This is a genomic window from Streptomyces sp. Edi2 (assembly GCF_040253635.1).
Taxonomy (GTDB): Bacteria; Actinomycetota; Actinomycetes; order Streptomycetales; family Streptomycetaceae; genus Streptomyces.
Map to the genome: position 1 here is coordinate 1374249 of NZ_JBEJGX010000003.1, position 57671 is coordinate 1431919.

The window sequence follows — 57671 nt, forward strand, 5'->3', positions numbered from 1 at the left end:
TCCTCCTCGCGCCCTTCTTCGCCGAGGTGCTTCTGCAGCCGCTCACGCGCCTTCCCTGGGCACGGTCGCGGCCTGCTGTCCGACTCGGGCTGCGCAACGCCGCGGGCGACCCGCGGCGCACCTCGGGTACGGCGACCGCCATCACCGTGGGCCTGGCTCTGGTCTGTGCCTTCGCCACCCTCAGTGCGTCCTTCTCCGCGCTGATCGCCTCGACGACCCGGGCGAATGTGCCGACCACGACCACGGTCCTGCAGTCCGCAGCCGGAGGCGAGTCCTCGCTCACCCCCGCCGAGGCCGACAGGGTCAAGAAGCTGCGAGGGGTCTCCCAGGTGACCGGGAGCCGCGAGGCGCTGGTCGGGCTGACCTACAAGGGCGGCAGGACCGAGCGCCGGATCTCCGCCATCGAGCCCGCCGGCCTGAAGGGGGTGCTCACCCCGAACATCACGGCGGGCAGCGCCGACCTCGAGCGCGGCGTGGTCATCTCACAGAACCAGGCCGACATGATGGACCTGGACATGAACGACACGATCACCCTGCATCTGGATGCCACGCACTCGGTCACCCAGACCGTGGTGGGGATCTACGATGCCACCGAGCTCCAGGCCAGCATCTACCTGGACGTGGCCAAGGCGCCCGCGTCGCTCCGGAAGCACATCACCACGCTGTACGCCTCCGGACCCGACCCGGACACGGCGCGGGACAGCATCCGGGCAGCCTTCCACGACCGCCCTGACGTCTCCCTCGGCGACCGTGAGACCTTGGTCAAGCAGGGCGTCGACCAGCAGTCGCTCGCCTTCACGCTGATGTACGCGATGTTCGGCGTCGCGATCCTGATCGCGGTGTTCGGTGTCGTCAACACTCTGATGCTCTCGGTCATGGAGCGCACCCGTGAAATCGGTGTGATCCGGGCGGTGGGTGCCACCCGGCTCCTGGTCCGCAGGACCATCAGGGTCGAAAGCATCGTGATATCGCTCTTCGGTGCCCTGCTCGGCGTGGTGGTGGGTGTCCCCGCGGGCGCCGTGATGCAACATGCCATGTTCGGGCAGCAGTTGTGGGACTTTTCGCTCCCCACTGTCGTCATAGGACTGTCGCTGATAGGCATCGCCGTCGCCGCGGTGCTGGCCGCAATGTGGCCGGCCCGCAGCGCGGCCCGTACGAACATGCTGGCCGCGATCGCCACCGAGTAGCGCTCGTCGCGCATACTGCCGCGGCCTCGGCCGGCCGCGCGCGCAACGACAGGGGAACGTCCGCTCCCGGCATACCGGAAACGGACGTTCCCCTGTTTCAGCGATCGGTGCAGGAATCACCTGTGCAGCTGCCCCTAAGCACCTAAGCACCTAAGCACCTACGAAGCCGTGCTCCTCCGCCCGACCGCATCGGCTCAGTAGCGGTAATGATCCGGCTTGAAGGGGCCGTCCACGTCGACGCCGACGTATTCGGCCTGCACCTTGGTGAGCACCGTGAGCTTGGCGCCGAGAGCGGGCAGGTGGAAGCGCGCGACCTTTTCGTCAAGATGCTTGGGCAGCGTGTAGACCTGGGTCTCGTACTCTTCGCCCTTGGTGTGCAGCGCGACCTGCGCCAGCGTCTGGTTCGCGAACGAGCAGGACATCACGAAGCTCGGGTGTCCGGTCGCATTGCCCAGGTTGAGCAGCCGGCCCTCGCTCAGCACGATGATCGACTTGCCGGTGGGGAAGACCCACTCGTGCACCTGCGGCTTGATCTCGATCTTCTTGATGCCGGAGACCTTGGCGAGCCCGGCCATGTCGATCTCGTTGTCGAAGTGCCCGACGTTTCCGATGATCGCGTTGTGCTTCATCTTGGCCATGCTGTCGGCCATGATGATGTCGCGGTTGCCCGTCGTGGTGATGAAGATGTCACCCGAGGAAACCACGTCCTCCAGGGTGACGACCTGCAGCCCGTCCATCGCGGCCTGCAGCGCGCAGATCGGGTCGGCCTCGGTGACGACCACGCGCGCGCCCTGGCCGCGCAGCGAAGCGACGGCACCCTTGCCGACGTCGCCGTAGCCGCAGACCACCGCGAGCTTGCCGGCGATCATCACGTCCGTACCCCGGTTGATGCCGTCCACCAGGGAATGCCGGATGCCGTACTTGTTGTCGAACTTGCTCTTGGTCACCGAGTCGTTGACGTTGATCCCGGTGAACAGCAGCTTGTCTTCCCGCGCCAGCTGGTACAGCCGGTTGACGCCGTTGGTGGTCTCCTCGGTGACACCGATGATGCTCTTGGCCATCTCCCGGTACTTCGTCGGGTTGTCGGCCAGCGAACGGCGCAGGGTGTCGAGCAGGAGCCGGTGGTCCTCCGGGTCGTTCTCGTCGGCGGAGGGCACCACACCCGACGCCTCGTACTCGGCCCCGAGGTGCACCAGCAGGGTGGCGTCACCGCCGTCGTCGACGATGGAGTGCGGGCCCGAGCCGTCCGGCCAGGTCATCACCTGCTCCATGCACCACCAGTACTCCTCCAGGGTCTCGCCCTTCCAGGCGAACACGGCGCTGCCCGCCGGCTCGTCCACGGTGCCTTCCGGGCCGACCACCACCGCGGCGGCGGCCTGGTCCTGTGTGGAGAAGATGTTGCAGCTCGCCCAGCGGACATCGGCTCCGAGCGCAGCCAGCGTCTCGATGAGCACCGCTGTCTGGACGGTCATGTGCAGCGAGCCGGCGATCTTCTTGCCGGCCAGCGGCTGCTCAGGGCCGAACTCCCGGCGCAGCGCCATCAGTCCGGGCATCTCGTGCTCGGCGAGTTCGATCTCCTTGCGGCCGAGTGCCGCAAGGGAGAGATCGGCGACCTTGAAGTCGTGGACCGATCCCGCGCTGTCGACGGTCAAGCTAGCCGTCACGTCATTCTCCTTGTCTCGTAACACGGGTGATTCCCATCAATTCATCTGCCTGACAAGCACGTTGCACCTGCGAGCATGGCATAGGGCGCCGTCCGGCGACACTACGAGACCGGTGGTTAAAGATGGCCGAACTGCGCGAGAAGTTCGGACAGCGTGGCACCGTCGTTGATCTGGTCCCGGATGCTGCTTTCCTTGGCGAGAAGCTGCTGTGTCGCCGCTATCACCTCGTCGGTGAGCTGCGGCGGTACGACGCCCACGCCGTTCTCCTCGGCCACCACGATGTCGCCGGGTTCGATGAGCTCCCCGCCGATCCGGACCGGCACATTGACCTGCACGGGCCCGTCGGCGTCCGGCGGTGCCGCGGGAGGGCAGCGGCGCGGCATGGTGGCCCGGTACCAGATCGGGAAGTCGAGGTCCCGCAACTCGTCGACATCGCGGACGGCGCCATCGACGACGGCACCGGCGATCCCGGCCATCTGCGAAAGGGTCGCCATCAGCCCGCCCCACATCGCCATCCGGGTGTTGCCGTGGCAGGCGAGCACGATGATGTCGCCGGGCTTCGCCGTCGGCAGCACCGGCAGGATGTCGACCAGGCCGTCTTCCGGAAGGTCGATCGTCAGCGCGGGGCCGATGGCGCGGTGTTCCCGCTTGACCGACAGCAGTCCGCCGATCGCGCCGATCCGCGGGCCGGCGTCGGCGACCAGGCAGCTCGGGCTGTACTCGGGCAGCAGCAGCGCCCGCAGCGCATCGATCTTCTCCTGGGGCGGCCGAACGAGCTCATGGTGAACGGTCTGCACCTTTACGTCCTCTCCGTGGTCCCGGATGTCCCGCTGCCGTGTGGCACTACGCCCTGCCCGCACGGGTGAGCACGCCCGCCAGTGTGCGCACTCCCTCGGTGATCTTCTCGTCGGGAACCCGGCTGTACGCCAGCCTCAGCTGGTTCTGGCCACGGCCGTCCGGGTAGAACGCAGCGCCGGGGACATAGGTGACCTTCTCGGCGAGTGCCTGTTTCTGGAGCGCCACGGTGTCCAGGTGAGCGGGCGCCGTGATCCAGCTGAAGAAGCCGCCCAGGGGGCGGGTGAAGGTCATGTTCTCGGGGAGATGCGTGCGCAACGCGTCCACCATGATGTCGCGCCGTTCACGGTAGAACTTCCGCGAGAAGGCGATGCCCTGGTCGAACCTGCCCGAGCGCCCGTAGTCCTCCAGCAGCAACTGCCCCAACGCTCCGGTGCACTGGTCCGTGTTCTGTTTGGCGCGCAGCAGCTGGCCGACGAGCTCGGCCGGCGCGGCCACCCAGCCCATCCGGATGCCGGGAGCGAAGGTCTTCGCGAAGGTGCCCACCTGGGCCACCACATCCGGCCCCAGGGCCCACAGGCTGGGCCGCCGCTCCCCGTCGAATCCCAGTTCCCGGTAGGCGACATCCTCGACGATCAGGATTCCGTGCCGCCGCGCCAGCGCGACCAGGGCATGCCTGCGCTCGACCGACATGCTCAGACCGCTCGGGTTCTGGAAGTCCGGAATGACATACACGATCTTCGGCACCGGACCGGACGAGGTGGCCAGCAGCCGCTCCAGCGCAAAGACATCAAGTCCGTCGTCGTCGACGGGCACGGCCTCCACCTGCGTCATGGTCCGCTGGAATCCGACGAGCGCACCGAAGAACGTCGGCCCTTCCACGATGACGCGGTCACCCGGGTCGAGCACACACCGGCTGATGAGCCCGATGCCCTCCATGCCGCCGCTGGTGATGCAGAGTTCGTTCTCGGCCGGGCGGACGCCCTCCTGCGCACCGAGCCAGTCGGAGAACCAGTCCCGCAGGCCGGGAAGTCCGGCGGTGGGGCTGTACTGCAGGGCGGCGGACTGTTCCAGCACCCGCGGGAAGCTCTCCGCGATGGCCTGGGTGGGAAAGGTCTCCGGGTGCGGGAAGCCCCCGGACAGGGTGATCGCGTCCGTGCTGCCGGACTGATTGAGGATGGCGGTGATCTGGTCACCGGTGTCTCCGGCCACATGCCGGGCGAACAGCTGTTCCCACGGGCGGACACCAAGGTCAACGGACATGAACGGGCCTTTCTGTCTGCTCCTCGGCGAGAAGGTCCCCGGCGCCGTGCAACGCCGGTATCTCGTCGCGATGAGGGATGTCGAGCGTGTGCAGCTGCTTTCGGAAATGCACGAGAGGCGGCCCCGAACCGCACCAGAGCCCTTCGACCTCCCCGACGAACAGGGTGTGATCGCCCGCACGGTGGGACTGCCGGACCGTGCAGGACAGGTGCACCAGGGCGCCGGCCAGCAGGGGAAGGCCGTCACGCCACACGAAGCGGACCAGTTCTGGCCGCTGCGTACCGCCCGCGAAGTGCTTCGACAACGGCGCCTGCGCCTCGCTCAGAATGGAAATCCCGTAGCGGCCGGTCCCGGCGATCCGCCGGTGCGTGGCGGTCTCGGCGGCGACCGAGATGAGCACGAGCGGCGGGTCCAGCGAGACCGAGGTGAAAGCGTTCGCGGTCATGCCGTGTGCGTGCAGATTGCCCTGCTCGCCCGTCACGGTGGTGACCACGGTGACTCCGCTGGCGAATTGGCCGAGTGCCTGGCGTAAGCGCGCCGGGCTCGCGTCGTCGCGGGTGTCGGTGTCGGCGGCACCGTTGCTGTCCATCACGGGAACTCCTTGCTTGCCGGGGCCGGCGCCGGCAGCGCGGTCGCGCGCCCGGGGCCGGCCGGGGGTCAGCGGCCGCGGACGAATGACAGCTCGTCCGGGTTGAACAGGTCCGGGCGCCGCCAGCCATCGACGTCGTACTCGTCCATGCACTGGTCCACGAAGCCCTTCAGCGCATCGGCGTCCCCGGACTCCTGGTAGGCCCACAGGGTCTGGAACCGGACGGCCTCGTGGTCACCCCCGTAGTTGCGCTCATAGAGCTCGTGGCGCCCGCCGAACTCGGTGCCGACGGCGTCCCAGAGCAGCTTCAGCAGCTTGACCCGGTCGATCGCCTCGATTCCCTTGGAGCCCCGGAGGTACTTGTCCAGGTAGGGGCGCACCTCGGGGTTCTTCCAGTCGCTTGCGTGCGAGTTGAGGTAGATGAGCCCGCTGCCGAGCGTCTGCTGCAGGATCTCCTTGATACGGGGGTAGCCGATGCCCATGAAGGTCCGATACGCCATGCCGTAGCGCAGGTTCGGCTGCACGGCACCGCCCACCCACGGGACCGGCGACTTGGCCATCGCGTCGGACAGGCCCCAGAACAGATCACGCCAGTTCAGGATCTCGCCGATCTGCGCCTGCACCCCGCGGAAGCCGGAGGTGCCGGTCATCTCCACCGCCTTCATCGCACAGCCGGCGATGAAGTCGAGTTTCACCGCGAGGCGGGTGCAGCCGTGGAAGGTGAAGCGGTCGACGAAGCCCGAGCCGTTCGCGAAGGAGTTCGCCGCCTCCGCGTCGTACATGAACACGTTCTCCCAGGGGATGAGCACGCGGTCCATGACCATGATGGCGTCGTTCTCGTCCAGTCTGCTGGACAGCGGGAAGTCGAACGGGCTCCCCATGACCGTGGCCATCATTTCGTAGGAGGCACGGCAGAACAGCTTCAGCCCCGGTGCGTCCATCGGCACCGTGAACACCACACCGAACCGCTTGTCGCGCACCGGAAGGCCGTAGTGGGCGACGAAGTTGTGGTTGGTCAGCGCGGAGCCGGTGGCGACCACCTTGGCACCGGAGACGATGAGGCCGGCGTCGGTCTCCTCGTCGACGTGGACACAGACGTCCGCCGTCTCGTCGGCGGGCCGGTCCCGGTCGATCGGCGGGTGCACCAGCGCGTGGCTGAAGTACAGCACGCGTTCCTGGGCCTGCTTGTACCAGCGCAGCGCGTTGTCCTTGAACGGCCCGTAGAAGTCCGAGTGGGCTCCCAGGGTGCCGAGGAAGGAGGCCTTGTAGTCCGGCGTACGGCCCATCCATCCGTAGACCATGCGCTGCCATGCGACGATCGCGTCACGGGAGGCGACCAAGTCGTCCGCGGAGCGCGCCGTCTTGAAGAAGGGGTGGGTGAACCCGCCGTTCCCGGTCTCGGTCGGTACCCGGAGCACCCCTTCGGCCTCCGGCGCGTGCAGCGCGTCGTAGAGCCTGGCGATGGAGCGTGCGCTGTTGCGGAAGCCGGGGTGGGTGGTGACGTCCTCGACGCGCTCGCCGTAGATATAGATCTCCCGGCCGTCGCGCAGCGAGTCCAGGTACTCGTCGCCCGTCATGGGGCGGACATCGTTACGCGCACCGGCCAGTTCCGGCAGCGGGACCGTTGAGGTCATGGCATTCCTCCAGGCGAGTGGTCAGGTGTTCTGCAGTACGTCGGCCCCGCACAGGGAGGACGTTCTTCCCCTGACGTCCGCGTGGATGGCGTCGGCGATGTCGTAGGCGCGGTCGACGATCGAGGGAAGGCCGAAGGTGAAGAACAGGCTGCCCGAGGCGAGATCGCCGAGGGCGTACAGCCGGGGGTCGGCCGTGCCGTCCACGACGAGCCGGCTGGTGGGCCGGTCCACGCTCACCCCGCCGCGCGGATGCCGCTGGGCGAGTCGGGCCGCGGTCAGGGAGGCGATCAGGTTCCCGGCCTTGAGCGGCAGGCTGCGGGACGACGGGCTCACCGCGTTGACCAGGCGGTCGGCGCGGTGAGCCGGCCGGTCGTCGTCGGTGCGCAGGGTGAAGGGTCCGCCGGCCGACGGCTCGATGTGCCGGATACCGGAGATGATCTCCAGCTGCCCGGCGTCGATCAGGTCCAGGACCATGGCCGCCGCTGTCGGCGGCATGGGGCAGCACAGGCTCATCACCGAGCGGTAGTGCGTGCGCAGCAGCTCGGTCTTTTCGTGCTCGGGCAGGAGCGGCCAGATGTCCGGCCCGGTGGCCGGCACCGCCTGCTGGAGGATGCGCAACCCGCGGCGCGGGGAGTGGACTTCGGCCAGGTGCCGGCGCAGTCGCTGCACCGGGTCCTCTTCGGTGAGCGCCGCTATCTCCTTGGCCACCGAGTCGAAGTCCTCGCCGGCCGCGCTGAACTCCGTACGCATCGTGCCGACCAGTTCATCGACCGTCAGCGTCTCGCCGCGTGCCGCCGCGCCACGGAACCTCTCGGCCGTGAAGTGCTGCAGGGTGTGCGGGAGCGGACTCTGCCGTACCAGGGGAAGCACCCCGCTGCGCGAGAGCAGCAGGATGCGGCCGCGGTGGCCGCCGTTGGCGAGCGAGAGGACCACATCGATGCCCGTCAGGCCGCTGCCGATCACGCCGACGGTGTCCTCGGGGCCGATGCCTGTGAGAGAGCGCGACAGCGGGTACGGATCGGCGATGAAGCCTTCGGTGCCGGTCAGCTCGTACGGGTCGCCGGGCTGCCCGCGGCCCACGCACAACACGGTGTAGTCGACCACGGCCTGCCGGCCGCTCTGCGTGCGCAGGGCCACTTTCCCCTCGGCGGGGGTCGCGGCCGACACCGCCTCCCGGACGATGTCGATGCGCCACCCGCGCTCGCGGAGCTGCGCCAACGCCGCCTGTGCCGAGTCCTCCAGATACCGGCCGTACAGAGCGCGCGGTACGAAGCGCATCCGGTTCAGCGGGTCCACGAAGTCCGTGCCGGAGCCGGCGGCGGCATCCCGGTCGGTGAGCCATCGGGGGAAGTGGCCGCTGTCGCCGAAGCGTACGGACATTCCCTCGGGTGGGATGTTCACCCGGACCGTTTCCAGATCCGGCTGGTACGGCCGGCCGCGCCATAAATGTGGGGACGGCTCGAAGACCGTGATACCGCCCGGTGGTGTGTGGGTCTGAGCGAGCGCGTCGAGCAGGCAGACCGCGGATGCCCCGCCCCCGACTACGCCTAACTCGACGCTACGGCTCATGGCACTCGAGTCCATGATTGACATGTCCCCCTAAAGCTTTAGAGCACAGTCCGACAGCCTGCGTGGACAGCGTGATCTGACCGGTAATAGGGAAGATAATTTCTGCGCCGAGGCGGACGGTAAGGCGTCCACGACCGCCCCGGCCGAATAGATTCGAGGGATTACCGCATGCGGTGGAAGCATGCACAGGAAACCGGATAGCTGCAATCGAGCAGCATCAACCCCCGTCGATACCAGTGCTCATGAAGTTACCTGTGAGCAAGGGGGCAGTCAACAAGATTTTTTCCGCAGGACCGGGTTTGAGCCAGCTAGCTGGGCCGATTGCAGAAGCGGAACTCTCGCACCCAATTAACGGAGACTCCCCGGAGCACTAAGGGTAGTCGTCCGGTTACCGAAGAGGATCTTGACTCTCCCGGTTCGCGCCGTGGAGGATGTAGCGGCACTTGCAAGAAGGCGTTTCTGAAAATCCTTCATGAGGTTGCGGGGTGGGCGCATATCTGTCGAAGCCGTGAGTGAATCCGGTTCGACGAGCAACCACGACAAGCAACCGTGACAAGCAACTGACTCATCACTTACACCCCAGCCGCGCTGACCGGAAGCAGCGCGGCGGTCCGAGTGTGATGTTTTCGCTGTGCTGAGGAGGCAATCTCCAGTGTCATTAGGTGCCGGGGCGGGAGTGGTGACAGAGAATCGCGACATCTGCCACCTGATCGGCGGTCAGTCCGTCGAATCCGCAGATGGAAAGACGTTTGAAACCAGAGATCCGCACGACAATTCGGTGATAGGCACCGTGGCCAGGGGGGCCGCAGCGGACGGCGAGCGTGCGGTTGCCGCGGCACGGAAGGCATTCGACGAGGGCCCGTGGCCCAGAATGACTCCCACGGAACGCCGCAAAATCCTCCACGATGTGGCCGACGCCGTGGACGCGCATCGCGAAGAGCTGGCGATGCTGGAAACCGTGGACAGCGGCAAGATCATCCGGCAGGCGCTGCACGGGGAGATGCCCCGGGTCGCCCAGAATTTGCGGTTCTTCGCCGACTACGCGGCGATGGCGACCGATGAGGCCTACCCCAACGGCCCGGTACTCGGCTACTCCCTGCGGCCGCCGGCGGGCGTCGTCTCGGCGATCAGCCCATGGAACGCGCCGCTCATGCTCGCCACATGGAAGGCCGCACCCGCCCTGGCCTTCGGCAACACCGTGGTACTCAAGCCCGCCCCGCAGACCCCGCTGACGGCGGCCCGGTTCGGCCAGCTGGCCGCGGCCGCGGGGCTGCCGGAGGGCGTGCTCAACATCGTGCACGGCTTCGGTGCCGATGAAGTGGCCGGCCCGCTGACCAGCGATCCACGCGTGGACCGCATCACCTTCACGGGCTCCAGCGCCACCGGAGCCCGGATCATGGCCGCCGCGGCCCCCCAGCTGACCCCCGTCTCCGCCGAACTGGGCGGCAAGTCGGCGAACATCGTCTTCGACGATGCCGATCTGGACGTGGCGGTACCCGAATCGATCAAGGCAATCTTCGGCGGCAACGGCCAGGTGTGCTTCTCCGGGTCACGGCTGTTCGTACAGCGCGGGATTCTTCCGGCCTTCCTGGAACGCTTCACCGCGGAGGCGGCGAAAATCGTCGTCGGTGACCCCAAGCGTCACGAGACATTCATGGGTCCGCTGATCGAGCAACGGCATCTGGACAAGGTGCAGGGCTATGTCGACCTGGCACGAAAAGAAGGCGGCACGGTCCTCACCGGCGGATCGCCCGTGACCACCGGCGAACTGTCCCGTGGTTTCTACTTTGCGCCGACAATCATCACCGGGCTGACCAACGACACCCGGACGGCTCAGGAAGAGATTTTCGGTCCGGTGGAGACGGTCATCCCGTTCGACACCGAAGAAGAAGCACTGCACCTGGCCAATTCCAGCCCTTACGGTCTGGCCGGGATTCTGTTCACCACCCACCTCGACCGTGCTCACCGGATGGCGGCCCGCTGGAAAGCCGGCACGGTATGGGTGAACTGCTATTTCGAGCGCGATCTCCGCATGCCCTTCGGCGGCGAAGGCATCAGCGGGGTCGGCAGAGAAGGCGGCCCGCATTCGCGTGAGTTCTTCACCGAACCTCGCGCCGTGGTCCTGCGCATTCGCTGACACCCGGGAACGACGATCGCCTCCTTGAAAGAGTCCCCATGACATCAGATGCCTTGCAGGACATCGCCGCGGATCTGAACAGCGCGCACCGGAACGGGAAGGCGGTTCCGTCAGCCGTGCGCGGCGGTTCCCTTTCCTCCCGGTCCGATGCGTACGAAGTCCAGTGGGCACAGCTGCGGCAGCGGATTTCGGACAATGACCCGCTGCGCGGTTTCACAGCCGGCCTGGTGTCCGTGCCCGCGCAGCGGAGCATGGACACCTCGGAACCGGTGCTGGGTCATCTCACCGGCAGCATGTTCCATCCCGGCCACGAGCCCCTGGACGGCGGCAAATTCATCCGCCCCCGCATCGAGCCGGCGCTGGCCTTCGTGCTGGGTGAGCCGCTGCGCGGGCCCGGGGTCACCGTGGCCGACGCCGTCCGGGCGGTGGACTGTGTACTGCCCGCCCTGGAGATCACCGACTCCGGGTTCGAGGACGGGCCGGCGTCCGTCCTCGACCTGATCGCCGACAACGCCGGCTGCCGGGGCGTCGTACTGGGCAGCACCCCGGCAGCCCTGCCGGACGTGGACCTGCGGTTGTCCGGCTGTGTGCTGCACCGCAACGGAGAGGTGGCCGCCACCGGCGCGGGCGGCATGGCGCTCGGCTCGCCCGTCAATGCCCTGGTGTGGGTGGCGAACGCCGTGCGCCAGGAGGACTTCGCCCTCGCCGCCGGCCAGGTGGTGCTCGTCCCCTGCCTCACCCCGGCCGCCGCCCTCGATCCCGGCGACAGGGTGACCGCGAGCATGGCCGGCGTGGGCACCGTGACCGCCGTGCGCGCCCGCTGAGCCGTGACCGCCGTGCGCGCGCACACCGAGCCGCACGCCCCCACCCGCTGTCCGCCCTACCGTCCGTATCAAAGGAGGCGGCCTCTTTCATGGCCGAGCCACTGGAAATCCGCTCCGGAGACACCCGGCGCGCAGCCGAGGTCCTGCTCGACGCCGAGCGCTCGGTCACCGCTCGCGGGCCCATCACCGCGCAATGGCCGGATCTTGACCTGCCGGGCGCCTACACGGTGCAGCGCGAGGCGTTGCAGCAGCGGCTGCAGCGAGGCGAGACGCTGATCGGCGTCAAGCTCGGCCTCACCTCGCGCGCCAAGCAGATCAGGATGGGGATCGACGCACCGTCCCTGGCATGGCTCACCGATGCCATGGTGCTGCCGGCCGGCGTCCCGCTGCCCCGGCAGCGGCTGATCCACCCCCGGGCCGAGCCGGAGATCGTCTTCGTGATGCGGGAGCGGCTGGCCGGTCCTGGCATCACCGCGGCGGTCGCCCTTGGTGCCGTGGACCGCGTCTACGGCGGCATCGAGATCATCGACAGCCGTTACCGCGACTTCAAGTTCACCTTGGCGGACGCGGTGGCGGACAACAGCTCCTCCGGGCTGTTCGTGCTCGGCCCCCTCGGACGCTCCCCCGAGGGCATGGACCTCGCGCACGAGGCGTGCCTGCTGGAAGTCGACGGCCAGGTGGTCGACTCCGCCACCGGCGCGGCGGTGCAGGGGCACCCGGCAGAGGCGCTCGCCCTCGCCGCGAACGCCCTCGGCGAGCGGGGACTGGCCATCGAAGCCGGCGCGATCGTCCTCACCGGCGGCATGACCGACGCGGTCCACGTCCGGCCGGGCGCGAGCGTCGCAGCGCACTTCTCCACTCTCGGCACCATCACCGTCGCAGGAGGCTGAGTATGCCGTTCATCGACGTGACCCTGGGCTCCGGACGGTCACCGGAGCAGGTCCGTGCACTGATCCATGAACTGACCGAAGCGGCGCACCGCGCCGTGGGTGCCCCGCTGGCGAACATCCGGGTGGTCATCCGGGAGGTCGAGCCCGCGCACTGGGCCGCCGGCGACGTCACGACCGAGGAACGCAACGCCCTGAAGAAGGAAGCCGGTTGAGTCTGCCGGAGCCGGCGGCCCAGTCAGCTGACAAGTTCCGCTCCCGCTGTCCGAGAAAGGCACCGAAGCATGAGCGAAGAGACGTACCGCCACGAGATCGCCCACTTGGCTCGGGTGGAATTACACACACCGGACCCGGACGGCACGCTCTGGTTCTTCAAGGACCTGCTGGGCATGTACGAGACGAGGCGCGAGGGGCAGTCGGTCTACCTGCGGGGCTATGAGGACCCGTACCAGTGGAGCCTGAAGATCACCGAAGGTCCGGAGCCCCGGATGGACCACGCCGCGCTGCGGACCTCGTCGCCGGAGGCGCTGGAACGCCGCGTCCGGTCGATGCGGGACGGGAACCAGGACGGCAAGTGGACCGAGGACGAGTTCGGTTACGGCAAGACCTACGAGTTCCACACGCCCGACGGCCACCACATGTGCCTGCTGTGGGAGGCCGAGAAGTACAAGTCTCCGCCGGAGCTGCGGAGCAAGATCCTCAGCCGGCCGTCGAAGAAGCCGCTGCAGGGCCTGCCGGTCAAGCGGATCGACCACCTCAACCTGCTGGCCAGCGACGTCACACCGGTCAAGCAGTCCTTCGAGCGGCACCTCGGTCTGCGGACCAATGAGCGGGTGGTCGACGGCAGCGTCGAGACCGGCGTGTGGATGAGCAGCAGCCAACTCAGTCATGACGTCGCCGTCATGCGGGACGCGCGGGGAGCCCGCGGCCGGCTGCACCACGTCGCCTTCTACTACGGCGTGCAGCAGCACACCATCGACGCGGCCGAGATGTTCCGGGACTACGACATCACCATCGAGGCGGGCCCGGACCGGCACGGCATCACCCAGAGCTCCTTCCTCTACGTCTTCGAGCCCGGCGGCAACCGGATCGAGCTGTTCGGCGACCCGGGAATCCTGATCCTCGAACCGGACTTCGAGACCCGTACCTGGACGATGGACCAGATCGACACGGGGACGGCGATCGGCGGCACCAACCTGCCGCAGGAGACCTACTTCACCTACGGCACCCCGCCCGTCGCCCCCGACCCGGACCCGGATTCCGACCCGGATTCCGACCCGGATCCGGGCTCTCCCCTGCGGTAACGCCCCGCCACGCGGCGCCGCCCCGGTGCCAGGCGCACGGTACGCCTGGTCCGGGGCGGCGCCGCCATGCGTTCAGGGGGATGCCACGGAGGCGGTCCCGCAGGTGCCCGCAGGAGCTTGAGCGATACGGACCCGAGCACACACCGTGAGGGGACAGCCCAGATGACCACAGCCGAGATGACCACAACGTCGGTGGAGCAGCGCGCCCACAGCGAGGTGAAGCGCACCCGGCGGGCCTTTTACGGGCCCGCGTTCGTCGCCGCGGTGGCGTACGTCGACCCCGGCAACTTCGCGACGAATTTCCAGGCGGGCGCCAAGTTCGGCTACCTGCTGGTGTGGGTCCTGGTGGTCGCGAATGCCGTCGCCATGTTCATCCAGTACCTCTCGTCGAAGATCGGCCTGGCGACCGGCACGGACCTGTCTACCCTGTGCCGCCGCAGCCTGCCGCGCCCGGTATCACGGATGCTGTGGGTGCAGGCCGAACTGGTCGTCATCGCAACGGACTTGGCGGAGTTCGTCGGCGCTGCCATCGGCCTCAACCTGCTCTTCGGGGTACGGCTCTTCCCCGCGGGCGTCGCCACCGCGGTGATCAGCTTTGCGGTGCTGGCACTCCAGCGCCGCGGCTACCGCCCCTTCGAGGTCGCCATCACCTTCCTGCTCTCGCTGATCGGTTTCGGCTTCCTCTACCAGCTGTTCGCGCTGGGCGGTCAGTCATCAGCCGGCATCGCGGCGGGCATGGTGCCCCGCCTCGCGGGCACCGAATCCCTCACCCTGGCGGTCGGCATCATCGGCGCCACCGTCATGCCGCATGTGATCTATCTGCACTCCGCCATCACCGCACAGCGGCAGTCACCACGCACCCCCCGCGCCAAGAAGGTCGCGCTGCGCAGCCTGCGTATCGACTGTGTCTCCGGGCTCGGTCTGGCGGGGCTGATCAACCTGGCGATGTTCTGTGTCGCCGTCGCCCTGTTCCACCGGCCCGGCGGTGACTACAGCGGAAGCCTGCAAGCCGCTCACCACTCCCTCGGCCAGACCGTCAGCGGTATGGCCGCGCTGGCCTTCGCGGTGGCCCTGCTCGCCTCCGGGCTCTCCTCCTCCGGCGTGGGCACCTACGCCGGACAGGTCGTCATGCAGGGCTTCCTCCGCCGCCGGATTCCGTTGCTGCTGCGCCGCGGCGTCACCATGGCACCGGCCCTGGTCGCCCTGGCTGCCGGATTCTCACCGGACTCCGTGCTCGTCACCTCCCAGGTGGTGCTCTCCTTCGGCATCCCGTTCGCCCTCATCCCCCTGGTGCTGTTCACACGGAGCCGCAAGCTGATGGGCGGTTACGTCAACAGGCCGCTCACCACCGGGATCGGAGCGGTCCTGGCCTTCGTCCTGTCCGGCCTCAACCTGTACCTGCTCGGCCAGATCCTGTTCGGCTGAGCCCCGGCGGACGGGAACGCCGACGGACAGGACCCCGCCGGACGGGACGGCCTGCAGACCCAGTACCCGGCACCCGGCCCCGTTCCCCGGGACCCGGCACCCGGGACCCGGGAGTGCGGTAACGGGCCCGTCAGCCGTGTGCCGCTGGGAGGAAGTGCAGCAGCAGCACATAAACAGCGGTGCCCGCGAAGATGCTCAGCAGCACATTGCGCCGCCACAGATACAGTCCGGCCGTCACGGCGATGCCCGCCGCTTCGGTCAGTCCGTAGGGGCTGGTGGTGACGTCCACACCGCGCAGCAGGTAGATGACCAGGATCACCATGATTCCGGCCGGCATGTGCTGGGACAGGAAGGCGGTCACCTGCGACGAGCGCAGCCGTCCGAGGAAGGCGAAGGGGACGGCTCGCAGGGCGAAGGTGATGCCCGCGACGATCACCAGCGCCGAGACCATGTATCCGTTGCTAGGCATTGGCGTGCTCCTTGGGCCGGGTGAAGCGGTAGCGCACGAGCAGCGCGAGTACGTAGAGAGTCATCGCCACCACGAGCATCTGGCCCGGCGCCACCAGCTGGGCGAAGAGGCCGCATCCCGCGGCCAGAAGCGGAGCGGGCAGGTCCCGTCCCGACCGGCATGCCTCGATCGCCAGCACGGTGAACAACGAGGTCAGGGTGAAGTCCAGGCCGTCGATCGTGGGCAGGGCCCGGCCGGTCAACGCACCGACCAGCCCGCCCCCGACCCAGTAGGACTGCAGCGACACCTGTGTCGCGATGATCCGCACGCTGCTGAAGGAGTCGGCCGGCCTGGTCGCCGTGAGCGCGTAGGCCTCGTCGATCAGGGCGAACACCGCGTAGGTCTTGGCGGCTTTGCCCCGCACGCGGTGCAGCGGGAACGACAGGCTGTAGAAGACATGCCGGAAATTGACCAGCAGCGTGGTCAGAGCGATCGAGACCAGCGGACTCGCGGCCATCAACATCCCGACCAGCAAGAACTCCAGCGAGCCGGCGTAAATCAACCCGCTGAACAAGGGCGTCCACCACCAGGCGAGCCCCGACTGCACGACCAGCAGCCCAAAAGTGATCCCCAAGGAGAACATCCCCACGCCGACCGGCAGGGTCTCCGCCACCGCCAGACGGATGTCGGACGCTCTCTTCCTGTCCTCCGGCGGAGCAGGCTCGCCGCGTGCCGTACGCATGTGTGATGACATGGACGCAACTTTAGTAGGTCCATGTCCCCTTCCTCCGCAGGTCGTTGACATGATCCAGGAGGAGGAAGAGCGGGCCGCCGTGGCCGGTATCGGACAGGCATGACGCGCCGGTGTCGCCTACGGGACCGGAACGATTCCGGAATCCGGCAGCACCTGCACGAGGCGCCGGCGGCCGGACAGAACGGCCCCGCCCCTGGCCAGGTCCTGGAGTGGGGCGCCCTCTCACAGGTCAGTCGTTCACGCTCTCCCACGGGAACTTGGCGTCGCGGCCGGCTTCGAGGAGCGGGATCATACGGAACGCCTGGTCCGTGAGGCCGCCGAAGGTGTGCCGGTAGCAGCCACCGGACGGGGCGTGTCCGGCCGCGTACCCGGCGAGGTTCCAGGTGTACATCGGAACCGTGGCCGGTGCCGACTCGGTGACCTCGCGGGCATCGCGCCCGGCCTGCTCATCGGTGACGATGACGATCCGGTCGTGGCCCTTGAACTCCTGCCGGAGAGCGAGGGCCGTGTCGGTGCCGCCGCCGAGGAACCAGCCGCCGCCCTTCCAGCGGTCCACCGCGCGCAGCAGCGACTCGCCACCCCGCAGCGGGAACGACTTCGTGGCGGCACCCGGGGCATCGCGCTGGTACCGGCGCACGGACGAGAACGAGACGACGTCCGCGCGCTCGCACCGCTGTCCCAGAGCAATGCCGAACAGGGCTGCGGCGTCCCACCGCATCAGGGTCCCGTCACGGGAGAACCCGGCCTGCATCGAGCTGGAGGTGTCGACCATCACCAGCGTCCGGCCACGCAGCTGCGGAATGTTCGCCAGCGACGCGGTCAGGGCCTTCTCCAGGGCGTGCCCCCAGCGCAGCGAAGGCGCGGCCCGGTACGCCGAGTAGAAGCGCATCGGCAACTGCCGCGAGCGGGCGACCTGCTCCGGGTCGGCGAGCTTGCGCGCCACCGTCTCGGCGACCTCGTCGGAGACGCCGGCCTCGTCGAAGTTCCGGAGGTTCCGGAGTCGGGCCATGTAGCCCATGGACGGGATGACCGCCTCCCATGCCGCGGCGTCCATCGGCCCCTGCAGCCAGCCGGCCAGCGCCTCCCACGTCATGCCCGCGTGCTGCAGGAATGCGGCGGCGTCCGGGCGGGCGAGCAGCGCGCGCCGCTTCTCCACCGGCCACTCGCCGATCGCGGCCCGGGTGTGCAGCAGTTGCAGCGACTCCGGTATCGGCTTGGCGCGCTGGTGCCGGCGGTCGATGGCGTGCTCGAACAGATCGCCCTGCCACAGCGCCGTGGGGGCCGGGTGGGTGAGTTCGATGACGTCGCCGAACCGGAAGCCCTTCGTGGCGCTGTCGTACTTGAGGAGCGACTTCTCGTTGTAGAGGTGTCCGACGGCGTCCTCGATGCCGCGCTTGACGGGCTTGGGGATGCGGCGGCCGTAGCGGGACGTCCAGTAGGCGAGGAGTTCGCCGGGCTCGTCGGCGCGCTGGAGGACGGAGGCGGTGACCTTGCGGTTCCAGCCCGGGTGCTGCTGCTCGACGACCGGGCCGCCGGCGCCCTTCTCGGCGTGGAGGCGGGCGTGAACGAACTCGGCAGCACCGACGAGCGCGGCGGTCCGCATGTTGCCGGGCCCGCGCAGCCAGCCGAGCAGGCCGGCCGTCCACTTCGGGTCCTCGACGGCGAGCTGCCGGACGAGCTGGGTGTAGCGGTCGTCGCGGTCGCCCGCCTTCTCGTAGAAGGTGTCGGTGGCGACGAAGTTGGCGACGGCGAGCAGGAAGAGCTCCGAGCGGATGTCGCGGAGGTAGCCGGCGCCGCCTTCGTGGGTGGTGGTGCGTTCGCCGGTCGTGGTCACGGGCGAGCCGGCGCCCGTGCGAGCCGTGCGAGTGTTGAAGCGAGACAAAAGAGAACCCCTCACGTGGAGGGGAAGCTCAGCAAGGGGTGCCCGAGATCAGAGTCGGCTGAGGAAACAAGGTGCTCTGCCAACTGAGCTACGCCGATCCGAAATCGGCGACGGGACTCGAACCCGCGACCTCCCCATTAGGAGTGGAAGTATCCCCTGCCTGCGCACCGGGCACCCCTGATGCTGTGCCTCCCGAGATCAAGGACGATCCGCGGCGGAACTTGTTTCGAAGAAGTAGCCGCGGACCTGCGCACCGGGAGGTGCATGAGGTTGTGCGTTCACTCTAACTCGCCCCGCTGACAACGCCAGTGAGTTTTCGCGGGGGCGGCCAAGGTCGGCCCGGCGAGGCGCCAGGACGCCCGGACGCCAAGCAGCCGCTGAGCTTCACCGGCTCGCCGACGGACTCGTGGGCAGGTCCCGCTTTGATGCCGTCGGAGCCGTCGGAGCTGTCGGAGCTGTCGGAGCTGTCGGAGCTGTCGGAACCGAGCCGAACGCCACGTCGAGCAGCCGGCCCGTCCTACCCTCCCGCCCTTCACACGTCACGGTTGTGTAATGCAGCGATCCGGGCATCAACGCGCACGGAACTGACGGCATCTCACCTCACGACAACAACATGAGGAGTTCACGATGATTCGTAAGCGCTTGCACCTGGCCGCCGTGCCGGTCGCGGCCGTCACCCTGTCCCTGGCTGTCGGCGGTTTCCAGGCCAATGCGACTTCCGCCCCGGGCGGCGCGGCACGGGCCGGCAAGACCGCCACGGCAACGGCCCCGTGCCTGGCCGATGCCACGACGCTGGTCGGCGACCTCGACGGCGACAAGCACCCGGACAAGATCAGCAACCCCGGCCTCACCGGTACCAAGATGACCATCCAGTGGGGTGCCGCGAACGGTTCGTTCGGCAAGCCGTACCCCGTCAGCGCCCTTCTCGGCGCGAAGAAGGGGGAGGTCGCGACCGCCGCGGTCGCCGACTTCCAGCGCGACGGCACCCTGGACATGGTCGTCAACCTCGTCACGCCGGCCGACGGGGACGACCCCGCAACGGCGCGCGTCGCGGAGTACCGCCCCGGCCCCCTCAAGCGGACGAACCTGACCTCCGCCAAGTCCCGGCACTCCGACATCGGCGATCACGGCGAGGCCCAGCAACTCCGGATCGCCAACTACGGCGGCGACGCATACCCGGACCTCGCGATCCTCAACAACTCCGGTGACGGACAGCTGGACCGGCACGTACGCCTGACGAAGCCGGGCAGCGGCCCGGGGAACTACGACTACGAACTGCAGCAGAAATACGGCGAGTTCGGGACCACATCGGAGCCGCCGGCCATGCCCGGCGACGGCTGGAAGCACTTCTACAAGCCCTGCTCCTGACCACCACCGGGCGCCGCCGGCCCTCCCGACACCAGCGTCGGCGCCCGGCGCTCCGGAGCGGGCCCGGGCATCCGGCTGACGAACAGGCCCATAACATCGCCTGCCATGACCACAGTGATCGTGACCGTCGGGCCGGCGTTCATCGGCTATCTGGCGACCTACCTCAACGGGTTGCTCCTGGCGGCAAGGGCAGGCTCGGCTCACGCGCATCAACCAGCAGCTGAGTGACTTCTACGGGCCACTTTTCGCCCTGATGGAAGCCAACAGCCGTACTTGACTATGAGGAACACCTGTCACTCATACGCTTCCCAGGACGGGAGCTCAGGGAGTACATCCGCGACCGGTTCGCCCGGCTCAAGAGCGAGCAGGCGCGGCTGCTGGGACGCAGCCGCGGCGCCAACGGAAGCCGGCCGGTGAGCCCGCCAAGCCGCTGAAGTGAACTCGGCCGTATGCGGGACAGCCTCAAAAGCCCTCATCCCTACGCCCCAGCGCGCGGGGAGCCGACGCGCAGCGCCGGAAAGCCCTGCAGAGGCGATTCCGGGCACGAATCCCTGCATGCAGATTGCTTGCTCGGCCATGTGCAAGGTGGTCGTCGGCTCAGGCCTGTTGGACACCGCGGTGGAGAGCTTCGACCGGCAACTCGCGGTGGAACAGTCAGTACACGGGCGGCCTTTCAGGCTTCGTCGGCCACGGTGTCGCGGTGGGCCGAGGTGGCATTTCTGCGCCGGTACACCACCACGCCGCACACCGCGAGCAGGAGGGCGGTGACCGCGCCCACACCGAGCGCGGTCTGCTCGGCGAACAGCCTCGCCAGCAGTTCCAGCGCGCCGATCCCGGCCGTCGCGTAGACCAGCGCCCAGCCCGCTCCGCCCACGAAGAGTGCCGGGAGGTAGCGCGACAGGGGCATGTGCATGCTCCCCGCGAGGAAGTTGGCAGCGGTCTGGAACCCGACGGTCAGGAAGGAGACAGCCACCACGGGTGCGCCCCACCGCTGAATCGCCCGTTCGGCGCGCCGGAACTTGGTCGTGGAGATCCGCTCCGCGAATCTGCCGCGCCTGGCACCGGCCCCCGCGAGCCACCCGACGGCGAAGGTCCCTCCGGCCCGCAGCAGGACGATGACGTAGAGACCGGCAGCCGTGAGCACGACCTTATCCACGATGCCCCGCCTTCGAAGCCGCCTTCGCAGCCGGGCCCCCGGCGTGGGCTGCTTCTCCCGTCACCTGATTTCGCACTTCTCGCCCTGGCGGACGTGCAACGGGTACGAGTCTGGTCTCATACCTCACCTGCATCTGCTGGTCCGTCCCTGCGTTCGTGTCGAAGCGGCACTGGTTCCCAAGCACGACACAGAGCGTTCCTGCGTCCAGGGCCTTCCGGGTACGTCCCCTGTCAGGGCCACCCGGCACACCCAGGTTAAGCGAACAGGCGTGCCCCGGGTACAAGGCCGTCCTACGGCCGGTGCGACGGGTACTCCCGCTTCGCCGAGAGCCGTGCCGCGCATCGCTGCTCACTTCTCTCCGACTATCGGCAACGACGCCGTTCACTTGGGTACCGGCCGAGACGCCGTTCGCTTGGATGCCGGCCGATCTGAACCACGTCGACCGTCAAGCGTCCGATGGACGATCTCGACCCAGCACTCGCGTGGCGCGGTGGCACAGGGGCGCGGTGGCGCGGTGATCTCCGGGCGAGGGCCACGCGCTCGACGGCGTTCGGGCCTTGCCGACAGGGGCATCCGCCTCCGCCTCCGCCTGGGTCGACGACGCGTACCACCCCTGTGCGGCGCGCCGGCACTTCCCGAGAGGCTGGTGGGTCCCAGCAGTCCGCGCATGACAAAGGCAGGAAGATCTCTCTCCCTGCCACTCTCAAGATATAGCGCACTGGGGGGCTTGCGGCAAGGCCCCCATGGTGGCGCAAAATCATCGGCCGAAGCCACAACCTGCGGAAATGGGGGGCATGACGTGCGTCTGTTGTCGACGTATGGGGAACGCGGTGACGTCGAACCAGTGGGACCGCCGGTGCGGTCGCAAGCGCTCGGGGCGGTGACGCGGGTGTGCGCGCCGCGCGACCGGGCGGAGCGGTCGGTCGCCCGGACGAAACGGTCGCTCGGCTGGAGGGAGCGGTCGGCCGCCCGGACGACCCGATCGGCCGACTCGTCCGAGGACGGGCAGCCGGCGACGAGGACGTGCCCGACAAGACCGTCAAGGCGCCCGAGAGGTTTCACAGAGCAGGACGCGCCGGTGATGCGACCGGCCGGTGCCATGCAACGGGACACGACTGCCGCGGAGGTATCGCGATGATCGAGCAATACGTGGCGGATCTTCACGAGGTCGACGAGACCCAGGTCGCTCTCGTCGGCGGCAAGGGCGCCCACCTGGGCGGGCTGTCGCGGATCGACGGCATCCGCGTACCTGCCGGCTTCTGCGTCACGACGGACGCCTTCCGGCGGATCATGGCGGAAGCGCCGTCGATCGGCGATCGGCTCGATCGGCTGTCGCGGCTCAGCCCCGACGACCGGGAGGCGATCCGCACGCTCAGCGCGGAGATCCGCCGGACCATCGAAGGGATCACCATCCCGGACGATCTCGCGGCGGCGATCACCCGCGCGCTCGCCCGGCTCGGCGAACAGGCCGCCTGGGCCGTCCGGTCCAGCGCGACGGCGGAGGACCTGCCGACGGCCTCCTTCGCCGGCCAGCAGGACACGTACCTGAACGTCGTGGGGCCGGCGGCGATCCTCCGGCACATCAGCCGGTGCTGGGCCTCGCTGTTCACCGAGCGGGCCGTGACCTACCGCCGGCGGAACGGCATCGACCACCGCACGGTCCACATGGCCGTGGTCGTGCAGCAGATGGTCTTCCCGCAGGCGGCCGGCATCCTGTTCACGGCCGACCCCGTCACGGGCAACCGGAAGACCGCCACCGTGGACGCCGGCTTCGGCCTCGGCGAGGCCCTGGTCTCCGGCCTGGTGAACCCGGACGTCTTCACGGTGCGGGACGGCGAAGTCGTCGCCAAGGCAATCGCCGCAAAGCAGCGTGCCGTGCACGCCCTGCCGGCCGGCGGTACGCGGGACGTGGCGATCGACGCGCAGCGACAGGAGCAGCCGGCGCTGACGGATGCGCAGGTCGTACGGCTCGTGCAGCTCGGGCGGCGGATCGAAGCGCACTTCGGCCGCCCGCAGGACATCGAATGGTGCCTGGCCGACGAGGACTTCCAGATCGTTCAGAGCCGGCCGATCACGACCCTGTTCCCCGTTCCCGAGACCGGCGACCAGGAGAATCACGTCTACGTCTCCGTCGGTCATCAGCAGATGATGACCGACCCCATGAAGCCCCTGGGGCTCTCCGTGTGGCAGCTGACGGCCATGGTGCCGATGCACGAGGCCGGCGGGAGGCTGTTCGTCGACGTCACCCGGCGCCTGGCCGCGCCCGCGAGCCGAGCCGGCCTCCTGGACCTCATGGGGAGAGGCGATCCGCTGCTCAGGGACGCTCTGGAGACGGTCCTCGACCGCGACGATTTCGTCCCGTCGCTTCCGGACACGGGGCCCGGCGGGCCGCCGGCCGGCGGTGCGCCCGCCCCGGTCGAGACCGATCCGGCCCTCGTCACCGAGCTGATCGAGCGCAGCCGGGCGTCCATCGCCGCCCTGGAGCGCGACATCGGGACGAAGACCGGACCGGCGCTGTTCGACTTCCTGCTGGAGGCCTTCGAGGAGCACAAGCGAGTCCTCGGTGATCCGCTGAACCTTCAGGTGATCATGGCCGGCATGGAGGCCACCTGGTGGCTCAACGACAAGCTGCAGGAGTGGCTGGGCGAGAAGAACGCGGCCGACACGCTCACGCTGTCCGCCCCCGGCAACGTCACGTCGGAGATGGGGCTGGCGCTGCTCGACGTCGCGGACGTGATCCGCCCCCATCCGGAGGTGGTGGCGTTCCTGCAGGGCGTCGAGCACATCGAGGACAGCGCCTTCCTGGACGAGCTGGCGAAGATCGCGGGCGGGACCGAAGCGTGCGACGCAATTGAGGCCTACCTCGACCGGTACGGCATGCGCTGCGTCGGCGAGATCGACATCACCAGGCCGCGTTGGCGCGAGCGCCCCACCACGCTCGTGCCCGTGCTCCTCGACAACGTCAGGCTCTTCGAACCGGGCGCCGCCGAGCGGCGCTTCGAGCAGGGGCGGCAGAAGGCGCAGAAGAAGGAACAGGACGTGCTGGCACGCTTGCGGGCCCTGCCGGACGGGGACGGAAAAGCCGACGAAGCCAAGCGGATGATCGACCGGGTCAGAACCTTCATCGGCTACCGGGAGTACCCGAAGTACGGCATCATCAGCCGCTACTTCGTCTACAAGCAGGCCCTGCTGGCGGAGGCCGAGCGCCTGGTGCAGACCGAGGTGCTTCCCGATAAGGAGGACATCTTCCACCTCACGTTCCAGGAACTCCACGACGTCGTGCGCACGCACCGGCTGGATGGCCGGCTCATCCAGCAGCGCAAGGACGCGTTCCGGTCGTACCACGCGCTCACCCCGCCCCGGGTGCTCACCTCGGACGGTGAGGCCGTCACCGGGGCGTACCGGCGCGACGACGTCCCGGCCGGCGCCCTGACCGGCCTCCCGGTCTCCTCCGGGACCATCGAGGGGCGGGCCCGCGTCATCCTGGACATCGCGGAGGCCGATCTCGAAGCGGGCGACATCCTGGTCACGACCTTCACGGACCCCAGCTGGTCGCCGCTGTTCGTCGGAATCGCGGGCCTGGTGACGGAGGTGGGCGGCCTGATGACCCATGGCGCAGTGATCGCCCGGGAGTACGGCTTGCCGGCCGTCGTGGGCGTGGAACAGGCCACCCGGCTGATCCGGGACGGGCAGCGGATCCGCGTGCACGGCACCGAGGGGTACGTCGAGATCCTGCCCTGACCGACCACCGCGTGGCGCTTCAGGCCGCCGGGCGGCTGGCGCGAGCGGTGAGGCGTTCCCAGTTGCGGTGGCCGATGTCGGCCTTCTGCTCGTCGGTGAAGGGCGAGTTCTCCAGGAAGGAGCGGGCTTCACCGTTGCTGGTGTCGACGTAGGAAAAGCCGCCGGGGCGAAAGCTTCGCCGCGGACGCCCGGAAGCGGTCGGGCCAGGAGGCGACGACCTTGGCGAGCTGGTCATTGGCCTCGCGGGCCACCGCGAGGGCGTCGGCCTCCGGCAGGCCCTGCACCCCCGGCGACGACAGTGCCAGCACGGCGACGTCGATGCCCTGGTCCCTGGCCACCAAGCAGCAGATCGACCCCGCCCCGCAGGGCCCGATCAAGGAACTGCGGGCCGGCTGGGACATCGCGGTCGAGTTCGGGCCGGCCGCCCAGATCATCCTCGCCACCGCCCGTGGCGCCGTCCTGACCTGGCGGTCTCTGCCCGAGCCCGAGCGCGACCCAGCCTTCCGCAAAGGGCCGCGGTGGCCCGGCAGGACATATGTCATCCCCAGGACGTGACTCAAGGATCTGCAGGGGCGGCTGCCGATCCTCGTAGGCTCCCTAGCATGTTCACATCTCGCAAAAGCGGAGCAGACGACCACTGGGAAGGCATCGTCACCCATAAGTCCCGGGGCATGCTCGACGGCTCGAATATGTACCACTTCGTCGAAGTCCGCCTGGCCGATGGCGAGTCCGTGAAGGTCCGGATCAGCCGCCGGCTCTGGAAGTCGATCGAGGTCGACGATCGGATCGTCAAGCGGGCGGGCGCCGAGCCGACCAGGGAGTAGCCCTTGAGGATCCTGGAGGCAGGGGAAGTCGCTACTGCCGGTCCGGTGGCCGCAGGCACCTGGCCGGCCGGGCGCCCCCGCGTGCAATCACTGCATGGCGGAGGTGGCCGTTGCGTAAGCCGGACCCTCCCAAGAGAGGCTTGGAGGGGTCATCGGCCTTCGTTGAAAGTCACCTTGCCGGCATGGGACAACCCAAGCCGGCCGGCAGCGCTCGCGCACCAGCTACGCCCGGCGGCCAGTGGCCGCCACGTGGCGCGTCGCGAGGCGCCCCCGCCGGTGGACCTGTGTGCGTGGCCTGCACCAGGTTCGGGCGCTCGCTTTTCGTCGTAGGAGTGTGCGGGTCAGTTGTCCGTGCCGTCGCCGGGGACGGCGTCGGTGGGGGTGGTGTGCCAGTTGGTGACGATGGGCTTGTCGACGGTCACGGAGCCGGTGGAGACGCTCGCCGGGTTCGGGTCGGAGGTGCCGATGGCCGCGATGAGGAACGTGAACTCGACGCCGTCGTTGCTGTTGGTGGTCTTGGGGTTGACGCCGGCGTAGGCGGTCTTGGAGCCGCTGAGCGTGATCGCGGGGCCGACCGCCTGCTCGGCGTTCGACGCCTCGATACCCTTGGAGCCGAAGGAGACCGAGGGCAGCCCGCTGGGGATCGTGCAGGTGATGCCGGGCTTGGCCCGGGCGGACAGCAGGATGTAGCCGCCCGCCTGGGTCTCGGAACGCGCCGAGAACTTCAGGTCGTTGGCCCCGCAGTTCTGCCCGTAGCCCTTCTTGTCGCCGGACTGGCCCGGCTTGGAGCCCGACGAGGACGAACCGTCCTTCGCCGACGTGCCCCCGCTCGAAGACGAACCGGCCTCCTTGCCGCTGCCAGCCCCCTCCTGGGACGCGCCGTTCGACGACTCCGCGGTGGCCTTGGCGGACGCCGCGGAGTCGTCGGCCGCGGCCGACCCGCTACCGCCATCCGGGCCGCAGGCGGTGACAGTCGCCGCGAGCGCTACACCCGCAACTGCGGTGAGCGCGGCACGTCGTATGCGGGCGGTTGAAGTGCGGTTCACGGATACTCCTCGATGCGTTCAGGGACGGAGGGACCAGGCCGAAGGTTGTTGGCACCTCGTCAGAAGGCCCTATTCTCACGCACGTCACCGTCAGCCCTACGCGCGGGTAACATGCTGATGGCGTGGTCCCCGAGTCTTGGCGGAGAAGGCGGGTCGTGAGCGGGGCGGCATCCCGTAGTAGGGCGGGATGCCTTCCCGCACAGTCGACAGGTCCCGGGTGAGCGCCGGGCGAGCCGCATCAGCCCTTCTACGCATCACCTGTTACCTGAGCAGGTGATCGCCTTACCCGGGCAGGTGATTCGCCGCAGGTGGCTCCAGCAGGCTTTCCAGGTTCTTCCGGGCGATCTGCTTGCGGAACTCCCCCACGTAGGAGGAGTCACCGGAGTCGTGCACTGTCTCGGTCGTCCGGACGGCAGAAGCCTGCTGCCGCCACGTGTGATCCAGGCAGGTGTCGGAGTAGCTGTCGAGCAGACCGGAATCGTCGTTCTCGATTTGATGGATGACTGCACGGGCGAACACGTCGGCGTCATGGAGGGCGAGACTCATCCCCTGTGCGCTCATCGGTGAGATGAGGTGCGCCGCGTCCCCGAGAAGGTAGAGCCTGCCGTGGCTCATGGGGCTGAACACCACTCCGCGGAGCGGCACGACCTGCTTGCTGGCGATCGGCCCCTTGGGAGTGACGGGCTCGCCGAGACGGGTGTCCAGTTCGCTCCAGATGCGGTCGTCAGGCCATTGCTCGATGGTGTCGGTGAGCGGGCACTGCAGGTAGAGACGGCTGGCGTGCGGGCCGCGGGTGATCTGTGCGGCGAAGCCGCGGGAGTGCACTGCCAGCACGGCCGGCGGGTCGGCAGGCACTTCGGCCATGACGGTGAGCCAGGCGTACCCGAACTCGTGGGTGGAGCAGTTGAGGACGTCATCGGGGATGGCCGTCCGGCTGACGCCGCGGAAGCCGTCGCAGCCGGCGACGAAGTCACCGCTGACGGTCTTGGTCGAGCCGGCCGCGTCCCGGTAGCGCACCAGCGGGTTCTCGGTATCAATGTCGTGCAGGGAAACGTCTTCGGCTCCGAAGCGCAGATCGCCACCGTCGCGGAGGAAGACCTTGATGAGGTTCTGGACGAGGATCTGCTGGGGGCAGAACACGCCGTCGACATCCTCCGAGTCGTGATCCACCCTCCACCGCCGCTCTTCTCCCTCGATCAGCAGCGGCATGCTCGCATCGGACTGACCGCGGCTGTGGCCCTCGACGACCTCGGCCAGCCCCCACTCGTGCAACCGGCGGACCCCGCCGGCGTCGAGAGCCCCGGCTCTCTGCCGCTGCTCTACGTAGTCACGACTGTGCCTTTCCAGGATGATGCAGGAAATCCCCTTGCGCAGAAGGAAGTTGCCGAGCGCCAGTCCGGCGACCCCGCCTCCCACGATGACGACGGTTGACTTCTTGCCGGTTCGGGTCATGTGTTTTCGGGCTCCTCGCAGACGGCGAGGCCGGACGCGCCTGAGCGTGAGCGGCCGTTCCGTCTAGATGGTGTGGCGTACTGACCATCACTGTGCGACTCGACCACAGGGGCACCCAACCGGTAAAAGGACAGCCGATGCCGCAAACCCGCCAACCTGCCAACCTGCCAACCTGCCGCACTCCGATGCACGACGCGCGTCCGCCGGAGACTCCTGCCGCTACGGAAGCGCGGAGCCGGTGCGGAGATCTGCCCGGTAGCTGCCCGGGGTCTGGCCGACGACCGAGGTGAAGGCGTCGATGAAGCTGGACGGATTCGACCACCCGCATGCCATCGCTGTATCGGTGACCGACATGCCGTTGGTGAGGTGGCCCAGGGCGTGGTGGATGCGAAGCGTGGTGCGCCACTGGTGGAAGCTCATACCGAGTTCGGTGTGGAACAGCCGGCTCAGGGTGCGTTCGCTGGCTCCCGCAGCACGCCCCAGCTCGGCCAGGGTCGCGGGCCGCGCAGGGTCGGCGTGCAGGAGGTCGGTGACGGTGCGCAGCCGGTCGTCGCCGGATTCGGGCAGGTGCAGCGACTGCTCGGGAGTGTCGCAGAGCTCGTCGATCACCACGGCGAGCAACCGTCTGCGGGCGCCGGGGCGGGCCTCCGGCCGCTCGCCGGTGAGCGTCAGGACGGCCTCGCGCAGCAGGGGGCTGACGGCGAACACGCTTGGCCTGTCCACGAGTTCGCCGCACAGGTCGATCGGGATGGTCAGCACGCGGACGTCGGTGCGGCCGTAGAAGCGATGGGAGTGGGCGAAGCCGGGTGGCGTCCACGTCATGCGGTGGGCCGGGGCGACCCAGGTTCCGCGTTCGGTCGTGGTGGCGAGTGTCCCGGCGGCAGCGTAGACGAGTTGCCCGTGGTCATGGGTGTGGGGATCGAGGTGAGAGCCGTGCGGCAGCCATCCGGCCCCGCTGGACGTGGGCTGCGGCCCTGTGGACCGCGGCTTTAAGGGCCCCGGAGGGGGCTGGAAGGTCTTCAGCATCAGATGACAGTCTGCCGGTGGCGCATCACCTGGTGCGGGTCGGACAGGAGCTGTGCCGCACCTGCGGCAGCTCACGTCCTGTGATCCCCGCGCATGCGGGGGGGGGGGTGGTCCCGTGGCGCGCTCGACTGCCGGGACGATCTGCTGGAGTCGGCAGGCGTCCCGGACGCAATCGCGTTGTGCCACTGACCGCCGCGGAGCCTGGCCGCGCCTTGAGCAACAGCGTGCCCACCCATGCGGTGTCGCGGTGGATGGCCACAGCTCCATCAAGATCACGGTGGATCGGCCCGGTCACCTCACCCCCGACGGCAGTGCGCACTGCTTGCTGTCAGGTCATCAAGACGACCGTCGGCGCGCACATACTCAGCGGATCCCCAGCTCCCCGAGTACCCGGTGCTGAGTTGGTGCCGGCCTGGCCGGGAAGTACAGGTAACAGACCCCTCCCGAGCCGCTCTTGACCTGGCCGTTTGCGTCCTTGCGCTTGGTTCTCAGCCAGATGTTCTCGAACTGGGAGGCGAGGCAGTAGCAGACACGGGACGGGGTGGCAAATATGCAGGTCAACGGCTTGGGCTCGTCCGCTCCGAACGAGCCCAAGCTGGGCCGTGCTGAGTTCGTGCTGACTTCCGCTGCCGCCCATTCCGGTCCGGTCGGGGGTGTGGTGCTGGATCGGTGCTGACTTCCGGCATCGGCGGGTGATACGCCGAGCCCAGGACCGCGACGTGCTCACTCTTCGCTGTGCGTCGCCCCGGTTCCCATGCCGTCTCCCTCGCGGAGGCCCGCCACGACGGGCTCGCGAAGGCCAAACGGCGTTGCCTGAGGCCTTTGCTACGGCCGCGTCCCGTCCCTTTCGTGTCGCATTCCCGGCCTACGGAAATAAGCGCTGTGGACCAACCGATCTGAACCATCCTCGCAGAGGAAGACCGCGCGACATTCCAGAGAATGGCGTACAGAGCAAAGCTCTATCCGGGTGATCTTCTGGGGGAACTAGGCACTGTTTCTCGGATCATGTTCGGAGCCAGATCATGAGGGTCGCGACCGTGACGGTTCCGAGGTAGACGTAGGCGCGTTTCTCGTAGCGGGTGGCGACGGCCCGGAAGCCCTTGAGGCGGTTGATGGCTCGCTCGACAGTGTTGCGTTTCTTGTAGCGTTCGCTGTCGAATCCGGTGGGCCGGCCGCCGTCGGAGCCGCGGTTGTGGCGGTGTCGTTGCTGGTCGAGGCGTTCGGGGATGGTGTGCCGGATTCCGCCTCGTCGCAGGTAACGGCGGTTCTTGCGGGAGGTGTAGGCCTTGTCCGCCAGGACGTGGTCGGGCCGGGTGCGGGGCCGTCCGACTCCGGTGCGGGGCACGGAAACCTGCTCCAGCACCCGCTCGAACTGGGGGCCGTCACCGTAGTGCCCGGGTGTCAGAACGAGCGCGAGGGGCCGGCATCGTCCCTCGACGGCGAGGTGGATTTTGGTGGTGAAGCCGCCGCGGGAGCGTCCCAGGCATTCGCCGATCTGACCACCTCCTCCAATCGGACGGCCAGTTTCCGCAGCACCGGACCGACCCGGTTTGTCCCCTGCCCGGCCCCCTTTTGAGGAACCGCGGCTGGGGGCACCTTCCTCGCGCCGGCGGCGTGCTGGTGAGCCCGCACCGCGGTGGAGTCCACTGACACCTCCCAGTCGATTCGGCCCTCAGCATCCTCGGCGGCCTGGACACGGGACAGCAGCCTCTCCCACGTTCCGTCCGCTGACCAGCGGCGATGACGTTTGTAGACCGTCTCCCACGGCCCGAACCGCTCGGGAAGATCCCGCCACTGCACACCCGTCCGCACCCGGTACAGCACCCCGTTAATCACCCGCCGATGATCACTCCACCGACCCCCACGCGCACCACCCCGAGGCAAGAACGACTCCAGTCGATGCCACTCCGCATTCGTTAAATCCCCACGACCCATGAAACCAGCCTGACCCCAACACCCCACCCACGTCCGGAGATCCGAGAACACTGCCTAGTACTCCAGTCGCAGTTCGCTATTGGTGCTGAGGAACGACCCTCACTCCAGCCAGTCGGCGGGAATCAGGGCCCTGCGCTGGCCGTCCTGAGGACGCCAGTTCTCGACAACGGCGTCCTGGAACCACTTATCGGGCAGATTGGCATGGTCGCACACGATGATCTGAAGGCCTCCGTCCGCTTCCTGTGCGACATCGTGCAGCAGCTTGAAGTAAGTGGTGACGGCCGCCCAGTCGGCGTCTTCGACGGTGGTAGCGTCGCGGATCTTTTCGGGGAAGAACGCCTGGGTGGGCTGGTCCAGCATCAGGAAGCGAGGCACGGGCCTGCGGTTGCGCAGAAAGTAGGTGTGCAGGGCCAGATGGGCAACGAGGTGGTAGCCGATCCAGTTCTTTGCGCTGCCGATGCGGGTCAGGGGCAACCGTCCCTCCGCGCGGCGGACGATGACATTGAGCTGCGAGAGGCTAATACGGACCTCTTCGGCCGTCGCGGCCTGACCGAGGCTCAGTCGTTGCGCCCAGGACGTCATGAGCCCGGCCACGTCGGTAAGCCGGCGTTCCGTCTCGGCGGTGACGTCGTCCTCGTCGACCATTTCCTGAAGGACCTCGACACGTTCCTGGGCGAGTGTGAGGTCGTTGCGCAGCCGGCGTACGTCGTTTTCGGAGAGGACGCCAGCAGCGGCGCGTTCCTGAGCGATACGTCCTTGGACATAGGCGATGCGCACTTGCTGGTCCTGCAGGTTCCTCATCCGCTCGTCACTGGCGTTGATTTCCTTCAGTTGAGCGCCATTGAGGCGGAGGCGTTCGGCAACCACTTCGCGTTGGGTCTCCAGGCTGCGGCGGTGTTCTTCGCGTACGGGCTGGAGGGTTTCGGCGTGAGTAAGTTCGTCGGCCAAGTGCCGGGTCAGGGCGGCGATGTCGGCGGCGGAGGGGTCGGGATCGTCCAGCGGGCGTGAGCACATGGGGCAGACGTCGGCATGCTGGTCTTCATCTTCGGGCCCGAGCAATTCGAGGGTTTTGAGCCGGTCGAGCTGCAGGTGCAGTTCTCCGGTGAACGTGTGACCTTGCTGGTGCCAGCGGTCGACCATGGCCAGGGCATCGTTGAGTTGCTGCCAGCGCTCACGCAGTTCTCGGCGCTCCTGCGTGAGGGCTTGGCTGCGGTCTTGCAGGTTGGTTGGACCGTCTGCGGTGATAGGCGCAACCGTCAAGGCACGGTCCAACAGCGATCGGGCCTGCTGCGGGTCCAGGGCCGGCGGGAGATCCTGCAGGAGTCCTTCGCGTTCCGCCAGGCGCAGCAGGGCTGCCTGTCGGGTGTCGATGCCATCCCTGCGGCGGACAGCGTCATCGAATTTGCGTTGGGCGGCGCGCTGTTCGCGCAGTGCCTCGCCGAGTTGGTGGCGGCGTAGGGCCTGTTCGGGACCGGCGGCACCCAGGAAGTAAGGCAGGGTGTCCTTGATCGCCTGTGCGATGCCATTCTCGGTCTGACGGTGAAAGAGTGCGCTCTGATTGGCGATCTCGTTCTGCTTCTGGAAGCACAGCAGCGCTGCCTGGGCGATGGACACATCGAAGGGGTAGCGGGCCGCGCCCGTGGGAGGCTGGAAACGGAAGTCCTCGATGCCCAGGCGTGCGCTGAGCTGATTGCGCAGCGCGGTGACATCTGCGTCGGCTCTCATCTCGTCGCCGCGGGGAAGCTCAAGGTTCTCGTCACCGAAACGGATCATGGCCTTAGTAGTGGAGTCTCCAGCCGGCCGCGGCCGAGCCAGGACCATCCGGGTGGTGCCGAAGGTGACCAAGACGGCGTACCAGCCGACGGTCTGGTCGATGGGCTCGTCTGGGAAGTTGGGCTTCTTGCGACCCAGGCAGTACTCAACGATGTCGAGGACTTCGGACTTTCCGGTCTCCGATTCGCCAGTGAGGATGTTCAGCGCCCCGGGGCGGAAACGAATGACCCGGGGAACGGGTCGGCCGTCTCGGTGGTAAAGGGCCAGGGCGAGTAGCTGCATGACGGGTCTGTAGCTCCTTTACGGGGTGCGAGAACGGGGTTAGGGGCGGACGCCGAGGAGAGTGAACGCCGTCACTGGTTCGGTTGCGGACAGCCATCGTCCGACCAGGGCCGCGCGGCGTGCGCAGTCAGCGACTTCGATGCCCTGGTCAGCAGTGGCAGGGCGGGGTACTCGAGGGCAGCGCAGGCCCTGACCGGCCATCTCCACGGCCCGGTGGCGCAGGCCGGTGCGCAGGCTGGCTCGGGTGTAGTCGGTCAGCGCACCGGCTCGGTCGGCGAAGGCGGCCTGATGACGTGGATGCTCGGTCAGCCAGGCCGCCATAGTGCGGCTGGCTTTGACCGGCAGGTCCGCGCGAATGTCCGCGGGCAGGACGAACGGTAGGACAAGGAAGGCGCTGGGCCAGGGCAGGGGGGTGCGGGCGCCGGTTTTGGCAGCCGCGTTGATGCTGCAAGCCAGCAGATAAGCGCCAAAGGCAGGGTTGAGCAGGGCTTGGGCCTCAGGAAGTCGCTTGGTGGAAGCCACGGTCACTTCTCCCGCTCGTTGGCGCGGTCCTGGCACAGGGATGAGAAGTCGGGGTGCCAGCCCGGGCCTTCGTCCGAATCTGCGTGGTCGGCAAGGCTGTGCATAGTGCCACGACCCACCCAGCCGACGGTGCTGCTGCCAAGGCGCGCCGGCTCGTCGGCCACCTTGTCCATTGTCTTGCTGAGCACGTTCTTGCCGACGCTGCGCTTGTCAGCCTCATCACTGTCGACGTCGAGATCGTCGATGAGGTCGACGAAGATGTGGTCCCACTCGTCCCACAGCCGCTGCTCGTAGTCCTCCAGTCCTTGTTCGGTGATCTTGAAGGTACGCAGCCACTCGGAGCGCTGGGCGCGCGCATGGTGGTAGTCGCGCAGGTAGGTGGCGATGGCACGGTCCTTCAGGCCGATCCACCGCATCTGGGCGACCACCAAGTCGCCGTCGTAAGCGGCGACCTCCGCTTCAGTCAGCCGACGCAGCGCCTCAGTGATGGGCAGATTTTCCCCGGCGAACTGGTCGCCCACTTCATCCAGCCGGCACAGGAGTTCCTGAGCCGACACGGAGGCCCTCTGCCGCGTAGGGTCCTTGCGCTCTAGCAGTTGCACGGCCACGCGGTACCACCACCCTTTGATCTGGTCGAGGACCGCGTCCTGCTGGTTGACCCGGATCCCCAATGCTTTGGCAAGACTAGGGTCGAGGTCTGACATCACCGGGGAGCCGTCGCTGATCACCAGGGCGTCGACGAACTGGTAGCGCCGCGACGGGGACAGTTCCAGGAACATCTTGCGTTCCTCGGCCGTGGTCTGCGGGCCGTCCGCATCTGCCACCTGTTCCATGCGGGCCAGGGCCGCCGGTACGTCCCTTTGGGCTCCGCGGCGCAGTTGGTAATAGAAAGTGCCTTCGGCGGCCACCTGCGTGGTGACCAAGCGCAGCAGGGGCATCGACTCGGCTCCAGGATTGCCGAGCTTGTTCAGCGCGTCGACCCACGATGCAACCGAGCGCCAGAAATCCTTGCCCGTTTCGCTGAGCTGTCCTGCCTCACCTCGGTGCTTGGACTGCAACAGCTCCGCTGGCGTACCGCTGCCGTGCATGAACTCGATGTCGTCGAGCACCTCCATGCGCACTTCTGCCGCAGGGTTGTCCCAGCTTCGCTCGGCCAGTTCCAAGAGGGCGAGCTCGCACTGGTAGAGGTACCCGATCATCTGGCCAGCCGCCGAATGCGATCCTGCTTGCGCCACGTTCCCCACTAGTGATCGAGTGCGAAGCCCTTCAAGGCACCGACCTGGCCGGGCCCCCTGGATTCGCGTACCAAAGGGCCTTGCGATGCGTCGTCCTGCATGGCACGCACGACGGTCGGCAGCATTGCTGGGGCTACCGAATATCACCTTTACCGAGTTGCTGACAATCGATAGCCCATCGTCCCATGGGTCCGGGCGAGGGGTCCGCCCCGCCACTACAGACAACGCGTGTTCCTCCCGAGAGGTTCCACGGGGGCTGGATCTGCTCACTGCCCCGACGGGACTTCATCCGTCAACCGCGAAGAAAATCGAACATGCTTGCGCGTGTGGCTTACTTCATCTCCACGACCGAATCCACGCGGAGGCGAGCAGGATGGCCGTGAGTCCAGAGGGCGTGGGGCGCCATGCCGTTTGGTACAGCCGCGATCCGCTTCTATCGTGTCGCTCCCGACTGACGGAAGTGGAACTGTGAAGCAACCGATGTGGACTGTCGCGACCCTGGCCGACTTTCTCCAGAAGCCCATCTCATGGGTTTACGACAATCACGAAAAGCAGGCCATACCCAGCTTCCGCGTGGGACAACAACTACGGTTCTGGCCCAACGAAATAATGCACTGGCTGGAAAGCAACTGCCGCGAACGAGAGGCGGCATGAACGTGAGGTGCTGCCCAGGAGGAGGCAGTACCGGATCGGCAGCTCGCTTTCGGCTGCCAAGGCAGGAAAGAGCACCGCCGAGGCACTGCCAGGCGACGGGGCACCGCCAGAGGACACAGATGTGTGAAGGTCACCCCGGTGAGCGGGACGTCACCAAGTCCTCATCGTGGACGGGACGCTGGTGCGCACCCGGGATCGGACGGTGTCCGCCTCGTCCAGGAACTACCGTTACTCGGCGAACCCTCAGGTCCTCACCAAGCCCGAGACCCGCATCGTGCTGGCCGTCGGCCAGCCGCTGCCGGGCAACCGCAACGACTGCACCGCCTTCGTCGCCGAGTCCGGTATCAAGGACGCCTGCGGCAACGCGATCGTCGGGCTTGGGCGATACTCCGCCGCGCGAGGGCGGCCCGCCGATGGGAGATCCGCCAGGCGCGGGCGGCGTCGTCTCGCGGTGCTGCTCGATCACCTCGGGTCGCCGCTGCTACAGCTGTTCGGCCGCCGTGGCGACCGATTCCTCGTCGGCGTCGGGCTGGTCCGCCAGGGTCCGATCGGTGAGGAGCACCGCGTCATCGAACCGCGCCCTGCGAGGGTGGCTCGCCGGAAGGCTGCACGCTCCTTGTGGGCGGCTTGCGCCTCGCGGGCCTCGGCGGCCCTCAGTTTCTCCTCGGCGGCCTGCTCACGGCGCTCGATCTCCGTCAGGAACGGACTGGTCGGCGGTGCGCTTCGCGGTGATGAACTCGGTCAGCGCCTCAGAGCTATCGAAGCCGAGTTCCCCGAGCAGCTTCTTGACGGCAGCACGTCCGCCTTGCATCTTCTCGCGGGGCCAGCAGCCGAGACAGAGCCTCTGCGAGACGGCACCGCCCGGTGTCCCGCTATCGCCTTCGGGCTTGTTGGAGTCATCCTCCGGCGAGGCTCCGAGAATCGGGTAAAGCGGTCGTCCGTCACGGCGGTGCCCAGCCGGTGCGAGCGGATTGGGGAGCGAGGCACGTCATGCGTGAACCATCCACCGTTCTCCAGCGCCTCCGCGCCGAAGAACGGTGTAGTTTGCGTTCTGGTGTAGCTGTTTCCTCATGGAACCGTCAGCCAGAACTGGCGCAGAAGCGGCATGCGCATGTTCGCCCTTCGCTTCCGGGGCCGCACCCGACAGTGACACCCGCAGGGCGGGCGGGCGGTCGCAACCGAACACCAACCATGTACCGGCTGCGCTTCCGTGGTCCCAACTGGCGGGCACAGACAGCCAGCATCGTCCCTGATCTGCAGGGCGGGATCGAACCTGCCGGTCTCCGCATCTCTACGTCGTGGGCGCTTCCGATGAGCGGCACAACCTTGCCCGCGACTGTCCGGGCTCTGCGACCGAGGAAACGACACCGCTCACATCAAGGAGGACCCAGTTTGCATGGCTCCACTTGCAAGCCGTGCTCGACACGAAGAAGCTCCCGAGCCAAAGGCAGTCGATGTGCGCAGGAACGTCCGGTGTTCCGCTGGGCAGAAAACGCTGGGCCAGCGGCATGCCGATATCCATATGCGAGACATCGGCCCAAATGAAGAGGTGTTGGCGCTTGCCGCTCGCCTTGATCTTCAGCTTGCTGATCTTACTCTGCCCCGTAGCCGACGATAGAAAAGTATCGACGTAGGGCGTAATTGAATCAGCCGTAGATCGAGCAACCCCTGTGCCTAGGATGCTCGTGAAGATTCGACCAGCGACGTCGCCACTGTGCCTTATCTGACTCACGGCTTTGATACCGAGCGCCTGCAGGACAGCCAAGTCCTCAGCGTGCCGGGCTGATGCAGGTCCGAGACTCCAAACGTCACCGTCCTGCCCCGAGCGGTGACCAACGCGGGCGGCACCTCGGGCTTCTAGATCAACGAGCAGTTCGATCAGCCGATTCGATGCCCCCCTTCCGACGGATGCACGGTTCTGGAACTCAACGAGCCAACCACCAGTCAGGCCAGCATGCGGCTCACCGTTGTAGATGCGGTTAAGTTCCTTCCACATGGCCAACGCTCGTCCGTCTGTCGTGGAGGAGACTTCCAGCACGTCAGAAGGTGGAGCGCCTGGCTTCCCCAGCACGAAGTCGATCACCCCGGCTCGCTCTGATCATCGAAGGAGAGCGTCTCGGTTCCGAGCACCGAATTCACTACCGCAGCCGCAACCAGCTCGTCATACGCCGGCTGCATTGTCTTCTTGGGCATGGTCGGCAGACTACTGAACTTGAATTCGTGATGTCGGTCAGCCATCCATGACCAAGCCGGTGCCGGCGAGACAGCCGTCGACCAGGTCAGGGCGACACTGGATCTGTTTGAGCCTGCGCTTCACGGCTATGGTGATCTGGCTCAGGTCAGCTGCGGCAAGGTTGCCGATGTCACGCTTGACGAGCGACCAGATGCCCTCCTGCGGGTTCAAGTCCGGTGCGTAGGAGGGCAGCTGGAAGACAGTGAGCCAATCGGCGTTCGCGGCGATGAAGTCTCTCAGTGGGGCCGTCAGGTGGATGCGCACGTTGTCCCAAACGAGCACGATCGGGCCGCCGAGCTGGATGCGGGCCCGGATGAGCAGGTCGCGGAAGTCGCGCCAGCCGAAGCCCATCGGCTGGTCCTTGCGGCCGTTGTACTCGCGGGTCGCGTAGAACATGCGGGCCCGCTCACCCTGCTTGTAGCAGGTCATGCCAGCCATCGACACCCGCCCGGATCCCCGGCCCCGCACCCGCACCACCGGAGTCCGGCCGCTGCGGCCCCACGTCCTGGCGCGCGGCGGCATCATCGACTGGCCGGCCTCGTCCTCGAAGACGACCCAGCCGTCGCACGCCGCCGCGGTGCTCTTACCCGCGGCCATACCTCCTTCTTCCACAACTCCACCGCCTCGTCGTCGCGCTCGATGGCTCGCCGGGCCGGTTGCTGCCACGACCACCCGTGCCGCTTCAGCAGCCGCCAGGTGCCCTCCACCGTGTACGAGACGTGAAACAGCCGCCCGATCAGCGTCTTCACCCTCGCCAGCGTCCACCGCTGGTCCGCCCAGCCGTGGGCGAGCGGGCCACGCTCCAACTCGCGCTCCAGCCACGTCATTTGCTCCGGACCGAGTCTCGGGCGGCCGGGTGATCCCTTCGACAGGACTCCGGCCTCCCCGTGTCCGCGCCAGGCCCGGCGCCACCGCTCTAGCGACCGCTCGCTCACCCGCAATGCGGCCGCGATCTCCCGGTTCTTCTCCCCGCGCCCGAAGCGTTCCACGGCCTCCATCCGAATCCGCTCCCGCGCGGCCCTCCTGGCGTCGGTCAACCCGCCGCCCTGCGCGTATCTCACACCCCACGACTACCGGGGCCGACCGCCCACCGTCAGGCGAACAGGCCGACATCACCCAATCAAGTTCAGTAGCCACCTGTCGGGCTGGGCGGTTCCTCACGGGGCCGTATCGGCAGTACCTCTGCACGGCCAGGGCACCGCCGGCTCACCCCTCGACCATCGGGAACCGCTCGCGCACGAAACATCGCACCACCATGGCGACGCCAAGTGGCTTCCAACCCAGCTCTTAAAGAACGGCCTTTCCAACAAAGTTGTCAGGACCCTTTCCTTCAGCGTCAGCGCCCCCGGGCGGCCAGGCCGGACCGGGGCCAGAGCCCGACCGCCCTCGTGGTGAACGGCCCGCACCAGGCGCTGGAACTGGCGCAGGCGCAGACCAATCAACACCTCGATGAGTTCACAGCGTTGAGCGGTGATGACCTGCACAACCAGCCCAACGCAGCACAAACGCCCACGACGCCGACTGCTGCCAGGCGAGGAAGCGGACAACGGAGAGCACCGCCGGGCCCCGCGTCGAGCACACCTTCGCCCGCATGAAGCACTAACAAGATCCTCCGCGACTACCGGCAGCGCGGCAACGGCCTCCGCCACGCCGCCCAGGCCATGGCTCACATGCGCAACCTTGCCCTCGCCGCATGAACAGGCCAGGCACAACCGCACCCCCTGGCCTGCCCACTCTCAACCTTCTGCAACACGCTTTAGCTGGATATCTCACCAGCGGCATTGCCGCGCGGCCGGAGGGACCGACTGAATGCTCGTCACCACCCGTCGCCGGGACGCCGTCCTGACGGGTCCCGGCCAGCGACTGGTCACCGTCGGCCTGCTCACCGCCCTGGCCGCCGAACTCGGATACGCGATCGGGAAGTCCCTCGGATACCGCAGGCTTCCCGGTAGACCGGCTCAGCCGGGCTGACACCGGTGGCGCCCTCACACTCGCTTCTCAGCAGCGTGCACATCTGACTCACAGTCATCCAATGTCACGCTGACGAGTACGATCGCTGCAACAGAACCGGGGAGATTCGATGTCCACTATCGTCGTGGTGCACGGCATAGGAAAGCAGTACTCAGGCGCCAACTCTCTGCACGGCCCGGTCTCTGCTGCACTCCTGGACGGGCTTAACCGTGCTGGGGTCACAGAGGTGAAGCCGGACAGCGTTCACGTTGCCTTCTATGGCCATCTGTTCCGCTCGCCAGGTACCGCACCAACAAAGGGCAACCTAGCCTACACGCATCGGGATGTGACCGAGCCGTTCGAGATCGAATTGCTCATCCGCTGGTGGACGGAGGCACATCGCGTCGAGCCGGACCGCGTACCACCACCTGTGGCAACGGGAACCAATAAGGCGACGACGCCGCAGACTGTGCAGCGTGCCCTGTACGCGCTCAGTCGCTCCCACTTCCTTGCACGCGCTGCCGACCGCTTCCTCATCGGCATGCTCAAGCAGCTCCGCCTCTATCTCACGACACCCGATGTCCGAGAGCGCGTACAGGCTGAGATCGCCGCCGCAGTCACACCAGACACCCGCGTGATCGTAGGCCACTCCCTCGGCTCAATCGTCTCTTACGAAGCACTATGCGCCCATCCAGAGTGGCCGATCCACACTTTCGTTACCCTCGGCTCGCCCTTGGGCATTCCGAACCTCGTCTTCGACCGCTTGCTGCCCAAGCCGCGTTTGGGCAAGGGAAGTTGGCCGGGGAACGTGAGAGCATGGACCAATCTGTGCGACCGACACGACGTTGTCGCCCTCACCAAGCGTCTTGCTCCGCTCTTCAGCGACGGCGAGAACGTCATTCGAGATGTAGTCATCGAAAACGGCTGGCAGGCCCACGCCATCGAATCCCACCTCACCGCCGCAGAGACAGGCGAAGCAATCTCCGAGGGCCTGCGGATGGCCCCATGACCCAAGTTAGACCAGCCGCGGTCCAGCGTACGCTCCTCGTCGGCGGCACAGCACGTTACGACCATCATCCAGAACTCCCACGAGTGCGCACGGATATCGATGTCGTCAGCAGCATTTTCGGATTGCTCGGCTACGAAACCGAGCACCGGCTGTTGGACAAGACATGTGAGGGCTTCCGCGCCGGGCTCTCCCACTGGGCCGGGGCTGAGGACCGGGCAGAGGACGCTCTGGTCCTCTACTACAGCGGCCACGGGGACCGTGATCACGAACGCCACTACCTGCTGTGCCGGGACAGTCGTAGTGACCGCCTTGCCGGCACCGCCCTGGCCACCGAGGATGTAGTCCGGATCATCAGCGAGAGCGGGATTCAGCGACTCTTGCTGATCATCGATACCTGTTACGCCGGGCAGGGCAGCGTCGACGCTGCACGCGCCCTGGCCAGGGACCTCGGCGTCCGGCTCAGCACCACCCGCGCCGCCGACGAACACCGACTCACTGCCTTCTCCGTGATCGCAGCCGCCCGCCCCCATGAACTAGCCGAAGATGGCGCCTTTACGTATGCCCTCCGGGCAGCGATCAGCGACCCCGCCCTCGGTGGGCACCGCCAGCCCAAGCTCTATCTGGAGCAAGTCGTAGACCGAGTCAACGAAGTCCTCGCCGAGCGCAGCCCATATCAGCATGCCGCCTTGGGGACTTTGCCAAGTGGCGAAGGCTTCTCCTTCATCCCTAACCCTCGCTACACCCCGGATGTACCGGACGAGGGCATGGACCTCGCCGAACAACGTATGTGGGTCAGCCCGGAAGGACGCCGACGCCGCGAAGAACTACTCACCCACTTCGAACCCCGTGGTCGCGGTACGGACGCCTACACAGGGACCACGGGCTCCTACTTCACCGGACGTTCAGCAGCGCTGACCGAACTGACCGACTGGCTAGACAGCCGGTCGCGAAAGCTCGGCCGCTGCTCGATGGTGACCGGGCGAGGCGGAGTCGGCAAGTCCTCGCTCCTCGGACGCCTGATACTCCTCGCCGATCCCTTGCTGCGGGCGACCCTGCCAGACATCGATCACGATGCAAGGCCGCCCCAGCAGCGCGTGCACGCCGCAGTACACGCGCGGCACAAGCTCCTCGAAGACCTCACCACAGGCATCGCCGACGCAGCTGGCCTGTCCGAGACCGACCCGGAACGGCTCGTTGCCGCGCTCGCCAGCCGAACCGAACCCCTGGTCGTCGTCGTCGATGCCCTGGACGAGGCTGGGACGGCAACCGGCGATGCCGAACCCCACCGCATTGCGGCAGCCCTGCTTGGTCCGCTCTCCCAACTTCCCTGCGTCCGCCTGCTCGTCGGCGCCCGGCCACATATGCAAGATGCCCTTGGCAGTGAGTTCGCCTGCCTAGACCTTGATGAACCACGCTGGACTGGAGAGCGGGACATCGAAGAATACGCTCGGCGGCTGCTCCTTGCCCCCGACGGCCCCGGCAGTGTCGGCATCTACACCGATGCCACGGCGGAACCGGTGGCCTGCGCCATCTCGTCACGTGCCGACCGAAACTACCTGGTCGCCCGCCTCATCGCCCGACCACTCGCCCACCGCACACAGCCAGTCGACACAAGCGTTCCAGACTGGGAGGAAGAACTCCCTGGGCTTAGCGCGATCCCGAACGGTCCAGCGGGCCCTGCATTCCGCTGGGCACTGCACGAGCAGTTGCAGGCCCTTGAGGCCCGAGGCCGTGCCCTCCTGACGGCCCTGGCCCACGCCGAGGGCTCCGGGCTCCCTGCGGGCGATGTCTGGCGCGCAACCGCTTCCGCGTTCACTGGCGACGAAGTCACGGCCCAAGACATTCGCTGGATCCTGGAATCGGCGAGTGCGCACATCGTCGAAGACCAGGACGTCGGCCCGGATGGCCAGGCACGCTCCGTCTACCGCCTCTATCACGAGTCATACGCGGAGGAACTCCGGACCGCTACCGGGCCTGGAGCAGCCAAACGTATCGCTGCTGCGCTATTGACGACCGTACCCGTCGTCCCTGGTACCCAGTCATACGCATGGCCGGACGCAGATCCGTACATACGGGCACATCTGGCCAGCCATGCCGCCGGTGACGCCCTGCTCGACGGCCTTGTCCTCGATCCAGCCTACTTGCTAGTAGCCGAGCCGTCGGCCCTGCACCGGGCGCTACGGCATGTCCGAAGTGCCGAGGCACAGGCCGCCCGCGCCGCGTACGAGCGCTGTTCGCCCGTGCTGGTGGAAAACACCGTTACTTCGCCAGCAGCCCAACTACATATCTCCGCGGTACAGTCCGGCGCACATGCCCTTGCCGAGGCAGTACGGCTACGCTTTCCCGATCTCCCCTGGGACACGTTGTGGGCCGAGGTACCGACGCGTCCCTACCCCTTCCGAGCCATCGGCGCCTTCTCTACCCCCTTGAGGGATGCCAAGGTCCTGGATGTCGCCGGCACAAAGGTGCTGGCCACAGTCCAAGCCTCGGGTCGGCTCGAACTGTGGGACTTCGACACGGGAGTACGCCATGGGCATCTACCTCCCCCAGCCTTGCCCCGAGTCCTGGCACTCGCAGCTTGCGAAGAGTCGCTCGCGCCCTGGCTGCTCGCCCACTCCGGACACGGCAACGAATGGGACAGCGCCGTTGAGGTGTTCGACGTCCGGACACAGCGCCGACTCGGTGCTCCCGTAGAGACCAGAGCGGCGCAGTGCGCGCTAGCCGAAGTCGAAGGCACTTGCGTGATCGGACTGATGGCAAGCGACGGGACGGTGCAACTGATCGACGCAGGCACGGGTTCAGTCCTGGCCCGACTGACCTCTCGAATGCGGGCCTCCGATCAAGAGCGTCGTGAGAGGGACTCCACCACGATTCTGTTCGCTGGTCTGCGCCATCCACAGCAGCTGGCCATGGGGGTGGCTGACGGCCGCTTGGTCGTGGCGGCGGCTGTGGGAGTGGGGCGGGCTGCGCCCGGGCGTTCAGGCCGCGCGGAGCTTGCAACATGGTCCGTAGATCCGGGACAGGGCTGGCGCGTCTGCAACGGGCACCATTACCGGTTGACGGGTAGGAACGTGGCGGCGCTAGCCGTACGCCGAGGCCACATCCTCGTATCGTCGGAGGGGCGGCCCCGGATCACCGGACGAGCGCAAACAGTTATCCAGCAGGGAAAGGTGACGGAGTGGTTTTACCGTCGCGGTATGGGGCCCTCAGCGCTAGTGATGACGGATAGTGGCTCATACCGCGTATGGGCCCAGCACTCATACGTCAGGGTGACGGATACCACTGGCAGAGAGAGCAACTGGCTCGGAACCGAGTTGTCCGCATCGGCACAGGTCACGGTGATTCCCCACAACTCGGCGCGCACCGACCTTCTGACGTGGCGCGCCCAGGCCAGTTCCGTCCAGGTCAGAAACTTGCCTTTGGAAGTGGGAGAAGGACCGAGGGAACGCCGATCCGATTCTGTCGACGCCAGGTATAGCCGCTTGGTCGTGGGAGAGATCTCCGGTAAGCCCGTCCTCGCGCGGTGCGACTCTACCAAGCGGCCCCGTCTGCTCGATCCAGTCACTGGACAAGTGACCTCAGTCTTCAACTGCGGTCTTCTAGAAGAAATGCGCCTGCAGGACATGTCCTACTGCGGTGCGCCGGGAGCACCGATCGTCGCGTACCGATGGCTACGACGATGGAGGGCTCCGCACTGGGTGCGGGTATTCGAGGGAAGTTCATCCCGCAGCGTCCGTCTGGGCGGTGGCTTCCTCAAGCCCATCACAGAAATGCAGGTAACGTCATTCGACGGACGTCCACTGCTCATCGGCCTGTCCTCTGATGGGCTCACAGCCTGGAATCTCCACGGCACCCCTGAGGGACACATAGCTGCCTCCCGGTGCCGCAGCCTCCGGACACTGGCGGTGGAAGGGAAGGCACTGCTCTCGGTAGTGGACATCGAAGAGCAGGCCATCAGAATCTTCAATCTGCCGAACTTCGTTCAGCTCGCGAAGGCCCACATCAGTTCCACCCAGCTTGCGGGCATCTCTCTCGCAATGAATCCCTACGACTCGTCATACGTCCATGACCTGGCGGTGTGGAATGGATCAGCGGTCGCGGGGTTCGTGGACCGGGCCGGCTGGGTCCACGTCGCCTCCGTCTTGGATGCTTCGTTTAAGTGGAGTTGGAAGGTGCCGCAGACCCAACCGGTCACCCACCTCGCACTCACGACAGTCGGAGAGAGCGGCGCCGCGATCGTGTGCACGAGCGACGGCTCGGTCGTGCTCGTGGAGGCAGGCTCAGATCGTCTGCTGTGCCAAGTGCAGCTCGGCGTCGCGGTCCGAGCGATCACAGTCATCAGCGAAGGGGTAGTGGGGCTCGTCACTGATGGCGGGCTCTTCTGCCTCCGCCTCACGCCTGACTCGTCAACCTGAGGGCCAGCAGAACTATCGATCGTAGTCTTCCGTGGTGCGCAGTGTGACTCGTAGCGCCGTCTCTCAGAAGGCAGAGTCGTTCGAACTCTCGATCCATGGCACGCGAGCCGGCGCATACCGCTGCAGGGTACGAGCCGCGGGAGCGAATCCGTGGGTTACTTCGATGAGAGCGGTGCTCTCTAATCGGTGGCACTCTCCGGCGGGCCGGGCCCTCAAGTAGACGGGCTGTGGCTTCAACGCCGTCGCTGACCAGGTTCGTGGTGTTGATCAATTCCACATTGGCGGATGGGTCACCATGGGCAAGGTCCGGCGTCAAGCGATCTCGTTCTCCGACTTGACGGCGCACGTTGACGGCAATCGCCTCCCGGCACAGCCTGGCATGCTCACTGCGAGCACGGCAGTAGCTGTCGCCATCTACTCGTCGGCACGTTCGCGCTCCGGTGTAGCCAGTTCGATGCCCCGTACGCGTCGGAGCCAGAGCGAACAGCGACGCACCAGCAATGCCGCAGGGCTCCCATGCCTCAGTCAAGAGAGCAGTGAGGCCACCGTCGCCGACAATGAAGATGCCCGGCCGAACTGCAGGTGCCACTGCGGTACAGAGCGGAGCGGACGGAGAACATCGTGCGCTGGACGGAGTTCGGGCGGGGCGGGCACTTCGCGGCCATGGAGGAGCTGGACCTCTGGTGGAGGACGTACGGGCGTTCTTCCGGCAGCTGCGCGAGAAGGGCTGAGCCGTCATCTCTGCTTGTGGCGAATCTGCGGCGGGCAGAGAAACCGCATCCGGGGATCTCCCGAGGTCAAGAGTGGAGTCGACGGCATCCCTGCCTCGACAAGGAGACCAGATGACTTCACTCACCACGCTCCCGCCCCGCGCGGAGGAGGGCGACACACCGCCCAGCCGCTTCGACGACCATCTCGCGGCACAACTGCTCGCCCAGCGGATCGTCCTCCTCGGCACACAGGTCGACGACGTGTCGGCCAACCGGGTGTGCGCGCAGCTGCTGCTGCTGTCGGCGGAGGACCCGCGCACCGACATCAGCCTGTACATCAACAGCCCCGGCGGGTCGGTCACCGCGGGTCTCGCCATCTACGACACCATGCGGCTCATCCCGAACGATGTCTCGACGCTGGCGATGGGGTTCGCCGCCAGCATGGGCCAGTTCCTGCTCACCGTGGGGGCGCCCGGCAAGCGGTTGGCGCTGCCGAACGCGCGGATCATGATGCACCAGCCCTCAGCGGGCATCGCTGGCACCGCCGCGGACATCGAGATCCAGGCGGAGAACCTCCAGTTCACCAAGAAGGCCGTCGAGCGGATCACCGCCGAGCACACCGGGCAGAGCGAGGAGACGATCGCGCGGGACGGCGACCGGGACCGCTGGTTCACGGCCGAGCAGGCCAGGGAGTACGGAATCGTGGACCGGGTGGTGGAGTCGCTCGCCGACATCCGCCCGGCCGCGTCGCGCCGACGGATGGGGTTGTGACATGGGGTCGTACACGGTTCCCTACGTCATCGAGCGGACCGCGCAGGGTGAGCGGTCCTACGACGTCTTCAGCCGGCTGCTGAACGAGCGGATCATCTTCCTCGGCACCGAGATCGACGACGGAGTCGCCAATGTGGTCATCGCGCAACTCCTGCATCTGGAGTCGGCGAGCCCGGAGCAGGAGATCTCGATCTATCTCAACTCGCCCGGTGGATCGTTCACTTCGCTGATGGCGATCTACGACACGATGACGTTCGTGCAGGCGCCGATCTCCACGTTCTGCGTCGGTCAGGCGGCGTCGACGGCGGCGGTGCTGCTGGCCGGCGGAGATCCCGGGCGACGGTTCGTACTCCAGCACGCGCGGGTGCTGCTCGGCCAGCCGGCCAGCGGCGGCCGGCAGGGGACGGTCTCCGACCTCAGCCTCGCGGCCAAGGAGATGGTCCGCATCCGCTCGCAGGTGGAGGAGGTCCTGTCCCGGCACACGCATCACGACGTGGCGACGCTGCGCGCGGATATGGACCGGGACAAGGTGCTCACCGCCGAGGAGGCCGTCGCCTACGGGCTCGCCGACGAGGTGCTGAGCCGACGGTTCGCGTTCGTCTGACCCCGCGCGGCCGTGGCGAAGGCCGGCGAGCCAGCCGGTACGACGGTGGTGCGCCCCGTCGTACCGGCCGTCGGTTCGGTCAGGCGGCGAGGCAGAGGCCGTCGTACTGCGCCGTGGGCGACGTGCGGCCCCGGCCCACCCGGCTCCGGGCGTACCGGGCCAGGTCGTCCTGGGCGAGCGAGAGCAGGTCGGCGAGGCCGAGCCCGAGGGCGTGGGCGGCGGCCGCGAGCACCTCGGAGGAGGCCTCCTTGCGTCCGCGCTCCAGCTCCGACAGGTACGGCATCGAGATCCGGGCCGCCTCCGCGACGTCCTTCAGCGTGCGCTCCTGGGCGAGCCGCTCGCGCCGCAGCACATCGCCGACGAGGTCCCGCCACAGGGGTTCCCTCGGCGCGGGCGTCTGTGGGGCTCCCGCCGGTCGCTGCGGGGCGCGGGTCGCCCCACTGGAACCGGGCGGCGTGGTCTGCGGGCGCAGGGGGATGACGCGGGCTTCGTTCGGCGCATGAGTGCTCACCCCTTCAGCCTAGTGAGCTTGTTCCGCTTTGACGGACACCATTGGTGTGGTGGTCAGGCTGCGAGTGCGGTCTCATATTCGGCGGGACTGCGGTAGCCGAGGCTGCTGTGTAGTCGGTGCAAGTTGTACCAGCCCTCGATGAAATCAAAGATCGCGGTGCGGGCGGCGGCCCGGCTGGGCCAGGCGGCAGTGCCGAGCAACTCTCGCTTGATGGTGGCGAAGAACGACTCGGCGAGCGCGTTGTCCCAGCACTGGCCGGTGCGGCCGACCGACAGCCGGATGCCGAACTGGTCAGCCAGGGAGGCGAATTGCTGACTGGTGTACTGGCACCCGCGATCGGAGTGGAAGATCACCGGACGGGTGGGGCGACGCTGCCGGCAGGCGGCCTTGAGAGCATCGGCGACCAGATCGGTCCGCAGGTGATCGGCTGTCGCCCAGCCCACCACCCGGCGCGAGGCGATGTCGATGACAGTGGCCAGGTAGAGCCAGCCCTCCTCGGTCGGGATGTACGTGATGTCGCCGCACCAGCGAGCGTCGAGGGCCGCTGCGTCGGGCCGGAAGTCCCGGACAACGAGGTCGGGCCGCACGGCAGCTCGTGGATCGGGGATCGTGGTCGGGTGCCGCCGTCTGCGGTGCCGGCCCTGCAGCCCGGCGGCCCGCATCAGCCGGGCGACGCGGCGACGGCCGCATCTGGAGCCCTCACGCTTCAGTGCGGCGTGGATGCGTGGGGAGCCGTAGGTGCCGCGCGAGTGCTCATGGACTTGCGTGATCTGTTCGGTCAGCTCGGCGTCGCGGGCTGCCCGCGGGCCGGGAGTACCGGTGCGGCGGGCGTAGAAGGCGGTTCTGGAGACCCTCAGCAGTTCACACGCTCGTTTGACGTTGTGGCCGCTCTGCTTCTCCGCCTCGATGAACGGGTGCACCGTCACCGGGTCTCCTTCGCGAAGAAAGCCGTGGCTCGCTTGAGGATGTCGACGTCCTCGCGCAGTCGGCGGTTCTCTCGCCGCAGCGCGGCCAGTTCCTCGCGTTCGCTGCTGGTCAGGCCTTCGCGCTCGCCCGCGTCGACCTCGGCCTGGCTGACCCACAGCCGTACTGCCGTCTCGGTCAGATCGAAGTCCTTGGCGATCTGACCGGCCGAGCGGTCACCGCGCCGGCACAGCTCGACGATCTCCGCCTTGAACTCCGGCGTGAACGAACGGCGAGGGCGAGGCTTCTTCTTCCCCATGCTCTCCATGATGGACATCCTCCCGGGGCAGAACCCCTGATCTCTGATGTCCGTCAAAGCGGATCAAGCCCAGGACATCGTGGCGCGCTACGAAGCCAGAGGCCCGCATCGAATGGCGCCCGAGGCAGAAGACCTGCGTAGGTACGTGCAAGAACTCTTGGAAGGTCGGCAGCCACCCCGCCAGCAGGAAGCACTGTTCCGACTGGCAGCACAAGCTTCCGGACTGCTCGGCTACATGGCCGTGAACGCTGGCCGTGACTCCTTGGCGGAGGCGTACTGCGCTGAGGCTGAGAAGCTCGCAAGTGCCATTGGCGCTCAAGACCTCCTGATGTGGATCGCCGGCACCAGATCCCTCAACGCGTACTACTTGGGTGACTTCGCGACGGCCGCCGGGTGGGCGGACGCAGGCATTGACCTTGCACCTGGGCATCCGCAGGCTATCCGGCTGTTGGCCAATGGCCGGGCGAGGGCACTGGGCAAGGTGGGCGACAGGAAGGGAGTCGAACGGGCACTTGCCGAGGCAGAAGAACTCACTGTGCGGCACCGGCTACCTGGCGGACTCACCTCATGCATCTCCTTCGCCCCCTACAGCCCGGCCCGAACACTGGCAAACGCGGCAACTGCGCATCTCGCGCTCGGTGATACTCAGCGAGTCCTGGAGTGTGCTGACCGGATCGACGATCTCGTCGAGCGATCCGATTCCGCATGGAGCCGCGCGCTGGTCCGTCTGGATGTGGCTACGGCGCTCCTCAATGGGACAAGCCCTGACGTCGAGCACGCGATGACGATTGGGCAGCAAGTGCTCTCGGCCGGTAGCGGACCGCCGATTCGCTCCGTCGTTCAACGTGTTGGTGAGTTGAACGCTCGCACTGCACACTGGCGAGAACAGCCCAAGGTGCGGGAGTTCGCCGAAGTGCTGCAGACGTGGAGGGCGACCCCACAGAACCAGCTCATCTCCAAGGTCTGCGACGATGACACACTCGTGTGATCGATCAAGGAGCAGCGGGTGCAGCGACTCCAATACGAACAGGCTTCCTTTCCGCCGGCCCCGCCCCCATCTCTGACAGATCCCTCAGTGATCGCCAGGCACGAATGGGCCGCCTTGGACAGGGTCAACGAGATGGTGAACCACTGGGACAGACCCGGGTGGACATCATCCACTCGCGCGTATTACTGGATGATCACCTTCCCCGGCGCTGCGGCGCTCATCCAGCGGGCTCAGCAGTGCCAACAGGCGCTGCGATCCCTCGTCTTCGACGACATCCCCGAAGACGGCCTCCACCTGACGCTTGGACGCATCGGGCCGTCGACCGAGATCTCGCTGGCCCAGCTGGATTCTTTGATCGCTTCCGTCCAGGTCGCCGTCTCCTCCTTTTCCCTGCAGGCAGTGCCTATGACCGCCTCCCGTGGCGCGATCCGCTTCAGCGTCGGGCCATGGACACCCTTGATCGACCTGCGCATCATGCTCGCGAAGGCGGGGGCTAGCGTCGGCCTGCCGCTCCGGAAGCCGACATCGGGATTCCGCCCACACGTCGGCATCAGTTACTGCAACCGACTAGTGCCTGCGACCAGCGTCCGGGACGTGGTGAGACCCTTGCGCGCTCTCGAAACCGTGGAGACAGAGGTAAGACAGGTACACATCGTCGAACTGCGTCGTGAGCCGTCGGCATACCGATGGGAGGTAGTGCGCACGCTCGACCTCCCCACAGCGCCGCTGCGACGAAACGAGGGAACGCGCGCAGGCCAAGCACGGGACGGCCTGCACGCGTTCGAACACGGTGATCATCGGAGACTCCCTTGAGGACGTCCGCACGGGACTTGTGGGCGGCGCCTCGGTTCTCGGTGTGACCTCGGGCAAGACCTCCGCACAGGACCTCAAGGAAGCGGGGGCCGAGGTTGTCCTCGACAGCCCGGAAAACGTAGCGCAGCTGGTGGCTGCGATCGCTGCCGTCACACCCTGAACAGGCGCCCCTCGTCTGGAGAGCAACAGTCCTGTCAGCCCCATACGCCGCGGGTCTACACTGCCGATCATGACGCAGAGCCCTGTCGAACTGGTGATCTTCGATTGTGACGGCGTACTGGTGGACAGCGAGCGGATATGCGTCAAAGTGGACGCGATGATCATGGCTGAACTGGGATGCACGTTCACCGAGGAAGAGATCATCGAGAAGTTCGTCGGCTCATCCACCGAGGTCTACACGGCCGCCGTAGAGGAGCAGCTTGGACGGCGTCTGGAGAAGGACTGGCTGCAGCAATACGAGCATCTGTACCAGGCGGCCTTCGACGCGGAATTGACCGCTGTCGATGGCGTCGCAGAAGCCCTGAGCAGCCTCACCACACCCGTCTGCGTCGCATCGAACACTCACCACGCCGGCATCCGGAGAAACCTGGAGATCGCGGCGCTGAGCGACCACTTCGAGGAGCGCATCTTCAGCGCAGACGACGTCCCCCGGGGCAAGCCTGCCCCCGACCTCTTCCTGCACGCTGCTCGCTCCATGGGCGTGGAGCCCGAGCAGTGCGCGGTGATCGAGGACAGCGCGTACGGAGTTCAGGCAGCACGTGCCGCCGGCATGCGGGCCTTCGGCTATTGCGGCGGTCTCACACCGGCCACGCGACTGGAAGGACCAGGCACCACCCTGTTCGACGATATGCGCGACCTGCCCAAGCTGCTGGCCATCGCTCGGCACTGAACTTCAGCAGTGCAGTTGCAAGCAATCGGACCGGCCGCTGCGCCATTCGCGACCGGTCCGCGGGTATTTGCCGACGGGCCTGCTTACCTCACGGCAGCCGTAGCCCACGTTCGTGAGACGGAGGTACTCCTCCCGCTCACGGTTGAGCTTCCATCTCCTGGTTACTTCAGGCCCCGGTGACCTCGATGGCCGCCAGGTTCTTCTTGCCCCGGCGAAGCACCAGCCAGCGTCCGTGCAACAGCTCGTCAGCCGTGGCCACCGTGTCCTCGGAGGTCACCTTCACGTTGTTCACGTAGGCGCCCCCCTCCTTCACGGTGCGGCGGGCGGCCGACTTGCTCGCCACGAGGCCAACCTCCGCGAACAGAGCGGTCACCAGGCCGAGTTCGCTCACCTTGGCGTTCGGGAGCTCGGAGAGCGCGGCGGCCAACGTCGCCTCGTCGAGGTCGGCGAGTTTGCCCTGCCCGAACAGCGCCTTCGACGCGGCAATCACGGCGGCGCACTGGTCGGCGCCATGCACCAGCGTGGTCAGCTCCTCGGCAAGCGCACGCTGAGCGGTACGGGCTTGCGGCCGCTCCTCGGTCACCTTCTCCAACTCCTCAAGCTCCTCACGGGACTTGAAGGAGAGAATGCGCATGTACCGGGAGATGTCCTGGTCGTCTGTGTTCAGCCAGAACTGGTAGAACGCGTACGGCGTGGTCATCTCCGGGTCAAGCCATAGCGTACCGGTCTCCGTCTTGCCGAACTTGGTGCCGTCCGCCTTCGTCAACAGCGGCGTCGCGAGCGCGTGCACCTCGGCGTGCGGCTCCATGCGGTGGATCAGATCCAGGCCGGCTGTGAGGTTGCCCCACTGGTCGCTGCCGCCCGTCTGGAGGGTGCAGCCGTACCGCCGGTACAGCTCCAGGAAGTCCATACCCTGGAGCAACTGGTAGCTGAACTCCGTGAAGCTAATACCTTGATCGGACGCCAGGCGCTGGGCGACCGAGTCCTTGGTGAGCATCTTGTTCACCCGGAAGTGCTTGCCGATGTCCCGCAGGAACCCGATCACGGTCAGGCCCGAGGTCCAGTCCAGGTTGTTGACCATGGTCGCCGCGTTGTCGCCCTCAAAGGACAGGAACGGCTCGATCTGCGTGCGCAGTCGGGTCACCCACTGGGCGATGATCTCTGGGTCGTTCAGGGTGCGCTCGGCGGTCGGCCGAGGGTCGCCGATGTGACCAGTCGCGCCACCCACGAGCGCCAGCGGCCGGTGCCCGGCCTGCTGGAGCCGGCGGAGGGTGAGCACCTGCACCAGGTGGCCCACGTGCAGGCTGGCCGCGGTCGGGTCAAAGCCGCAATAGAACGTGACGGGACCATCCGCGAGAGCCTTGCGCAATGCGTCCTGGTCAGTGACATGGGCGATCAGCCCGCGCCACTGGAACTCGTCGACGATGGCCGTCACGGTCCTGTGTCTCCTAGAGTCGCGTGTGTGAGTTTGGCGGCCAGTGTAGTGCTCCAGGCGGGCCTTCTGCGTTTGCACTGGTCAGCGGTTGTTTCGAGCAGCGCCCAGGTCGTCGTGCGCCCCGGAGTGTCCTGAATCACGCCACCCGAACCATACGTCGAGTAGTCGGTCGATCACAGCTTTACTGTGACTGCGATAGTCGCGCACCAGTGCTTTGCCATTGGCCACGAGTCGGGCCCTGAGCGCAGGATCATGATCGATTGCGTCGATGGTCTGACCGAAATCTCGTGCGGCCCGCTTAACGTCATCCGGAGATACCAAGGGATACAGCACATTGCCTTCGAGCTCATAACCAGCGATCGGTGGCGGGGAGACGAACATCGCGGCATTTCCAAGCTCGGGCAGGCTGCCTATTCGGTGGGCCACAACAGGTACTCCTAACTCCATCGCTTCAAGCGCAACTCGTGGGAGTCCTTCCGGGCCGAGGGACGGTACGAGCAGGATCCTGGTGCGGTTGTAGATCGTGGTGGGGTCCGGACTGAAGGAGGCCACTTGGACGCTCGGTGAGGGCGATGCATACGGCGGGACGTCGGGCCAGGTCTCCACGACAAGGTAGGCGTCGTCGGGGCGCTGACGAACGAGTGCGTCCCAGACACGCCGGCCCTTGATGGGGTGGTGGTTGATCAACGTCAGGGACCGGCCCGCCGCGCCTACGGGCGCCGGGCTGATTCGTCGCTCGGGCAGGAGGTTAGGAAGCACCTGCGCTGGCACGCCGGTCTGGCTGTGGAAGGCATCGGCGATCGTCTGGCTGACCGCGTGCACACTCGCCTGCCGCATCAGATCGTAGTAATGCCGGACCTCGGCGGCAGGGTGGTCATGGCCTGTGGGGTAGAGCTGGTCGGTCACGAGCACTGCTACATGCCGACCACTCGCAAGGCATTCGTCCAGCACGGCACGATGCGCTTCGTTGAGCCGGACTGCGCAGGAGTTGAGCAGGATCACCTCGGGGTCCAGGTCCTTCAGAAGATCTCGAAGAGCCTGCCGGTACGCGCTCGCTTGCCCCGGAGCGCCGATGAGGGTTTCGTGGACAGTGCAACCCTGGACGGTCCGGGTTCTGCGCTCGGTTCCGGGATTTGTGCGTTGGGCGATGCAGGCGAGGCTGGCCGGGCGCCCTCGGCTGATGACGCGTTGCAGCAACTCGCGAACTTGAAGAAACAGGCCATTGGTGAAGCCCTCGCGGGTGAAGTCGTCCAGACTCACGAAGACGGTTCCGGGCATGGAGTTACTCCTTGTGGGCCGCGGTGGCGGCGAAGAAATCGAGCAAGGTCCAGAGCCGGGTAGCGATCTTGCTGTGAGCCGAGGGCGGGCCGGTGACGCTGAGGGGGCTGGGGGAGAGCATTTTGAGGCTGGCGATCGCTGAGTACAGGTCGAATACGCGCTGCCGAAAGGGGCCGACGCACAACGGGGCGGCGACTTGTTCGATGCAATCCGCCTCTGGTCCACGGGCCAGAAGGCCGGCGCGAGCGACGCCGAGGGGGTAAAGGGCGTCACCGAACCCCAGCTCGTCCAGGTCGACGATTGCCGTGACTCTTCCGCCATCCACCAGCACGTTCTGGTGAGTGGCATCGATCAGGTAGGGCAACGGGTCGATGCGATCGAACTCGGAGCGTAGCTCGCCGATCGTTTTGCGGATTTCTCCGATGGCCGGCCTCTGCCGCTGCGCGGGCGTTAGCTGATCGATTGCGCCTGTGAAGTACTCACAGAGCACGTCCGACCAGCGGGGGTGGCAGCGAAGGTCGCTGTAACTGGCGATGCCGCCGTATCCGGGACCGGGCGGAAGGTCGCTCATGCGGTGTCGGATGTCGAGCAGGTCGCCAGCAACTGTGCGCTTCTCCGCGGCCGTAAGGTCGGCGTAGACGTTACAGAGGTCATCCCCTGGGGCTTGCTCAACGAGCATGATCGGCCAGGGCAGTTCGGTCCCGGTTAGGTCCATGGACAGCACGCGGGGAACGGGCACTCCCACCCGAGCGAGCTGGCGCCGCCAATACGCGAATCCGGCAAAGCACTCGGCGCGGTCGTGTCGAGTGATCCGCGCAATCACGGACTCACCGGACTTCAACCCCACCGTGAACACGAAGTGACTGCGGCCCATCGAGATTCGGCAGGCGGTCACTGCCTCTTGGCGCAGGCATCGACTGGCAGCCTGTAGGACATCCTGCTCTGTGGGTGGCTTCATGGCAGGAGCAATTCTGTTGCCGCGAGCGGGATAACACTCAGGCTGGCGTAGCCCCGAAAGAACGACCAGGTCGTCTCGAAGTCGTCGGTGCTGACGATCAGGCCAGGCACGCCGAGGCAACCCGCGAGGTGACCCAGGCCGCTGTCGCACCCCACGAAGAGTCGGCATGACAGCAGGCGGGTGACCATCTCGGGAAGCTCTGCCCGTACGTAGGTCAGGTCTTGGCCAAGGTAGTCCTGGGTGTCAGGGCCGCCGAGGATCTGGACTTCGCCGTGTGCTGCAAACTGGTTCAGAAGCCGTCGGGCGGACTGTCGCGGCAGCGGGGTGCTGGAACGCGCATCGAGCTGGCAATACACCACATTTTCCTGGCCATTGAGCGTTGGCGCTTCGCGGAGGGGAAGTGGCGACATTCGGTGGCGAGCTCGTCCCCCAAAGGCGCCAGTGACTGCGTGGTTGAACCGGTCAAGCCATGGGAGGCTCCATGACGATCGGGCGAAGATCGCGTCGCCGCTGATCGCCTCGCTGGGCGAAGGGGAATACCTCACTCGCCCGCATGCGAAAACCTCGACAACTTCGGCGAGGATGGGCGAACCAGTGACGGCAACTGACGCTATGGCGTTGTCGCGGCAGTAGTTCTCCAGGCCAGTTATGATGCCCAGCGCATCGCCGAGACGATTGTGCCGGGCGAACCGCATCACGGATCCGTCGGGAAGTGTCGTTGGCGGCGTGTCCGCCTCTGACGGAACTCTTGCCGCATCGGTGAGCTGTTCGCTCAGGCAGCGCAGGCCACGTTGGCCGCAGCGCCACGTCTGGGGAACTGCCGGGATGTCCACTGCAGGCTTCTGGTGGGCATCGACAAAACGCACCTCATCGAATCCGAATTCCTCGATGAGTTCACCGATCGCTGATGGCCCGCTCACCTCGACATGGGGTATTCCATGAATCTGGGCGTAGGAGGCCAGGCCAGCCGTCAGCTCGACGCAGTCACGAGTGGAGAGGTCGGCGGCGGCAAAGTGTGTCGGCAGCCCTTCTCTTCCGTTGATCGTTGGTCGGTTCACCGGGCCTCCTCGTGCGCGTCTGTATCCGGATGAATGGCGTCGAACTGTCGCTTGCCCTTGAGGAGGCGCACAACCAGCTCCCTGGCGTGAGAACCGGAGAAGTACGGGTTGAGGGAGTACACCCGCAGAGCCACGACCGGCTCGCCACTCAGGGTGTAGAACGCCGCGGAGGTCTTGCTCAGCGCGATCTGTTCGGCCTCCGGTACGCGTTGACGCGACAGCCACGCGAACAGGTCAGACGTGTACTGGTTTATTCGGCGCACCGAGCTGGTGTCGCTGAAGTCCTCCTCGGTAGCAGCCGGGTCATCCGGCGGGTAACAGCGCAAGAACACATCCGGGCCGTACGAATGTTTGTTGATGACTGTCATGTCGCTAGCTGCCAAGGCATCAACGTGTCGTCGAAGGGCTTCGGCTGTCTCAAGCGCGTGACCGAGAAGTTTCCGCATTCCCTGCTTGCCCAGGGCCTGCAGGCCAACCCAAGTCGCGACCATGTTGGCCGCTGACCTAGACGTTTCCAGTGTGAAGGTCCCGGGGTTGTAGGCGTCCTTGTCATGGAACAGCGGAGTCATGACTCCGCCGTCACGACGTAGCCGCGAGAAGTCTCGCCCGTCTCGCATGATGATCATGCTGGACGTGTACGGCGCGAACCCTGTCTTGTGGAAATCGGTTCCGAACGAGTCGGCGTGCCGCACTGTTCTCAGGCGCTCCACAAGCCGTGAGAGTTTTACCACCACAGGCGGGCTGAATCCAAGGGGATTGCGATGCAGGTCGTAATCGAGGAAGCAGAGATACGCCCAGCCGACGACAGTGTCTGCATGGACATGGGGCATGTAATCCAGTCCATATTCGGCGGCCAGCCGATCCCGCATAGCAGCGATCTCGACGAAGTCATCAACAGCCATATTGGAGGTCGTGCCGCCAGCGCCCATGATGCACGCAAGTCGGTGCCCGCGTGCCAGCACGTCGCGGCAGGCTGCTTCCATTGACTTCAGGTCTGTGGTCTGGTCGGGCAGCGACGCAGCGGATACGTAGTTTTGGGTACCGATCCCAAGCCACGCGCAGGCGGACTTCTGCGAGTAGTGCGCCGGCCAAGAACCGACGACGGCTATCCCAGGCTCGATCCCCCGCTCGGCGTGGTCGGGCTGCGCCTTGGAGATGCCAACGTTGATCGCGTACAGGTTGGTCGCAGTACCCCCGAACGTGAACAGGCCACCTGCCTGATCCGGGTCGTACCCCGCCAGCCGCGCCATCGCCTGGGCGCAGGACAGCTCGGCGGTAAGGGTCTCGGCGGCATCCTCTCCGGTGACGCCGTTCGGCATGAACAACGACACCGCGCACAGCGCCGCCAGGTTGACGAACGACGGCGGCGGAACGACGTTCTTGGCGAACATGTGGTGATGCACCTTGACCGATCCAGCCAGCCACCAACGCAGCTGGCTGAGAACCGCTTC

General features: G+C 66.9%; 48 protein-coding genes and 5 pseudogenes (2 of these 53 cut by a window edge). 24 read left to right on the forward strand and 29 right to left on the reverse strand.

The window, feature by feature from the left end; all coding sequences use genetic code 11:
- Window positions 1-1187, forward strand: partial view of an ABC transporter permease gene (locus ABR737_RS09485; protein WP_350249745.1) — the 3' end only. Its footprint begins 1327 nt before the window's first position; 1187 of the gene's 2514 nt are visible here — the last part of the coding sequence; its start codon lies off the left edge, out of view; the stop codon is at window positions 1185-1187.
- Between the two features lie 194 nt (window positions 1188-1381).
- Here the strand turns inward: ABR737_RS09485 and ahcY are convergent, their stop codons facing one another.
- The 6 genes from ahcY to ABR737_RS09515 all read right to left on the reverse strand — a co-directional run bounded on the left by ahcY (window position 1382) and on the right by ABR737_RS09515 (window position 8701).
- On the reverse strand, window positions 1382-2851 hold the full coding sequence (gene ahcY, locus ABR737_RS09490) for an adenosylhomocysteinase (RefSeq protein ID WP_350249746.1): 1470 nt from the start codon (window positions 2849-2851) through the stop codon (window positions 1382-1384).
- Between the two features lie 116 nt (window positions 2852-2967).
- Complete coding sequence (locus ABR737_RS09495; protein ID WP_350249747.1) at window positions 2968-3648, reverse strand: RraA family protein; 681 nt, start codon at window positions 3646-3648, stop codon at window positions 2968-2970.
- A 46-nt stretch (window positions 3649-3694) separates the two neighbouring features.
- The gene (locus ABR737_RS09500; protein ID WP_350249748.1) at window positions 3695-4909 is read right to left on the reverse strand and encodes an aminotransferase-like domain-containing protein; all 1215 of its coding nucleotides are present in this window, start codon (window positions 4907-4909) and stop codon (window positions 3695-3697) included.
- On the reverse strand, window positions 4899-5498 hold the full coding sequence (locus tag ABR737_RS09505; RefSeq protein ID WP_350249749.1) for a flavin reductase family protein: 600 nt from the start codon (window positions 5496-5498) through the stop codon (window positions 4899-4901). Before ABR737_RS09505 ends, ABR737_RS09500 begins: the two co-directional genes overlap by 11 nt.
- A gap of 68 nt (window positions 5499-5566) precedes the next feature.
- Window positions 5567-7132 carry a 4-hydroxyphenylacetate 3-hydroxylase family protein gene (locus ABR737_RS09510; protein WP_350249750.1) on the reverse strand — a complete coding sequence of 522 codons (1566 nt, stop codon included), beginning with the start codon at window positions 7130-7132 and terminating at the stop codon, window positions 5567-5569.
- Window positions 7133-7153: 21 nt separating this feature from the next.
- Window positions 7154-8701: an FAD/NAD(P)-binding protein gene (locus ABR737_RS09515; protein WP_350249751.1), complete on the reverse strand. Its 1548-nt coding sequence runs from the start codon at window positions 8699-8701 to the stop codon at window positions 7154-7156.
- A 679-nt stretch (window positions 8702-9380) separates the two neighbouring features.
- Here ABR737_RS09515 and ABR737_RS09520 point away from each other — a divergent pair.
- From ABR737_RS09520 to ABR737_RS09545, 6 genes are all read left to right on the forward strand, one after another.
- Window positions 9381-10838: an aldehyde dehydrogenase gene (locus tag ABR737_RS09520; RefSeq protein WP_350256733.1), complete on the forward strand. Its 1458-nt coding sequence runs from the start codon at window positions 9381-9383 to the stop codon at window positions 10836-10838.
- Between the two features lie 38 nt (window positions 10839-10876).
- Complete coding sequence (locus tag ABR737_RS09525) at window positions 10877-11662, forward strand: 2-keto-4-pentenoate hydratase (protein WP_350249752.1); 786 nt, start codon at window positions 10877-10879, stop codon at window positions 11660-11662.
- An 89-nt stretch (window positions 11663-11751) separates the two neighbouring features.
- Window positions 11752-12552 (forward strand): 2-keto-4-pentenoate hydratase, encoded by an 801-nt coding sequence (locus ABR737_RS09530; RefSeq protein WP_350249753.1) that lies wholly within the window; start codon window positions 11752-11754, stop codon window positions 12550-12552.
- A 2-nt stretch (window positions 12553-12554) separates the two neighbouring features.
- Window positions 12555-12764: a 2-hydroxymuconate tautomerase gene (thmT, locus tag ABR737_RS09535; protein WP_350249754.1), complete on the forward strand. Its 210-nt coding sequence runs from the start codon at window positions 12555-12557 to the stop codon at window positions 12762-12764.
- 69 nt (window positions 12765-12833) lie between these two features.
- The gene (locus ABR737_RS09540; RefSeq protein WP_350249755.1) at window positions 12834-13853 is read left to right on the forward strand and encodes a VOC family protein; all 1020 of its coding nucleotides are present in this window, start codon (window positions 12834-12836) and stop codon (window positions 13851-13853) included.
- Between the two features lie 162 nt (window positions 13854-14015).
- Window positions 14016-15278: an Nramp family divalent metal transporter gene (locus ABR737_RS09545; protein WP_350249756.1), complete on the forward strand. Its 1263-nt coding sequence runs from the start codon at window positions 14016-14018 to the stop codon at window positions 15276-15278.
- A gap of 130 nt (window positions 15279-15408) precedes the next feature.
- Here ABR737_RS09545 and ABR737_RS09550 read toward each other — a convergent pair whose 3' ends face one another.
- From ABR737_RS09550 to ABR737_RS09560, 3 genes are all read right to left on the reverse strand, one after another.
- Entirely contained in the window at window positions 15409-15747 is a 339-nt protein-coding gene (locus tag ABR737_RS09550; RefSeq protein ID WP_350249757.1) for a branched-chain amino acid transporter permease, read from the reverse strand.
- Complete coding sequence (locus tag ABR737_RS09555; protein WP_350249758.1) at window positions 15740-16480, reverse strand: AzlC family ABC transporter permease; 741 nt, start codon at window positions 16478-16480, stop codon at window positions 15740-15742. The genes ABR737_RS09550 and ABR737_RS09555 overlap by 8 nt, the downstream gene beginning before the upstream one ends.
- A gap of 229 nt (window positions 16481-16709) precedes the next feature.
- A complete protein-coding gene (locus tag ABR737_RS09560; protein ID WP_350249759.1) occupies window positions 16710-18362 on the reverse strand; it encodes a TROVE domain-containing protein in 1653 nt (550 codons plus the stop codon).
- Window positions 18363-18989: 627 nt separating this feature from the next.
- Here ABR737_RS09560 and ABR737_RS09565 point away from each other — a divergent pair.
- A complete protein-coding gene (locus ABR737_RS09565) occupies window positions 18990-19730 on the forward strand; it encodes an FG-GAP repeat domain-containing protein (protein WP_350249760.1) in 741 nt (246 codons plus the stop codon).
- Window positions 19731-19835: 105 nt separating this feature from the next.
- Window positions 19836-19958, forward strand: a complete 123-nt coding sequence (locus tag ABR737_RS09570) for a hypothetical protein (protein WP_350249761.1) — start codon at window positions 19836-19838, stop codon at window positions 19956-19958.
- A gap of 445 nt (window positions 19959-20403) precedes the next feature.
- On the opposite strand, the gene ABR737_RS09575 is transcribed toward ABR737_RS09570, so the two are convergent.
- Window positions 20404-20886 (reverse strand): DedA family protein, encoded by a 483-nt coding sequence (locus ABR737_RS09575; RefSeq protein WP_350249762.1) that lies wholly within the window; start codon window positions 20884-20886, stop codon window positions 20404-20406.
- Between the two features lie 1134 nt (window positions 20887-22020).
- Here ABR737_RS09575 and rph point away from each other — a divergent pair.
- On the forward strand, window positions 22021-24627 hold the full coding sequence (rph, locus tag ABR737_RS09580) for a rifamycin-inactivating phosphotransferase (protein ID WP_350249763.1): 2607 nt from the start codon (window positions 22021-22023) through the stop codon (window positions 24625-24627).
- A gap of 128 nt (window positions 24628-24755) precedes the next feature.
- Here the strand turns inward: rph and ABR737_RS09585 are convergent, their stop codons facing one another.
- Window positions 24756-24965, reverse strand: coding sequence for a hypothetical protein (locus ABR737_RS09585; RefSeq protein ID WP_350249764.1), 210 nt, complete (start codon window positions 24963-24965; stop codon window positions 24756-24758).
- Here ABR737_RS09585 and ABR737_RS09590 point away from each other — a divergent pair.
- Both ABR737_RS09590 and ABR737_RS09595 read left to right on the forward strand, forming a co-directional pair.
- Complete coding sequence (locus ABR737_RS09590; RefSeq protein WP_350249765.1) at window positions 24946-25182, forward strand: hypothetical protein; 237 nt, start codon at window positions 24946-24948, stop codon at window positions 25180-25182. The genes ABR737_RS09585 and ABR737_RS09590 overlap by 20 nt on opposite strands.
- A 47-nt stretch (window positions 25183-25229) precedes the next feature.
- Window positions 25230-25451 (forward strand): DUF7489 domain-containing protein, encoded by a 222-nt coding sequence (locus ABR737_RS09595; RefSeq protein WP_350249766.1) that lies wholly within the window; start codon window positions 25230-25232, stop codon window positions 25449-25451.
- A gap of 341 nt (window positions 25452-25792) precedes the next feature.
- Here the strand turns inward: ABR737_RS09595 and ABR737_RS09600 are convergent, their stop codons facing one another.
- The 8 genes and pseudogenes from ABR737_RS09600 to ABR737_RS09635 all read right to left on the reverse strand — a co-directional run bounded on the left by ABR737_RS09600 (window position 25793) and on the right by ABR737_RS09635 (window position 34686).
- Window positions 25793-26497: a DUF4232 domain-containing protein gene (locus tag ABR737_RS09600; protein ID WP_350249767.1), complete on the reverse strand. Its 705-nt coding sequence runs from the start codon at window positions 26495-26497 to the stop codon at window positions 25793-25795.
- 282 nt (window positions 26498-26779) lie between these two features.
- On the reverse strand, window positions 26780-27949 hold the full coding sequence (locus ABR737_RS09605) for a 4-hydroxybenzoate 3-monooxygenase (protein ID WP_350249768.1): 1170 nt from the start codon (window positions 27947-27949) through the stop codon (window positions 26780-26782).
- 219 nt (window positions 27950-28168) lie between these two features.
- Window positions 28169-28975, reverse strand: coding sequence for a helix-turn-helix domain-containing protein (locus ABR737_RS09610; protein WP_350249769.1), 807 nt, complete (start codon window positions 28973-28975; stop codon window positions 28169-28171).
- A gap of 363 nt (window positions 28976-29338) precedes the next feature.
- Window positions 29339-29485: pseudogene (locus tag ABR737_RS09615) on the reverse strand (peptidase C39 family protein); the annotation flags it as partial.
- A gap of 493 nt (window positions 29486-29978) precedes the next feature.
- Window positions 29979-30910: pseudogene (locus tag ABR737_RS09620) on the reverse strand (IS5 family transposase).
- Between the two features lie 99 nt (window positions 30911-31009).
- A complete protein-coding gene (locus tag ABR737_RS09625; protein ID WP_350249770.1) occupies window positions 31010-32965 on the reverse strand; it encodes a DUF3732 domain-containing protein in 1956 nt (651 codons plus the stop codon).
- A gap of 39 nt (window positions 32966-33004) precedes the next feature.
- Window positions 33005-33487 (reverse strand): three component ABC system middle component, encoded by a 483-nt coding sequence (locus ABR737_RS09630; RefSeq protein ID WP_350249771.1) that lies wholly within the window; start codon window positions 33485-33487, stop codon window positions 33005-33007.
- A gap of 2 nt (window positions 33488-33489) precedes the next feature.
- Complete coding sequence (locus tag ABR737_RS09635) at window positions 33490-34686, reverse strand: ABC-three component system protein (protein WP_350249772.1); 1197 nt, start codon at window positions 34684-34686, stop codon at window positions 33490-33492.
- A gap of 847 nt (window positions 34687-35533) precedes the next feature.
- Between ABR737_RS09635 and ABR737_RS09640 the strand changes: the two are divergent.
- A pseudogene (locus ABR737_RS09640) lies at window positions 35534-35743 on the forward strand (transposase); the annotation flags it as partial.
- A 924-nt stretch (window positions 35744-36667) separates the two neighbouring features.
- Here the strand turns inward: ABR737_RS09640 and ABR737_RS09645 are convergent.
- Together ABR737_RS09645 and ABR737_RS43905 are read right to left on the reverse strand one after the other, a co-directional pair.
- Entirely contained in the window at window positions 36668-37459 is a 792-nt protein-coding gene (locus ABR737_RS09645; protein ID WP_350249773.1) for a hypothetical protein, read from the reverse strand.
- Between the two features lie 147 nt (window positions 37460-37606).
- Window positions 37607-38670 (reverse strand): IS630 family transposase gene (locus ABR737_RS43905; protein WP_502964301.1). Its coding sequence is split into 2 segments (ribosomal slippage): window positions 37607-38223 and window positions 38223-38670, totalling 1065 coding nucleotides; the frame shifts between segments, so codons are not numbered across the junction.
- A gap of 497 nt (window positions 38671-39167) precedes the next feature.
- On the opposite strand from ABR737_RS43905, the pseudogene ABR737_RS09660 reads away from it, so the two are divergent.
- The 7 genes and pseudogenes from ABR737_RS09660 to ABR737_RS09690 form a co-directional block, all read left to right on the forward strand.
- A pseudogene (locus ABR737_RS09660) lies at window positions 39168-39306 on the forward strand (IS5/IS1182 family transposase); the annotation flags it as partial.
- A gap of 112 nt (window positions 39307-39418) precedes the next feature.
- A complete protein-coding gene (locus ABR737_RS09665) occupies window positions 39419-39580 on the forward strand; it encodes a hypothetical protein (RefSeq protein ID WP_350249776.1) in 162 nt (53 codons plus the stop codon).
- 109 nt (window positions 39581-39689) lie between these two features.
- Entirely contained in the window at window positions 39690-40568 is an 879-nt protein-coding gene (locus ABR737_RS09670) for a hypothetical protein (protein ID WP_350249777.1), read from the forward strand.
- Window positions 40565-44983 (forward strand): caspase family protein, encoded by a 4419-nt coding sequence (locus tag ABR737_RS09675; RefSeq protein ID WP_350249778.1) that lies wholly within the window; start codon window positions 40565-40567, stop codon window positions 44981-44983. Before ABR737_RS09670 ends, ABR737_RS09675 begins: the two co-directional genes overlap by 4 nt.
- Window positions 44984-45550: 567 nt before the next feature.
- Window positions 45551-45714: pseudogene (locus ABR737_RS09680) on the forward strand (epoxide hydrolase); the annotation flags it as partial.
- Window positions 45715-45825: 111 nt separating this feature from the next.
- Window positions 45826-46464 (forward strand): ATP-dependent Clp protease proteolytic subunit, encoded by a 639-nt coding sequence (locus tag ABR737_RS09685; protein WP_350249779.1) that lies wholly within the window; start codon window positions 45826-45828, stop codon window positions 46462-46464.
- 1 nt (window position 46465) lies between these two features.
- Window positions 46466-47068 carry a ClpP family protease gene (locus ABR737_RS09690; RefSeq protein WP_350249780.1) on the forward strand — a complete coding sequence of 201 codons (603 nt, stop codon included), beginning with the start codon at window positions 46466-46468 and terminating at the stop codon, window positions 47066-47068.
- 79 nt (window positions 47069-47147) lie between these two features.
- Here the strand turns inward: ABR737_RS09690 and ABR737_RS09695 are convergent, their stop codons facing one another.
- Genes ABR737_RS09695 through ABR737_RS09705 form a run of 3 tightly spaced genes read right to left on the reverse strand, consistent with a single transcriptional unit; the run spans window position 47148 to window position 48810 of the window.
- Window positions 47148-47579, reverse strand: a complete 432-nt coding sequence (locus ABR737_RS09695) for a helix-turn-helix domain-containing protein (protein WP_350249781.1) — start codon at window positions 47577-47579, stop codon at window positions 47148-47150.
- 53 nt (window positions 47580-47632) lie between these two features.
- A complete protein-coding gene (locus tag ABR737_RS09700; RefSeq protein WP_350248784.1) occupies window positions 47633-48505 on the reverse strand; it encodes an IS3 family transposase in 873 nt (290 codons plus the stop codon).
- Window positions 48502-48810: a transposase gene (locus tag ABR737_RS09705; protein WP_502964272.1), complete on the reverse strand. Its 309-nt coding sequence runs from the start codon at window positions 48808-48810 to the stop codon at window positions 48502-48504. Before ABR737_RS09705 ends, ABR737_RS09700 begins: the two co-directional genes overlap by 4 nt.
- Window positions 48811-48847: 37 nt before the next feature.
- On the opposite strand from ABR737_RS09705, the gene ABR737_RS09710 reads away from it, so the two are divergent.
- From ABR737_RS09710 to ABR737_RS09725, 4 genes are all read left to right on the forward strand, one after another.
- Complete coding sequence (locus tag ABR737_RS09710) at window positions 48848-49789, forward strand: NsdA family TPR-like regulatory protein (RefSeq protein ID WP_350249782.1); 942 nt, start codon at window positions 48848-48850, stop codon at window positions 49787-49789.
- Between the two features lie 18 nt (window positions 49790-49807).
- Window positions 49808-50602, forward strand: coding sequence for a 2'-5' RNA ligase family protein (locus ABR737_RS09715; RefSeq protein ID WP_350249783.1), 795 nt, complete (start codon window positions 49808-49810; stop codon window positions 50600-50602).
- Entirely contained in the window at window positions 50580-50762 is a 183-nt protein-coding gene (locus tag ABR737_RS09720) for an HAD family hydrolase (RefSeq protein ID WP_350249784.1), read from the forward strand. Before ABR737_RS09715 ends, ABR737_RS09720 begins: the two co-directional genes overlap by 23 nt.
- A 69-nt stretch (window positions 50763-50831) precedes the next feature.
- The gene (locus tag ABR737_RS09725; protein WP_350249785.1) at window positions 50832-51491 is read left to right on the forward strand and encodes an HAD family hydrolase; all 660 of its coding nucleotides are present in this window, start codon (window positions 50832-50834) and stop codon (window positions 51489-51491) included.
- Window positions 51492-51657: 166 nt separating this feature from the next.
- On the opposite strand, the gene tyrS is transcribed toward ABR737_RS09725, so the two are convergent.
- From tyrS to ABR737_RS09750, 5 genes are all read right to left on the reverse strand, one after another.
- Window positions 51658-52926 (reverse strand): tyrosine--tRNA ligase, encoded by a 1269-nt coding sequence (tyrS, locus tag ABR737_RS09730; RefSeq protein ID WP_350249786.1) that lies wholly within the window; start codon window positions 52924-52926, stop codon window positions 51658-51660.
- A gap of 81 nt (window positions 52927-53007) precedes the next feature.
- A complete protein-coding gene (locus ABR737_RS09735) occupies window positions 53008-54204 on the reverse strand; it encodes a glycosyltransferase family 4 protein (protein WP_350249787.1) in 1197 nt (398 codons plus the stop codon).
- A 4-nt stretch (window positions 54205-54208) separates the two neighbouring features.
- A complete protein-coding gene (locus ABR737_RS09740) occupies window positions 54209-55162 on the reverse strand; it encodes a phosphotransferase family protein (protein ID WP_350249788.1) in 954 nt (317 codons plus the stop codon).
- The gene (locus tag ABR737_RS09745) at window positions 55159-56220 is read right to left on the reverse strand and encodes a glycosyltransferase family 9 protein (RefSeq protein WP_350249789.1); all 1062 of its coding nucleotides are present in this window, start codon (window positions 56218-56220) and stop codon (window positions 55159-55161) included. Before ABR737_RS09745 ends, ABR737_RS09740 begins: the two co-directional genes overlap by 4 nt.
- Window positions 56217-57671: the 3' portion of a pyridoxal phosphate-dependent decarboxylase family protein gene (locus ABR737_RS09750; protein WP_350249790.1), read on the reverse strand. Its footprint extends 228 nt past the window's final position; 1455 of the gene's 1683 nt are visible here — the last part of the coding sequence; the start codon falls outside the window, past its right edge; the stop codon is at window positions 56217-56219. Before ABR737_RS09750 ends, ABR737_RS09745 begins: the two co-directional genes overlap by 4 nt.

Bases quoted from the DNA above. Each gene is read 5' to 3' on its own strand.
- ABR737_RS09500 (WP_350249748.1), bottom strand. From the start codon at position 4,909: ATGTCCGTTGACCTTGGTGTCCGCCCGTGGGAACAGCTGTTCGCCCGG.
- ABR737_RS09505 (WP_350249749.1), bottom strand. From the start codon at position 5,498: ATGGACAGCAACGGTGCCGCCGACACCGACACCCGCGACGACGCGAGC.
- ABR737_RS09510 (WP_350249750.1), bottom strand. From the start codon at position 7,132: ATGACCTCAACGGTCCCGCTGCCGGAACTGGCCGGTGCGCGTAACGAT.
- ABR737_RS09515 (WP_350249751.1), bottom strand. From the start codon at position 8,701: ATGAGCCGTAGCGTCGAGTTAGGCGTAGTCGGGGGCGGGGCATCCGCG.
- ABR737_RS09525 (WP_350249752.1), top strand. From the start codon at position 10,877: ATGACATCAGATGCCTTGCAGGACATCGCCGCGGATCTGAACAGCGCG.
- ABR737_RS09530 (WP_350249753.1), top strand. From the start codon at position 11,752: ATGGCCGAGCCACTGGAAATCCGCTCCGGAGACACCCGGCGCGCAGCC.
- thmT (WP_350249754.1), top strand. From the start codon at position 12,555: ATGCCGTTCATCGACGTGACCCTGGGCTCCGGACGGTCACCGGAGCAG.
- ABR737_RS09540 (WP_350249755.1), top strand. From the start codon at position 12,834: ATGAGCGAAGAGACGTACCGCCACGAGATCGCCCACTTGGCTCGGGTG.
- ABR737_RS09545 (WP_350249756.1), top strand. From the start codon at position 14,016: ATGACCACAGCCGAGATGACCACAACGTCGGTGGAGCAGCGCGCCCAC.
- ABR737_RS09550 (WP_350249757.1), bottom strand. From the start codon at position 15,747: ATGCCTAGCAACGGATACATGGTCTCGGCGCTGGTGATCGTCGCGGGC.
- ABR737_RS09555 (WP_350249758.1), bottom strand. From the start codon at position 16,480: ATGTCATCACACATGCGTACGGCACGCGGCGAGCCTGCTCCGCCGGAG.
- ABR737_RS09565 (WP_350249760.1), top strand. From the start codon at position 18,990: ATGATTCGTAAGCGCTTGCACCTGGCCGCCGTGCCGGTCGCGGCCGTC.
- ABR737_RS09570 (WP_350249761.1), top strand. From the start codon at position 19,836: ATGACCACAGTGATCGTGACCGTCGGGCCGGCGTTCATCGGCTATCTG.
- rph (WP_350249763.1), top strand. From the start codon at position 22,021: ATGATCGAGCAATACGTGGCGGATCTTCACGAGGTCGACGAGACCCAG.
- ABR737_RS09590 (WP_350249765.1), top strand. From the start codon at position 24,946: ATGCCCTGGTCCCTGGCCACCAAGCAGCAGATCGACCCCGCCCCGCAG.
- ABR737_RS09595 (WP_350249766.1), top strand. From the start codon at position 25,230: ATGTTCACATCTCGCAAAAGCGGAGCAGACGACCACTGGGAAGGCATC.
- ABR737_RS09605 (WP_350249768.1), bottom strand. From the start codon at position 27,949: ATGACCCGAACCGGCAAGAAGTCAACCGTCGTCATCGTGGGAGGCGGG.
- ABR737_RS09610 (WP_350249769.1), bottom strand. From the start codon at position 28,975: ATGCTGAAGACCTTCCAGCCCCCTCCGGGGCCCTTAAAGCCGCGGTCC.
- ABR737_RS09625 (WP_350249770.1), bottom strand. From the start codon at position 32,965: ATGCAGCTACTCGCCCTGGCCCTTTACCACCGAGACGGCCGACCCGTT.
- ABR737_RS09635 (WP_350249772.1), bottom strand. From the start codon at position 34,686: ATGATCGGGTACCTCTACCAGTGCGAGCTCGCCCTCTTGGAACTGGCC.
- ABR737_RS09665 (WP_350249776.1), top strand. From the start codon at position 39,419: ATGCTCGTCACCACCCGTCGCCGGGACGCCGTCCTGACGGGTCCCGGC.
- ABR737_RS09670 (WP_350249777.1), top strand. From the start codon at position 39,690: ATGTCCACTATCGTCGTGGTGCACGGCATAGGAAAGCAGTACTCAGGC.
- ABR737_RS09675 (WP_350249778.1), top strand. From the start codon at position 40,565: ATGACCCAAGTTAGACCAGCCGCGGTCCAGCGTACGCTCCTCGTCGGC.
- ABR737_RS09685 (WP_350249779.1), top strand. From the start codon at position 45,826: ATGACTTCACTCACCACGCTCCCGCCCCGCGCGGAGGAGGGCGACACA.
- ABR737_RS09690 (WP_350249780.1), top strand. From the start codon at position 46,466: ATGGGGTCGTACACGGTTCCCTACGTCATCGAGCGGACCGCGCAGGGT.
- ABR737_RS09705 (WP_502964272.1), bottom strand. From the start codon at position 48,810: ATGGAGAGCATGGGGAAGAAGAAGCCTCGCCCTCGCCGTTCGTTCACG.
- ABR737_RS09710 (WP_350249782.1), top strand. From the start codon at position 48,848: ATGTCCGTCAAAGCGGATCAAGCCCAGGACATCGTGGCGCGCTACGAA.
- ABR737_RS09725 (WP_350249785.1), top strand. From the start codon at position 50,832: ATGACGCAGAGCCCTGTCGAACTGGTGATCTTCGATTGTGACGGCGTA.
- ABR737_RS09735 (WP_350249787.1), bottom strand. From the start codon at position 54,204: ATGCCCGGAACCGTCTTCGTGAGTCTGGACGACTTCACCCGCGAGGGC.
- ABR737_RS09740 (WP_350249788.1), bottom strand. From the start codon at position 55,162: ATGAAGCCACCCACAGAGCAGGATGTCCTACAGGCTGCCAGTCGATGC.